57 protein-coding genes are annotated in these 57,671 nt (G+C 51.4%); 1 reads left to right on the forward strand and 56 read right to left on the reverse strand.

All coding sequences use genetic code 11. The features are described 5' to 3' along the window. The 33 genes from DPQ25_RS07615 to DPQ25_RS14660 all read right to left on the reverse strand — a co-directional run. Positions 1-607: ABC transporter transmembrane domain-containing protein (locus DPQ25_RS07615; protein WP_242978261.1), on the reverse strand; the 607-nt coding region annotated here is incomplete at its 3' end. Then, the gene (locus tag DPQ25_RS07620) at positions 604-996 is read right to left on the reverse strand and encodes a metal-dependent transcriptional regulator (protein WP_112332580.1); all 393 of its coding nucleotides are present in this window, start codon (positions 994-996) and stop codon (positions 604-606) included. The genes DPQ25_RS07615 and DPQ25_RS07620, both read right to left, overlap by 4 nt. A gap of 29 nt (positions 997-1,025) precedes the next feature. Continuing rightward, on the reverse strand, positions 1,026-1,802 hold the full coding sequence (locus DPQ25_RS07625; protein ID WP_112332581.1) for an ABC transporter ATP-binding protein: 777 nt from the start codon (positions 1,800-1,802) through the stop codon (positions 1,026-1,028). After that, entirely contained in the window at positions 1,792-2,784 is a 993-nt protein-coding gene (locus tag DPQ25_RS07630) for a FecCD family ABC transporter permease (protein WP_177576928.1), read from the reverse strand. Before DPQ25_RS07630 ends, DPQ25_RS07625 begins: the two co-directional genes overlap by 11 nt. A gap of 79 nt (positions 2,785-2,863) precedes the next feature. Beyond that, positions 2,864-3,754, reverse strand: a complete 891-nt coding sequence (isdE, locus tag DPQ25_RS07635) for a heme ABC transporter substrate-binding protein IsdE (protein ID WP_112332583.1) — start codon at positions 3,752-3,754, stop codon at positions 2,864-2,866. Positions 3,755-3,768: 14 nt separating this feature from the next. Next, positions 3,769-4,725 (reverse strand): heme-binding Shp domain-containing protein, encoded by a 957-nt coding sequence (locus tag DPQ25_RS07640; RefSeq protein ID WP_112332584.1) that lies wholly within the window; start codon positions 4,723-4,725, stop codon positions 3,769-3,771. Between the two features lie 17 nt (positions 4,726-4,742). Beyond that, on the reverse strand, positions 4,743-9,962 hold the full coding sequence (locus DPQ25_RS07645) for an NEAT domain-containing protein (protein WP_112332585.1): 5,220 nt from the start codon (positions 9,960-9,962) through the stop codon (positions 4,743-4,745). Positions 9,963-10,718: 756 nt separating this feature from the next. After that, on the reverse strand, positions 10,719-11,567 hold the full coding sequence (locus tag DPQ25_RS07650; RefSeq protein WP_112332586.1) for a MarR family transcriptional regulator: 849 nt from the start codon (positions 11,565-11,567) through the stop codon (positions 10,719-10,721). Positions 11,568-11,777: 210 nt separating this feature from the next. Then, a complete protein-coding gene (locus DPQ25_RS07655) occupies positions 11,778-12,161 on the reverse strand; it encodes a hypothetical protein (RefSeq protein WP_112332587.1) in 384 nt (127 codons plus the stop codon). A gap of 4 nt (positions 12,162-12,165) precedes the next feature. Further along, positions 12,166-13,077 (reverse strand): ParM/StbA family protein, encoded by a 912-nt coding sequence (locus DPQ25_RS07660; protein WP_112332588.1) that lies wholly within the window; start codon positions 13,075-13,077, stop codon positions 12,166-12,168. A 330-nt stretch (positions 13,078-13,407) separates the two neighbouring features. Further along, positions 13,408-13,632 (reverse strand): hypothetical protein, encoded by a 225-nt coding sequence (locus tag DPQ25_RS14910; protein ID WP_112332590.1) that lies wholly within the window; start codon positions 13,630-13,632, stop codon positions 13,408-13,410. A gap of 128 nt (positions 13,633-13,760) precedes the next feature. After that, complete coding sequence (locus DPQ25_RS07675) at positions 13,761-14,444, reverse strand: DUF2786 domain-containing protein (protein WP_177576930.1); 684 nt, start codon at positions 14,442-14,444, stop codon at positions 13,761-13,763. A gap of 22 nt (positions 14,445-14,466) precedes the next feature. Next, positions 14,467-15,204, reverse strand: coding sequence for a phosphoadenosine phosphosulfate reductase domain-containing protein (locus DPQ25_RS07680; protein WP_177576932.1), 738 nt, complete (start codon positions 15,202-15,204; stop codon positions 14,467-14,469). A 172-nt stretch (positions 15,205-15,376) separates the two neighbouring features. After that, on the reverse strand, positions 15,377-15,742 hold the full coding sequence (locus DPQ25_RS07685; RefSeq protein WP_112332593.1) for a hypothetical protein: 366 nt from the start codon (positions 15,740-15,742) through the stop codon (positions 15,377-15,379). Then, a complete protein-coding gene (locus DPQ25_RS07690) occupies positions 15,729-16,913 on the reverse strand; it encodes a hypothetical protein (protein WP_112332594.1) in 1,185 nt (394 codons plus the stop codon). Before DPQ25_RS07690 ends, DPQ25_RS07685 begins: the two co-directional genes overlap by 14 nt. A 1-nt stretch (position 16,914) precedes the next feature. Beyond that, positions 16,915-17,121 carry a hypothetical protein gene (locus tag DPQ25_RS07695; protein ID WP_112332595.1) on the reverse strand — a complete coding sequence of 69 codons (207 nt, stop codon included), beginning with the start codon at positions 17,119-17,121 and terminating at the stop codon, positions 16,915-16,917. Then, on the reverse strand, positions 17,114-17,545 hold the full coding sequence (locus DPQ25_RS07700; protein WP_112332596.1) for a hypothetical protein: 432 nt from the start codon (positions 17,543-17,545) through the stop codon (positions 17,114-17,116). The genes DPQ25_RS07695 and DPQ25_RS07700 overlap by 8 nt, the downstream gene beginning before the upstream one ends. Positions 17,546-17,558: 13 nt before the next feature. Continuing rightward, positions 17,559-18,095, reverse strand: coding sequence for a hypothetical protein (locus tag DPQ25_RS14915; protein ID WP_207657301.1), 537 nt, complete (start codon positions 18,093-18,095; stop codon positions 17,559-17,561). Between the two features lie 205 nt (positions 18,096-18,300). Further along, a complete protein-coding gene (locus DPQ25_RS14655) occupies positions 18,301-18,738 on the reverse strand; it encodes a defense against restriction DarA-related protein (RefSeq protein ID WP_177576934.1) in 438 nt (145 codons plus the stop codon). Continuing rightward, on the reverse strand, positions 18,735-19,142 hold the full coding sequence (locus DPQ25_RS07715) for a YopX family protein (RefSeq protein ID WP_112332597.1): 408 nt from the start codon (positions 19,140-19,142) through the stop codon (positions 18,735-18,737). Before DPQ25_RS07715 ends, DPQ25_RS14655 begins: the two co-directional genes overlap by 4 nt. 25 nt (positions 19,143-19,167) lie before the next feature. After that, complete coding sequence (locus DPQ25_RS07720) at positions 19,168-22,203, reverse strand: N-6 DNA methylase (RefSeq protein WP_112332598.1); 3,036 nt, start codon at positions 22,201-22,203, stop codon at positions 19,168-19,170. Between the two features lie 18 nt (positions 22,204-22,221). After that, on the reverse strand, positions 22,222-23,112 hold the full coding sequence (locus DPQ25_RS07725) for a hypothetical protein (protein ID WP_112332599.1): 891 nt from the start codon (positions 23,110-23,112) through the stop codon (positions 22,222-22,224). Positions 23,113-23,129: 17 nt separating this feature from the next. Then, the gene (locus DPQ25_RS07730; RefSeq protein ID WP_146740536.1) at positions 23,130-23,612 is read right to left on the reverse strand and encodes a hypothetical protein; all 483 of its coding nucleotides are present in this window, start codon (positions 23,610-23,612) and stop codon (positions 23,130-23,132) included. 86 nt (positions 23,613-23,698) lie between these two features. Then, positions 23,699-23,929, reverse strand: a complete 231-nt coding sequence (locus DPQ25_RS07735) for a hypothetical protein (RefSeq protein WP_112332601.1) — start codon at positions 23,927-23,929, stop codon at positions 23,699-23,701. Positions 23,930-23,950: 21 nt separating this feature from the next. Continuing rightward, entirely contained in the window at positions 23,951-24,493 is a 543-nt protein-coding gene (locus DPQ25_RS07740; RefSeq protein ID WP_112332602.1) for a hypothetical protein, read from the reverse strand. A gap of 99 nt (positions 24,494-24,592) precedes the next feature. After that, entirely contained in the window at positions 24,593-25,426 is an 834-nt protein-coding gene (locus DPQ25_RS07745; protein WP_112332603.1) for a hypothetical protein, read from the reverse strand. A gap of 36 nt (positions 25,427-25,462) precedes the next feature. Then, positions 25,463-26,473, reverse strand: coding sequence for a DUF932 domain-containing protein (locus DPQ25_RS07750; RefSeq protein WP_242978262.1), 1,011 nt, complete (start codon positions 26,471-26,473; stop codon positions 25,463-25,465). A 95-nt stretch (positions 26,474-26,568) separates the two neighbouring features. Next, positions 26,569-27,375, reverse strand: coding sequence for a hypothetical protein (locus DPQ25_RS07755; protein WP_112332604.1), 807 nt, complete (start codon positions 27,373-27,375; stop codon positions 26,569-26,571). A 98-nt stretch (positions 27,376-27,473) separates the two neighbouring features. Continuing rightward, on the reverse strand, positions 27,474-27,887 hold the full coding sequence (locus DPQ25_RS07760; RefSeq protein WP_112332605.1) for a single-stranded DNA-binding protein: 414 nt from the start codon (positions 27,885-27,887) through the stop codon (positions 27,474-27,476). A 302-nt stretch (positions 27,888-28,189) separates the two neighbouring features. Further along, positions 28,190-29,452 carry an ATP-binding protein gene (locus DPQ25_RS07765; RefSeq protein WP_112332606.1) on the reverse strand — a complete coding sequence of 421 codons (1,263 nt, stop codon included), beginning with the start codon at positions 29,450-29,452 and terminating at the stop codon, positions 28,190-28,192. Positions 29,453-29,661: 209 nt separating this feature from the next. Continuing rightward, positions 29,662-30,135 (reverse strand): hypothetical protein, encoded by a 474-nt coding sequence (locus DPQ25_RS07770; protein ID WP_112332607.1) that lies wholly within the window; start codon positions 30,133-30,135, stop codon positions 29,662-29,664. A 62-nt stretch (positions 30,136-30,197) separates the two neighbouring features. Beyond that, complete coding sequence (locus DPQ25_RS07775) at positions 30,198-30,995, reverse strand: ADP-ribosyltransferase (RefSeq protein WP_112332608.1); 798 nt, start codon at positions 30,993-30,995, stop codon at positions 30,198-30,200. 142 nt (positions 30,996-31,137) lie between these two features. Next, on the reverse strand, positions 31,138-31,290 hold the full coding sequence (locus DPQ25_RS14660) for a hypothetical protein (protein WP_177576936.1): 153 nt from the start codon (positions 31,288-31,290) through the stop codon (positions 31,138-31,140). Positions 31,291-31,608: 318 nt separating this feature from the next. Between DPQ25_RS14660 and DPQ25_RS14665 the strand changes: the two genes are divergently transcribed. Continuing rightward, positions 31,609-31,902 carry a hypothetical protein gene (locus DPQ25_RS14665; protein ID WP_177576941.1) on the forward strand — a complete coding sequence of 98 codons (294 nt, stop codon included), beginning with the start codon at positions 31,609-31,611 and terminating at the stop codon, positions 31,900-31,902. Positions 31,903-32,165: 263 nt separating this feature from the next. Here the strand turns inward: DPQ25_RS14665 and DPQ25_RS07785 are convergent, their stop codons facing one another. The 23 genes from DPQ25_RS07785 to DPQ25_RS07910 all read right to left on the reverse strand — a co-directional run bounded on the left by DPQ25_RS07785 (position 32,166) and on the right by DPQ25_RS07910 (position 57,413). After that, positions 32,166-32,918 (reverse strand): hypothetical protein, encoded by a 753-nt coding sequence (locus tag DPQ25_RS07785; RefSeq protein WP_112332609.1) that lies wholly within the window; start codon positions 32,916-32,918, stop codon positions 32,166-32,168. Positions 32,919-33,146: 228 nt separating this feature from the next. Further along, positions 33,147-33,578, reverse strand: a complete 432-nt coding sequence (locus DPQ25_RS07790; protein WP_112332610.1) for a winged helix-turn-helix transcriptional regulator — start codon at positions 33,576-33,578, stop codon at positions 33,147-33,149. A 199-nt stretch (positions 33,579-33,777) separates the two neighbouring features. After that, on the reverse strand, positions 33,778-34,440 hold the full coding sequence (locus DPQ25_RS07795) for an epoxyqueuosine reductase QueH (protein WP_112332611.1): 663 nt from the start codon (positions 34,438-34,440) through the stop codon (positions 33,778-33,780). 32 nt (positions 34,441-34,472) lie between these two features. Further along, complete coding sequence (gene aspS / locus DPQ25_RS07800; RefSeq protein WP_112332612.1) at positions 34,473-36,254, reverse strand: aspartate--tRNA ligase; 1,782 nt, start codon at positions 36,252-36,254, stop codon at positions 34,473-34,475. Positions 36,255-36,345: 91 nt separating this feature from the next. Beyond that, positions 36,346-37,638, reverse strand: a complete 1,293-nt coding sequence (hisS, locus tag DPQ25_RS07805) for a histidine--tRNA ligase (protein ID WP_112332613.1) — start codon at positions 37,636-37,638, stop codon at positions 36,346-36,348. Between the two features lie 314 nt (positions 37,639-37,952). Beyond that, positions 37,953-38,282 carry a hypothetical protein gene (locus DPQ25_RS07815; protein ID WP_112332615.1) on the reverse strand — a complete coding sequence of 110 codons (330 nt, stop codon included), beginning with the start codon at positions 38,280-38,282 and terminating at the stop codon, positions 37,953-37,955. 50 nt (positions 38,283-38,332) lie between these two features. Further along, on the reverse strand, positions 38,333-38,737 hold the full coding sequence (gene mgsA / locus DPQ25_RS07820) for a methylglyoxal synthase (RefSeq protein WP_112332616.1): 405 nt from the start codon (positions 38,735-38,737) through the stop codon (positions 38,333-38,335). A gap of 49 nt (positions 38,738-38,786) precedes the next feature. Then, positions 38,787-39,533, reverse strand: coding sequence for a nucleotide-binding protein (locus DPQ25_RS07825; protein ID WP_112332617.1), 747 nt, complete (start codon positions 39,531-39,533; stop codon positions 38,787-38,789). A gap of 143 nt (positions 39,534-39,676) precedes the next feature. After that, positions 39,677-41,878 carry a penicillin-binding transpeptidase domain-containing protein gene (locus DPQ25_RS07830; protein ID WP_112332618.1) on the reverse strand — a complete coding sequence of 734 codons (2,202 nt, stop codon included), beginning with the start codon at positions 41,876-41,878 and terminating at the stop codon, positions 39,677-39,679. Between the two features lie 86 nt (positions 41,879-41,964). Next, positions 41,965-42,477: a rod shape-determining protein MreD gene (mreD, locus tag DPQ25_RS07835; protein ID WP_112332619.1), complete on the reverse strand. Its 513-nt coding sequence runs from the start codon at positions 42,475-42,477 to the stop codon at positions 41,965-41,967. Further along, on the reverse strand, positions 42,474-43,397 hold the full coding sequence (mreC, locus tag DPQ25_RS07840) for a rod shape-determining protein MreC (RefSeq protein ID WP_112332620.1): 924 nt from the start codon (positions 43,395-43,397) through the stop codon (positions 42,474-42,476). Before mreC ends, mreD begins: the two co-directional genes overlap by 4 nt. A gap of 157 nt (positions 43,398-43,554) precedes the next feature. Beyond that, the gene (locus DPQ25_RS07845; protein ID WP_112332621.1) at positions 43,555-44,568 is read right to left on the reverse strand and encodes a rod shape-determining protein; all 1,014 of its coding nucleotides are present in this window, start codon (positions 44,566-44,568) and stop codon (positions 43,555-43,557) included. A gap of 335 nt (positions 44,569-44,903) precedes the next feature. Then, complete coding sequence (locus DPQ25_RS07855; protein ID WP_112332623.1) at positions 44,904-45,482, reverse strand: Maf family protein; 579 nt, start codon at positions 45,480-45,482, stop codon at positions 44,904-44,906. A gap of 258 nt (positions 45,483-45,740) precedes the next feature. Beyond that, positions 45,741-46,007 carry a DUF4321 domain-containing protein gene (locus tag DPQ25_RS07860; protein ID WP_112332624.1) on the reverse strand — a complete coding sequence of 89 codons (267 nt, stop codon included), beginning with the start codon at positions 46,005-46,007 and terminating at the stop codon, positions 45,741-45,743. Positions 46,008-46,539: 532 nt separating this feature from the next. Beyond that, complete coding sequence (gene ilvD, locus DPQ25_RS07865) at positions 46,540-48,195, reverse strand: dihydroxy-acid dehydratase (RefSeq protein WP_112332625.1); 1,656 nt, start codon at positions 48,193-48,195, stop codon at positions 46,540-46,542. A 29-nt stretch (positions 48,196-48,224) separates the two neighbouring features. Further along, the gene (locus DPQ25_RS07870) at positions 48,225-49,022 is read right to left on the reverse strand and encodes a hypothetical protein (RefSeq protein ID WP_112332626.1); all 798 of its coding nucleotides are present in this window, start codon (positions 49,020-49,022) and stop codon (positions 48,225-48,227) included. Positions 49,023-49,252: 230 nt separating this feature from the next. Beyond that, positions 49,253-50,755, reverse strand: a complete 1,503-nt coding sequence (gene lysS, locus DPQ25_RS07875; RefSeq protein WP_112332750.1) for a lysine--tRNA ligase — start codon at positions 50,753-50,755, stop codon at positions 49,253-49,255. Positions 50,756-50,886: 131 nt separating this feature from the next. Next, positions 50,887-51,372 (reverse strand): transcription elongation factor GreA, encoded by a 486-nt coding sequence (greA, locus tag DPQ25_RS07880; protein WP_112332627.1) that lies wholly within the window; start codon positions 51,370-51,372, stop codon positions 50,887-50,889. A 175-nt stretch (positions 51,373-51,547) separates the two neighbouring features. Further along, on the reverse strand, positions 51,548-52,840 hold the full coding sequence (locus tag DPQ25_RS07885; RefSeq protein WP_112332628.1) for a S41 family peptidase: 1,293 nt from the start codon (positions 52,838-52,840) through the stop codon (positions 51,548-51,550). Positions 52,841-53,009: 169 nt separating this feature from the next. Next, positions 53,010-54,239 (reverse strand): murein hydrolase activator EnvC family protein, encoded by a 1,230-nt coding sequence (locus DPQ25_RS07890; RefSeq protein ID WP_112332629.1) that lies wholly within the window; start codon positions 54,237-54,239, stop codon positions 53,010-53,012. A 76-nt stretch (positions 54,240-54,315) separates the two neighbouring features. Beyond that, the gene (gene ftsX, locus DPQ25_RS07895; protein ID WP_112332630.1) at positions 54,316-55,236 is read right to left on the reverse strand and encodes a permease-like cell division protein FtsX; all 921 of its coding nucleotides are present in this window, start codon (positions 55,234-55,236) and stop codon (positions 54,316-54,318) included. Next, positions 55,233-55,913: a cell division ATP-binding protein FtsE gene (gene ftsE / locus DPQ25_RS07900; RefSeq protein ID WP_112332631.1), complete on the reverse strand. Its 681-nt coding sequence runs from the start codon at positions 55,911-55,913 to the stop codon at positions 55,233-55,235. Before ftsE ends, ftsX begins: the two co-directional genes overlap by 4 nt. A 414-nt stretch (positions 55,914-56,327) precedes the next feature. After that, the gene (locus DPQ25_RS07910) at positions 56,328-57,413 is read right to left on the reverse strand and encodes a PucR family transcriptional regulator (RefSeq protein ID WP_112332633.1); all 1,086 of its coding nucleotides are present in this window, start codon (positions 57,411-57,413) and stop codon (positions 56,328-56,330) included. Positions 57,414-57,671: the final 258 nt, after the last annotated feature.

Here is a 57,671-nt window from a genome sequence, read left to right on the forward strand (position 1 = left end):
CCTGCAAATTCTCTAAAAAGGTATCGCCCAGCGCCGTGTACTGCCCCCAGTATTTGGAGAGCAGCTTTTTCGCCCAGGTCTGCACCGCCGCAATCGCTACGGGGATCAGCGGCACACAGACCAGCAGTACAATGGCCGAGGGGATATTGATGAAACATAACACAATAAACAGTGTCAGGGGAGCCAACATCGAATAAAAGAACTGGGGCAGATACGCTCCGAAATAGGTTTCCAGCTGATCGACGCCTTCCACAGCGACCTGCACCACTTCGCTGGTTTTCACCTGTTCCTTGTAGGAAGAACCCAGCCTCAGCAGCTTCTCATAGATTCTCTCCCGCAGGGTTTTCTTTACTGCTTTAGAGGACAAGTAGCTCATCCGGCTGGCTCCTGTGGCGCAGAGGAACCGAATGAGCAGCGCCGCAAGGGCAACTGCCGCTGTTGTCCACAGGGTATCGGTATTGCCGTAGTAAAGGCCGGCAAATAACCCCGTAATGCTGAACATCATGGCGATGTTCGCCGCCAGGGAACACCACTGCAATATGACGTTCCCGGCGATGTATTTTTTACTCTCGCTGACCGTTCCGATCAGCCGCTTGTTTATCATCATTTCTGTTTTCCGCCGCCCTTTTCCATTTTTTGAGCCGCCAGGGCCTTTAAGGCCCGGTAGCTCTTCGGACTGACCGCGTGCTCCATCAGACAGGCATCCTCCGCGGCTGTCTTGCCATCCACGCCCAAGGATTCCAGCAAAATTTTGAAAGTCTGGTAGCGTTCCAAGGTCGCTTCGGCTATTTTCTGCCCGGCGTCGGTCAAATGCGCCTCACGGGTGTCGTCCAGAAACAGATAACCTTCTTCCTCCAGCTGCTTGAGGGAAATGGAGACTGTCGGCTTGGACACGCCCAGCTGTTCAGCGATATCCACACCCCAGACATGGCCGTTGTTCTTTTGAAGAAGATAGATGGTTTTTAAATAATCTTCGCGTGTCCTTCGCTGTTTCACGCGGCCTCACGCCTCCTTTCAAATTTTCCTTACACCGGAATCACAAAGGGTTTTCCGTCCACGCTCTGGATGTTCAAATCCACGTCGTAAACTTCCTTGACCAGCTTGCCTGTGATGACTTCTTCCGGCAGCCCGTGGGCAATTATCTTTCCGTCCTTCATGGCGACGATCTCATCGCTGTAATACAAAGACTGGTTGATGTCGTGAAGCACCATGACAATCGTAATGCCGTATTCCTGATTTAACTGCCGGATGAGCTTAAGGATTTGCAGCTGGTAACGGATGTCCAGATAGGTCGTCGGTTCGTCCAGAAACAGTACCTTGGTATCCTGCGCCAGCGCCATGGCAATCCATACTCTCTGCTTCTGCCCGCCGGACAGCTCGGACACCGGCTTGTCCTTATGCTTGTAGGTATGGGTTATTTCCAGCGCCCAGCGGATTTTTTCTTCGTCCTCCTTCGGATCAGGGGAAAGCCCCATGGTGTGATACGGCGTCCGGCCGTAGCCTACCAGCTTTTCCACGCTCAAATCCACCGGAGCCGTGTTGTACTGATGGACGATGGAAACCATTTTTGCAAAATCCTTGAGCTTCATACCGGAAACGTTTTCTTCCCGGAGAAAAATCTCGCCTGCATCTGGCTTTAGATTTTTTGTCATTAAATTGAACAGGGTGCTTTTGCCGCAGCCGTTTGCCCCGATGAGGGTGGTGATTTTCCCCTCGTGAAGCTCCAAATCCAGCCCTTTGAGTACCTGCTGCCTGCCGTAGGCAAAGGAGAGGTTTTTGACGGTAAATACGTTATTGTCCATAGCTTTGCTTCGACCTCCTCAACAGCAGGATAAAGAACGGACCGCCGACCACCGACATGATAATCGCCGCGCTGATCTCATAGGGCGCCGCGATGGTACGCCCCAGGGTGTCCGCCAACAACAGGGTAAACGCCCCCAGCAGGATAGAATACGGCACCAATACCTTGTGGTTGGAGCCTACCAGAAGACGGGCGATATGGGGAACAATCAGGCCCAAAAAGCTGATGGGGCCGATGATGGCGGTGGAAATACTCGCCAGCAGTACCGCGATCACCGAAATGACAATCCGGCTTCTTGTGACGTTCACACCCAAAGAACGGGCGGTCTTGTCCTCCAGCGCCAGCAGATTGCACTGGCCCAGCACGAAGATAGAGGCGATCAGGCCGATTACAACATACAAAAGCAGGGTTTGGAAATCGTCCCAGGTCTTCATCGTTATGTTGGCGTTGACAATGCTGGCAACGCCGGAATAGTTGCTCCCTGTGCCTGAATTGAAGGCGCTCATCAGCCCCGTAAACATGGCGTTGACCGCCACGCCGACCAGGATGATCCGCAGGGGGCTGAGCCCTCCCTTCCAGGAAAGGGAATACACCAGCAGAAAAGCGATCATCCCGCCCAAGAAGGCGAACAACGGGGTAAAAAAGTACAGCGTGGGGACAAAGGCGGTAATGAGCACCGCCGTCAGGCTCGCGCCGGAACTAATCCCGATGATACCGGGATCGGCAAGCGGGTTTTTCATCACCGCCTGCAATAAAACACCGGAAACGGCGGTCGCCGCCCCGCCGAATATGGCGATGAAGATACGGGGGAACCGCAGGTCGTAAATCGTCGCCACGTTTTCGTTGTATTCTACAAACAATCCTTTGAACAGCTCCAAGGGGCTTACCTTTAGGCTGCCGGTATTGACGGCAATCAGAAACAGCGCCAGCAGCCCCAAAGCGGTAATGACAAAGGACAATATTTTCTTTCGGTTGCTTACCACAGAACACATACCTCCTTAAAAAGTGGGCCGGGATTCTCCCGACAGGAAAAGCCCGGCCGCCTTGGATTTTATTTCAGGGTTATTCCTCGCCGTACAGCATGGGCTGAAGCGCTTTCAAAGCCTCTTCATAGCTGAAATTGGCGCTCATATTGAACAGGTCGGAATCCAGATCGTACACCCGGCCCTCCTGCACCGCCTTGAAATGTTGCCAGATGTCGTTGGTGGCAAATTCCTCCGCAAACATCTTCCGCGCCTCATCCGGCAGGCCGTGAGCCGCCCGGAGGATTACGTCCGGCTCCTTGGTTTTCATGTCCTCAGTGTTGGCGAACAGGAATTCCTGTCCGTCTCCATCTCCGTAGACATTGGTGCCGCCCGCCAGTTTTACAAGGCTGCCCACATAGCTGTTGTCGGTGGCGATGATATACGAGCCGGGCAGGCCCATGAGCACCAGCACTTGGGGAGATTCCTTGCCGGCGTTTTTCTCCGCGAATTCCGTCATGAAGGAATCAAATTCTGCCAGCATAACGGCTGCTTCTTCCTCCCGGCCGAATTTCTGGCCCAGCCCCTCAATCGAGGCGTACATCCCTTCCACGCTTTTCAGGTCCAAGAACAGGGATTTCTCCCCAATGGAGGCATATTTCGGCTGCAAATCATTTTGCAGGGAGCTGGGGGACAGGATGTAGTCGGGGTTTAACGATTTGATGATCTCCAAATCCGGGTTCATCGCCATACCCACCGTGGTTAGGCCGTCGTACCGTTCTGGAAGGTCGCTGCTGGATTCGCAGATTCCCACCAGGTCGAGATTCAACCGGTTGCAGATCTGCGCCACTGCCGGAGAAGTGGCGACAAGGCGCAGCTCTCCGCTCTCATTTGTACTGCTGGTTTCCTCCGGGTGCTGGTTGACGCAGCCGGTGATGGAGAACGCCAGCATACCGGCAAGACAGAAGGAAAGGATTTTCTTAATTTTCATAATAACCCCTTTCCTTACTTTTTCTGAAAGGGATTTTTACCCTTTTTGAAGAAACAGAAATACCACACGCAGCCGCCGGCAATCGCCACGACCACAATGCCGCCAATCACCCACCAGATGATGGGATTACCTCCGCTGTTGCTTTCCTCCGCTTCGGAGGAGCTATTATTCACCGCATTTCCGGATTCGTCAAATTCCATTAGGCCGCCTGCGGTTGAGGAGCTGCTTTCATTAGAGGATACCGAAGAGGAAGCCTCCTCATTGCTGGAGGGCTCGCTGCTGGAAGCCTCCGACGAGGAAGGAGCGGCAGAACTTGTTGTTTGACTGGAAGGAGCCTCACTGGAGGAAGGTTCCTGCGCGGAGGGCTGCTGATTAGAAGGGGTTTGCGGGGTGGTCTGGGCCGGAGTGTTGGGTTCCGGCTCGGGCTGTTCGACCTTAACGCTGGTGACGAAATCTCCGGAACCGGACTGGAGATTTCCTACTGTTATGTAAAAGATAACCTCGCGGCCCATGGGGACAACATACATATTGCAGCGGATGATGGCGTTTTCACTGGGAACCTTCATCCGAAAATCGGTCGTATTGTTGGAGTAATCCTCCTGCATCACCGTAGCGGAAACTGCGGAAAAGCTTCCGCTGCGGCTGGCGTCCACCTGGAAATTCGGATTTTGAATGTTATCCATCAGGTTCAGACGGATGGTGACATAGGTATTGCCTTGGGGATCGACCTCAACCAGAGCGGCTTTATTGAGGGCGCTGTCGGTCATGGACTGGCCGAGAACGTAGGAACCCTCCCCGCCGGAATCCTCAATTTTTCCGGTCGTGGGGTGCTTATAATGGGAGGTTGCGGTGGCGGTGTAAATGCCGTTGGAGGCGGCAAAGGCCGGTATAGCAGTAATGCCCGCCATCAGGGCGAGCATTACCACCACACTGCACACCGCCCGCATGAGCTTTGTTGCAGTATTTGTCATGTTGTGATCTCCTTCAATTAGGATTCTTCGGATTTACGCTTTTTGGTAATGACGGTTACGCCCATCATACCAGCAGCAGCCAGTGCCAGCAGAGCGATTGCACCCACATTGGAGGTGTCGCCGGTCTGCGGAGTGTTGGTATTGCCTTGGTTCTGATTGTTCTGTGCGTCGGTAATCGTACTGCCTTTTTCGACCAGCGCATAGCTTCCGGCGGTCTTGGTGATAACGGTATAATAACCGTTTTCTACAGCGCCTTTCACCAGAATCTTGCTGCCGTCGCTCAGGCGATAAGCCGCCACATTCGCGGAATCATAACCTGCTGTGATCGGGAAGCTAATGCTCACAGTACCGTTCGGAGCCACTTCGTTGCCGTCTGCATCGAGGAATTTCACGTCGTACAGTTTGAATTTCTTACCCACATCGCTGAGGGAGGAAGCTGCCGCGTCATAATCTGTGCCAGAGGTGATTTCAGAAACCACGATCTGCACGCCTTCCTCGAATACGCCCTTATCGGCATGAACCTTCACACCGGTTTTGGCGTCGGTGTAATCCACTGCCGGAGATTGTTCTACAGGCTCTTCCGGTTTAAAGTTCGGATCATCTTCTGTTGTTTCCTTCAGGGTGGACCAGTCGAGCTTCAACAGCACATCCTGGTCGCCGGTGCCGGCGGAAATATCCTCCATGACCGGTACGAATGCATGGAGCGGCACATAGCCGTCTTTATCGGCCAGCGCGTCCGCTACCAGCGGGAATTTGATCTGGTCGGGGTACAATTTGCCAGCATAGGAACCACCAGGCTGATTGAACTCATCGACCAAGTCGCTGCCGTCCGGGTTCTTCTGAGTGGAGAGAACGGTAGCAGGAATCTGGATTCCTTCAATCGTGCCGTACTCACCGTAGGTATAGCCGTTGTCATAGTAGGACAGCTCGGCAAGATATCCAAACTTATTCAGATAGGCAAGGCCGTGGAAATCCATAGTTAAGTAATACTCGCCATCCTCTACGGTCAGCTTGATGTAATGGTTGATAGCGTCGTTACTCATGGATTTTTCTTCACGGTTGGTCTTAATCATTTCACCATAGACGGAGTACACGCCATCTTTCAGGTTGTTCTTGTCCAGCGAGGAAGATTCGCCGCTGTTCTGGAACAAGGTAACTGCGGTGTTCAGCGCTTTAGCCGCCGCATCTACTTCGTTCTGGCTGGCCTCCAGGGTATCGTACACAGCCTGAGCATCCGCAATGGCTTCCTGCAAGGCGTTCCATGCTGTGTCAGTATGGTTGCCCTTTTCCAGAGCCTTCGCCTCGTTGATGGCAGTTTCCAGAGCGGTCTTGTTGGCGAGCTTGGACTCGTCGATCACCAGGCCGCCTTCGCCGCCAACCGTCATAGCGGTTTCCAGTTCTTTCGCGGCGTTGTTTACCGCATCCTGAGTGGCAGTGTCATTCCCCGCAATAGTTTGAGCTGCTTCCAGCTTCTCCAACAGATTTTTCCAGCTGGCATCAGTATAAACGTTGCGTTTTTCGGTGATTTCAATGGCTTTGTTGATCGCAATATTCAAATTCGTGAAATCAACACCCGTACTCTCCAATTCGTAAACAGAGGAAGTATCGAATATAACACGGCAAGTCGGGGCATAACCCATCGGATAAACCATGGGGCTGATGTATAAATCATCTTCCAGATTGTCTACATAGATCAAATAAGAACAAGTGTTATTTGCTGCGTCTTTGTTGATGACATCAGCCCGAACTTTGGAACCATCCGCCTTTTTGTAGTCCAGGTATCCAATAAAGGCCATGTTGTTTGTTGTCAACTCTACTGCATATTGTCCATCAGCCAGTTTAACCGTACCGGTGTGGAGGAAATAGTTGTCCGCCATGGAATATGTGTCTTGATGTTCCATCTTCAGGCGTAAATCGATACTGTATTTCTTGCCTTCCTCCAGCTCGTCAACATTGATTCCTTCGCCCACAACCAGAGACAGGGTATAGGTATTTTCAGCACCAGTTCCGCCATATGCCTTGTCGTTCTTTGTGGTAACTGTAACGGTATTCAAACCGTTTTTCAGGTTTTCTACCGTGAAACTTTCACCAATGTTTTTGGTTTCGCCATTAACAGTGACCTTAGTTCCTTCCACACCGCTGTAGGGAGTGAAAGTAAAAGAAGAGGTTTCTTCCGGTAAGGTGAAGGCACCAGAACCGCCGGCGTTGTTATAGCTAAACTGAATGTTGCCCACATCACTGCGAATCCCAGCGAGATCAGCCAAGTTATCATACAAGTGCATATTTGGAGCCTTTTTGTTTTTCTCCGTATATGCCTTTAGCTCTGTCTTTATATGTCCGTCCGCCAGGCTTTCAATCATAGTTTCATCGCTGGTGTTGTCAATATATGCGCGCTCAAAATAACCGCCAAGAGTCAGGCTGCTAAGATTAGAGAGCAAGCCCTCCGGTAAATCCGCAATGGGAGTTTCATAAAGCGTCAGAGTGGTAAGGGGGGTAGCTTTTGTAACCAAGCCTAACAGATCATCCGGTACTTCTGAGAAATCACAGGATTGAAACTGCAAGGAAGTCAAGGCTTCTAACCCAGCCCAATTACCAGACAAATCGCTTAGCGCCATACTTCTCAGCGTGAGTCTGGTCAGTTTTTTCAGGGTAAAGAGAGAGTCAGGAAGCTTATCAAAAGCGCCTCCCGTAATAGAGAGACTTTCCAGATTTTTAAGATTTCCAATTTCTTCAGGGAGTTCTTCAAAATCGCCCGCAGCGCTAAATTCCAAATCTGTCAAAGAAGTAATCTCAAAAATCTCTTTTGGAATCTCTTTTAAATTGGTGTTGTAAATATCTAATGTAGTAAGACCGGCTTCCTCCAAATTCTCCGGGATAACAATTCCGGTGCTTCCAGTATAATGTAAGGTATCTACCCCATTCGCACTGACAAAAAATTCAGGAGAAAACTGGATATTCTCACTTTCCTGGATTCGTACAGTCCCCAAAACAGTTTCTTCATTCAAGGTGCCGCCGATGGTGATATCCTTGGATTCTATAACTTTAATATTTAATTTGGTAGAGGCAGACTTATACTTGATATGCAATCCACTGAGATCAAGATTCGGAGCAGTTTGCCCATAGATTTCGAGATTGGTACTGTTAGTCTGTGCAGTGTAGGATATTTTTGCAAGTTTCGGACAATCTTTTATCCTAAAGGTAGAGAACCCATATACTTTATCCGGAGAAATTGCAATGGATTCCACATCAGTAAGGCCGTATAAGTACACATATTTTACCGTAGTGGACATCTGTTCCAGCGCCGTATCCAATGTATCCGTTGTTAAACCGCTGTAAGTCCCGCTATAAGTTCCCAGCGTCAACGTGGTCAACGCAGTGAAGGGAGATAAATCCGGCAACTGATCCAAGCCGTTAAATTGTAATGTCAATGTTTTCAGCTTTGTTTGATTGCTTAAATCCGGCGCTTCCTGCATTCCTTCCATATTCAACGTCAAAGTGGTGAGATTAGAAAGTTTTGCAAGGGTTGGCAGCTCCTTCACATGGGAGGAAGTAATGCTGAGCGTCGTCAGCTTCTCCATATTTTCCAAGCCTGGAATGGTAGTATATTCTCCATCCCCTATCGTGAGGGAGGTAAGATTCGTCGCATATTCCAGCCCGTCCAGATTGGATACACCGCCGGACAAATTCAAGCTGGTGAGTTTTGCCATGTCCTCTTTGGTGTAATATCCCTTTTCGGCTTTTCCAAGAGCGGTGGATACCGCATCGTACAAAACGGGATCTGTGATTCCAGCCGAATCTTCTTCTTCAGAAACTGGCACCTCGTTGCAGCGCACAATCAGATTAAAGCTGTAGGTGGCGCCGTTCTCCTGCTGGGTAGAAACCTCAATCACATTGGTCCCCAAGGAAAGGCCATCAATACTCATCAAAAGCCGGTTAGCGGCAAAGTCGGATTTAGTAGCTGTTATAACCGTACTGGTGTTTCCATTGACCGTCGCAACCGTTTTTCCAGTGGAATCAACGCCCATAAAGGTGACTTCCAAAGAAGTACCGTAGATATCACCCAAATCAGCCGTGTTATTTTCCAGGTTCACATCTGCGTAAGGGGACGTGTTGGAAACTGCGGTAGAACTGGGGGCTTTCCAATACACGCGGATGATCGTAGCGTCGCTGCCCTGATTTGAGATGTCTAAAGTTCCTTCGGGAAAAGTGGTGAATACAGCAAAACCATACGAGGTTTCCTTGTGCTGATAAAAGTTACCCGAAAAATCAAAGGATTTCAGTGCCGGGAGCTGTGTGGCAATGTCTACGCCGTTTCCGCTGTCTTCTATAATGTTACAATCGGACAAATAGTTGTCCGACGCATCAAAATACGCCAGATTCTTTTTGTTGGAAATATTTAAGGAGAGTGTTCCAGCCAAATTATTGCCCGAAATATCGAAGCTCTCCAGGTTGGGGTTGTTTTCAAACACTTTGGAGAGAATGCCATTGGTATCTTTACTACTTTCTTCTCCCCATACCGTCAAATTGGTGTTGCTCAAGTCGAGTTTTTTCAGGGTTGTAAGGTCACCGATGTCCCCAGAATTATGTGCGGCAGAATTCAGTTCTTCACTTAAATCGTTTCCGCTTAAATCCAGCACTTCCAGATTGACTGCATACTTAAGCCCGGTCAAGTCGGTAATCCCGGCATTTTCAGCTACCAACTCTGTCAAGGACGCCATTTCCGTCTCTGTGATGGTAACGCCTTCCGAATACTCTTTATCAAGCGCTTCGCAGATGGCTTTCCGCAGATTTTCGTCGCTGATAGTAACCGGTTCGTTGGGGTTCTTTTTAACTGTAATTGTAGCTACGTCAGAATCTTCCATGCCTTCTTTGGTAGCAATCACTTTAACGGTTAAAACTCCGTCCTGCCCATAATTTTTGAGCATAACTTTTGTGATTGTTACCATCGTGGTTCTTTTTGTACCATTGTCTCTTGTAGGAGTAGAACCATCCGTCGTGTAATAATAAGTATAACCTTTATCAGGTGTTCCATTTGGATTGTGAGCGGCGTTTACTCCACACTTAACCGTATCGAGCAAATATCCTTCTTCGCTCACCTTTCCTTCCGTGTAAAATTCCGGCATCGGGCACTTTTCTTCTGCCGCAAAGACGTTGAGCACACCCATGCTCAAAACCATTGTCACGGCAAGCAAAACCGATAGGCTTCGCTTAAACCACGACCGTTTTGTTGTTGTCATGTTTCGGTTACCTCCATTTCGTTTCCTTCCCCCATATTAGGAGAGATCGTGCATCGGGTTAGAAATCACTAACCTATAACGAAAAAATATTGTCGCCTTTACGGCGAATGGGTTACTTGGATCATACCTTCCTCCTTCTCTTTTTCATCTGGTCAGGGGGACAAGCTGCTTGCTCACCCTCCCTGATATCTAAGGACACGCCTTTCAGCGGTCTTTCATAACCGGAAGTTTGTCATGGCTAACTAAACCCCTAAAAAATTACTCCTTGCGGAGCATCTTTGGAGCTGTCTGTCATTTGTCCATTTTTGAGGGACTTTTCTTGTTTTATGAGTGAGGAGAAAAGTCCCCATAAAACAAGAAAAGCCTTCCTTCATCTCGAAGGAGGCTGCTGTCTTCCATATTGATTCCTCCGAGATTTTTCCTTTGTGTTGCCCTCGGAGGTGTTGCCCTCGGAGGTGTTGCCCTCGGAGGTGTTGCCCTCGGAGGTTATACTTTTCTATTAAAAATTTTGCCCCACTTTCTGTCAAATGTCAAGTCCTTTTTTAGCATGATTGGTGAAGGACTCGCACTATCCCTAAAGCATTTTCCAGTATAGCGATTTGCCTTTTTTCTGTCAATATTTTTTCTGGTGCAGAACTGCTCCAAACGCCTGTTTTTGGACCTAAAAAAGCCCGCCATGCCGCATCATTACGTCAAAAACGCCCTTGGTGCAAAATTGCTCCAAAAAATTTTATTTTTCCCCTTGACAGTCCTCGTTCAGTGGATAAATACGGTAAAAACCGCCATGCTCTCCGGCATGTGCATGTCCCCTACGCTGCACTGCATTCTCAAACATACGCTCCCGTGCAGCAGAGTGTCACGGCCTTTGCCCATCGACAAAAAACGAAGCGCCGTCACCGGAAAGAATACATGCCGCCCATCCACACCGGCGTCCCGGAATTCCTCTTTGTATAAATACTGCATCTTGTCAATCCGGCCTTCCATCTTCTTACCGCTGGACATGGATTTGGCCGATACAGTCTTGACTTCCAGATAAATCATCCCTTCGTGATCCTTGACGATCAGCTCACAGGGATGTTCAAAGCCCTTGTTCCCCATAGAGATATTGTTGTAATTTTTGATATGCTCCCGATAGATCACAAAAGGGAAATAATAGCTTCCATCTTTCAAGTAATTGCAGATTTCCCCGCCGTGAAAGTCCTGCCGTCCGGCAAATAGCTCCTTGAGGCGCATCCGGCCTTCCTGTTCGGCCAGCCGTTCCATGAATTCATCCGAAAATCCGGCCGCCAGCGCCCGCAGAACATTGTCTTGTACCTGCGCGGGCGGGATGTCCTGGTACTGCATGTACTGCTCCAGCACTTTTTTCTGCTCTGCGTATTTCTCCGCCAGCTTTTTACCGGTTACTGTCAGAACGGTCTTTCGATTTTCCAACCGTTCTACGATATCCAGCTTTTCCATGGTGTCCATCGCGCGGGTAACCGCCCATTTCGTCGTTCCAAGACACTTGGCGGCATCGGTTACTGTCCGTTTGGAAGGTTCCGCTTCTAAATAGTGCAGAAGAATCTGGATTTGCAGCGGCGCTAATGCTTGTGATATTTCAGGCATAAAAAAATTCCCCTTTCCTGGTATAGATACAGAAATAAACCCATCCGCTTTTTAATAACGGACCGGCTTCGTTCCATATATTCATTCAGGCTTTAGGGAATACATAAGTTAGCTATAACTAACCTTACAACTAAAATCATATCACACTGTTTCTTTGTTTGTCAAGTGCAATTTTTTCATACAGCTTTATAGAGTTATCATTCACAGCTACTATCCCTTTCTAAAAGCTGCCATTGTGTTAGCAATCGCAGCTAAGCCCTCTTTTCCCAGTAATTCGGCCGTTTCATCATAATGGACACTTTCTGTTTTCGGATGATTTTCTTGTTTCTTTCCTTGCGTTGGATTGACGGAAGCCGGTTTGTACTGTTCTTGCATAATACGCCGTACAATATCCTCAACAACATGAAGGTCCAATGATGCTGCCTGCGGAATATCTGGTGTTTCAGGACAGTGTAAATAATGTTGGACGGCGTTAACGAGGAACTGTGCCTTACGGCGGCCCTGTTGATTAAGTATGTCAATAACCTGTCGGTGCGCCGGATCAGCAAGGCTAAACTGAATGGTAAATTTGTTTTGTTCCTTTTTTTCAGGCATAGACTTATCCTCCATATTTGGAGGCTCGGTACAGCAGCTCATAGCCCCTTGTATTTGCGGAGATTTCCTCGACAAACAGGGCGCTTCCTATTTTCCCGGATGCCTCAATCTGTTTTCTCAGCAGAATGGCTCCGCCGCCCACAAAAACCGTTCTGCCTGTGCGCAGGTCAATCATCCGTTCTCGCAGCGCACCTAACAAGTCGTCAATGAAAAGCTGCGCCTGTTCCTTCACAACCCGGCAGATATTTGTGTCATAGTCCTGTACGGTTTCCATCAAAATGGCGTCGATATCCGATTCATCGAACAGGATATCGAAATCGGCACTGATTTTTGATTTGATACGGTTGTAAAGGACGATAACGCCATTCTCCAATGAATCACACATTGAGAGATCCGCCTGCCCGTATTTCATTTGAAGATAATCGGCCGTTATGCCCCCGATATCTACGATAACAGCCTTGGGGTACTGTTGAAGTTTTGGATATACCGGGACGGTTGCTGCATAAGCCTGCGGGAAACAAACTGCCTCCGTGATAAGGACGGAATAGGGAGTCCCGTCCATACGGAAATCCACCTGGCCCCGGCCGAGAAAATACTGCTCAAATCTCTGATACAGTGTGCCATAGTGGGCGGGCGGAAGGCCGATACATAACTGAACTTTTACCGGCTCTTCTGAGGCCAGTATCCGCCGAAGTTCAAAGCCGATGGCAAAGAGGGTAAGGACGAAAAACCGTTCATCTATGGTTTTGTCCCGCATATAGGGAATGCGCTGATCGGATAGAGTGTAGTATTTCCCGTTGTAGAACAATACGTCCTGGCCGAATGGGGGAGGAGTATCGCTCTCACGCAGCCCAGACACAAAGGTTTTGTGGACGGTTTTGATTTGCTTATTTCCGTGGTCGATACTGATTAACATGGCAACAACTCCTTTAATTTTTCACTTTATACTTATCTAATACGACTTTAACACGTATTTTTTCAACAATAAAAGCGGCGATCTGTAAATGAATCAGATCGCGCTTAACATATCCGTTGCTATTTATCTAAATTTTCTTCTTCTGTCTCCTCCAACCAGCTCTTGGTAATCGACAGAGCAATTAGACTACCTGAAAAAAAGGCTAGAAATAACCCCGCTACATTTGATGCAAGGTCCAATTGCATTAGCCTAAGCACCATCATTATGATTATGGCGGTAGGCATTGCCGCATATAAACAATATATGAAAATGCGTATTTTCTGTTTCAACTTAGGAATCATTTTCACCATTCTCCTTTTCCTTAGAGTTATTTTTCCGCTTCTTTGCATCACCAGAAATGCAGAGCACTATTCCCGCAATAACATATGCTGAAAAAAATACAGCGCCCGCTTGCAAGAGAAGTGCTGTGTCAAAATGAAACACCGCCTGTATAATATAACCAATCACGCAGAATAGGAGGATGCAGCAGGCCATACTCGCTATCATTTTCTTCATTTCGCGCTCCTAATTTTAGAAAACTTCATTTCTTTTATTTTATCAGTTATAGAAAAATAAGTACATGTAAATTCCTTGCAAAAAAGCGGGGACAGAATAAATCTGCCCCCGCCGCTACCTTTTTTAACCTACGCACTTGCCTTCAATCTGTGCTTGGGATCGAATCGTTTGCCATCCGTAAAACCGGTGTTAAATGCGCTCCTGTGGAGGTTTTCGATCTGAGCTGTACGCGCCTTAAACTCATGGTTTCTCCAATGTGCCGATGCTTCCTGCACCTCTCTGGGTATCACCAGCACAAGCCCCCATTTCTGTTGGTTCTCTTCCTGCTGTTTTTTGAAAGCCTTATTTGTGCCGCTTACGAAGCCATATCCATAGCTATCGCACACCTTCCTGATATAATCGGCTCGAAGCCCATGCCGCTTGTACGCCTTCTTGATTTCCTTCGTCTTTTCCAGAACACAATCCACAGCATATTTAAAAATCGCAGTGCAAATCTCTACATCATCCTCGAACCCAATAAAGCCCATACGATAGGTCTGGCTGCCCGGTGAACGACGCCGATATCCCTTACAGCAGTAATTTTCCGCAATAACTCCTGCCAGATTCATAATCCACGGATCGCGCCGCTTGCTACAGGTGATTTCAAGCTCAACGTCCTTAACCTCCTGTTCGTCTGCCTCTTTCAAGTCCCGCTCTGACAGCTTGTGCTTCGCCATCAGTTCACGGGCTTTCAGTAAAGCTGCCTGAGCCTCTGCTTCCACAGGGCTCTCCGCCAGTGCCAGCAATTTTTTGATTTTTGCTTTGTAATTCATATTTGTCATAACTCCCTTCGTATTATGCGGCTTTCCGCTGCACAATAATGTCACTCAAAATTCTTAACTGCCGATCTTCCATAGCAAACCGCTGTTCCAGCTGTGCAACCGTATATTCCGGTTTAAAGGTCCTTGGACTTTCTTTGTCCCAATCCATCAGCATCGCCCAATATTCGGGATAGTCATGGCGCAGCACACGCAGCGAACCCAGGCTTTGTTTGACACAAAACCAGCAGCCCAGCCGCTTGAATTTCTGGTACAGGGGATTTAACATATCCCGCTTTTTCAGAAAGTCCACACAGTCTTGTTCTGTCATGCCCCATTCGGCTAACGGAGTGCGACAAAACGATTCCAGTTTGGCGATACGTTTCGGTTCATCGGCCGCCAGACCGATATACCGGATATGCTCACCATAGGTTTTGTAATTCTTCTGGATTGTCCGTATCTTTAGTCGGCTGTTACACCATGCACCACAGGTCAATGGAAAGCCATAGATTTTTCCGGCCCACTCGCCTGTCTTATACGTTCGATGAAAAACAGCGTCAAAATCCAGGACTGAACGAACAACGGTAATCTTTCGGTCGATATACCGCTCCATTTTATCAATGTATTCGTACATCTCCGGCAACTCAGCTCCGATGGCCGGCGTCGCCATTACCTCAATAAAAACAATGTCGTCAATCGGCATTCCTTCCTCAACCATACGAATCAACATGGCCGACGAGTCTTTCCCTCCAGACCAGCTTACAATATACTTCACCATTCCATCTCCAACAATTTATTTTGCTGAAAACGGAAAGTCCATTCTTACCGGCGTGTACTTTTACATCGCTTGCCGAGTCCTTTTTTCGGCGTTTCGGCGCGCAATCGCCTGACGCCTCGCGGTAACCCTCAAACAAGGGGTGGGGTGTGCATATTGCGAGAGAAACGGATCATAGCGGGAGCGTTGCATAGGCCACACGGTCAATATCCAGAATTTCAACATTGGACACCGCCCGATACGGCCGCTTCCGGTTTTCGTCCTCAAACCAGTCTTTCAGCTTTATTTCCACTTCCAGAGCAATATCGTCGTGATCACCGGCTGTCGCAAAAAAGAATTTTTCGCTCTGCCGGATATTCCTGCGTTGTGTCTGATACTGATAGCGGACACGGTACAGCGGTATCGTGATCCGCATATTCAATATTTGCTTGGGATGAAGCCTTTTCAAAAATGACCGGTACTCTTCCGTAGCGGGAAGTGTACCGCCGATGGCTACTTCCGAAAAAGTGCAGTAATCGGCTAATTCATGTATGTGCATTTCCTTCCTCCTGAAATAATGTCATTTGTTCGACACTTTGCTGTTCGGTTCTCTGGTGCTCCAAGCTGAAAATTTCTTCACCTGTAATCAGGCCCTTGTCAATCATTCTTCGCACCCGATAAAGGTCTGTCTCCAGCAGCCCGTCCATACCATGTTGCAGAATCAGCTTTTTGGCTTTGCGTATGCGGGCCTGCCGTGCTTTTTCCCTTCGCTCAGATTTCTGCTGTTTGGCCGCTGCGAGAGTATCCGCCTCATGTGTGACGGTATAGCCGGCCTGAGCATCAGCAATATCCTGCTCCAGATCACGGCTTGCCCGGCACTCTACCCGGACATTGACAGCCTCCACTTTAAAATACATTCCATGATATTCGGAAAAGTACAGTTCACGAGAATACTTTCCCTCCGCTTTCTCCTGCGGGGCATCGGGGCAAACCTTTAGGATTGCCCTGCAAATGTCCAGTGACACATTGCGCTCCAGCAGCTTTTTATCCTTGCGGATAGCCACCTCATACTCTTTGGCGAACAGCGTTAACTCCTCTGTTTTTCGGGTGGTTTTCAAATCATAAAATATATTTCCTTTCTTGGTGTCCAGTTCTTTGCCGAGGATAGTGCAATAATGGCAGTCGGTATGACTTCTGGCGCATTCCATAGGGTCATACCGCTGTACCCAGGTTTCGGTGTGTTCATCGAAATAACAGTGATGCCGGCAAATCCGTTTTTTATCCCTTGCAAAACTCTGAAACAACGCCTCTTTTCTTTGATTGTATTCGTCCGATACCTTTTCGATAGACCGTTCATAACAGTATGGCACATCCACCTCATGACAGGCACAGAACACCATTTTACTTGGGCCGCTGGCTGTCCGATCCCGAAGCAAGGGATGGTTCTGCTCGCAGCCCGCTTTACGGTAAGGGCAGCAGATTGTGGGATTATCGTTCTCCACTGTCCAGTTGACACCCATGTAGGCCATATGACCGCTGTTCCAGTGGGAGCCTTTCACTAACAGGCCGCACGGCGTAGAAAACACCATGCGGTTTTGATGCTCACGAGTGTACTCAAATCCGCCGTAAAACTTGCTGGTATAGTTCCAATCCCGCACATAATCTGGATGCTTTTCCTTTATCCAGCCTTCGGCAAACAGCCGTTGAGTCAGCAAATTCAGCTCTTTCATCTTAAAGCCCCCTGCATGGCCTTATACCAAAATAGGCTTCCATACGGTCACGGAATTCTTCTTTTTCCATATCGTACTCTTTACAAAGGCAGCTTTCACATATTTGATAATTCAAGTATCCAACTGATTTTGAACAACGGACGTCCCAACTGTTCAATTCCTGTCCGCAAAGGGGACAGGAAATCCCCAGCCAGCGCACCTTATCCATTTTCGTCCTCCTTTGCAAATACATACAGATATAGGTTGTAGTCTTTGCTCCGCGTGATACAGCACAGCCAATATACGCACAGCTCGCCATCAAAATAAAAGTTGTATTCGTCCTTACTCCCATGGACTGCCGCCTCCGGGTACTTTCTACAGAACTCTCTAAGAGCTGTAAGGTCTTGAAAGGCATCATCCGCTATCAGGCGATCATAAACCAAATCAGCTTCCCGGCGTACTTGCAGTGTGGCAAGCTCCTTGTTACACGGCCAGATGCTATTCCACCATCTGTAGCCGTCATAATCAGCACGGATATGGAAGATTTTTTTACAGGAAACTGTCCTCTTGCCATCTTCACCTTTTTGTCCATATTCCTGTAGCAGATACGGACGTTGGGTTTTCAGATCGGATAAAATCGAATCTCTTTTCATAACATCATTCCCTTTACTTGTCCACCCATAGAGGGCAGTTGATACGAACCACTTGACCGGGTTCAGGAGCAAACTTGCATTTATACTTGATACCGCAGTCATTGCAGTCGTGCAGCGCCGTGATATTCTCAAAAAAATCCTTATAATCACTGAGCAGAACACTGGATTCACTGCACTTCGGACAATTCTCCTGTTTCTCTGTACTTGTCAATACACAGCCTTCTATTGGGTCATAACAGCCACAATCCAGACACTCATCCTTCCGCCGCTTGTTTTCGATATATTCCTGCAAATCGTTTTCACAGGGCAGGTACAGCTTGCCGTTTTCTACACAGCGAAACAGGTCGCATTCCTTATCCGGTGCCGCTTCATAAAAGCTCTCGTATGAATAATTGTATTTGCTTTCATAAATATAGCCTGGCACACAAAATCCGAGATTGCGGTCAATGCACTGCTGGCGGGAAATCTTAAAAAAATCATTCTCTTTCGGTGTAAATTTTCTTTCCGGGATAAAATGAAACCCGCCATATTCGAATATCCGTTTTTTCATCATCAATCAACCTTTCTAGTAAAGAAGAGAGAACAAAGCTGAGACAATCAGCTTCGTTCTCTCTTAACCTGCCGCGCCAGTACATGGACTATTTATCGTCCAGATGCTGAGGCGGGCGTTCTTTGTAATCGGACACTTTGCAGTCCCCGATTTTTTCATCTTCCACCCAAAACCATATCTCCGATTCAAATAAGATGTTACAGGTTCAATCGTCGCCATCATTTTCCGGGCTGCCGGCTGTTTTAACCTGATAGTCAATATCCGGTGACATAGGCCAGCATGGTTCTCCATCAAAGTCGTTGTTCGTTGAAGAATATAAGCGGTCGTGAACTTCATACGGGTTTTCTCCCGGTTCCGTGCACTTCCACACATATCCGTCTTCGTCCTTGAAAACCATGCGGTCCCAGCTGTCAACGCCGAGAAATTGAAGCTTTTTTACTTTGCGGGGGAATGGCGTAAGCTCATAATTCATAACGTCCTCATTTTGGAGAGGTTGCTCATACTCAATATATCCCCATGCCTCCCGTCCGATTTCTTCACAATAGGTTTTGGCGTCATAATTATGGACTGTCGCCACTTTGTTGCCACCAGGCGTCGGGAAACTTCCCGGCACAATCGGGCGCTGTGTGCTGTAATACTTCATTTTGTATGTCCCTCCAATAGTTCTGGATTGTCGTGGATATTTCCGACAACTTCGGCTCCTCCATCAATAAGATCTTCAATCAACCTGCATACCGTACTAATGCTGCTTTGAGAAGCATATAAGCAACCACCTTTCCACTCGATCACATATAAGTGACGCTTTAATTTCAGGATATCCCCCTCAAAAACCTTTGTACCGTTTTTGTCGTCTACCCCTACATACTGTCCCACCGTGTCCGTGTAGACAAGTCTCTTCTCAATGGGATCATAGGTATAGATAACGGAAAAATCCCCCTTTCCTTGAAAAATACCGCCGTAAACCCAATTTGCGTCTACGGGTCTGCCGTCCATAAAAACCTGTTCACCCTTTTTTCGGGTTTGTCCTCGAAACAATAAGTCACGCATTGTAAATTCATCCTTTCTGTAAACATCATGCTATTTGCTGTTCACCCCAGCGAATTTTAAAGTTTCCTTTCTCATCTTGTTCACGGCACATGAGCAGGGAAAGCAGGTCATAATCCACACCAAACCGTTCATAGATCTCGTTCAAATCGGTATCCTGTCCTTTCATAAACAAGTTGATTTTCTCTTTTGCCAGCACCATTTGCATCAGGTTGGACTCGATACTTCCTCCGTAGGTGACGAAATAAATATCCTTCCACGCCGTAGAAGTGTACCGGACAAACCGCATATAGAACTGGCTCATCTTGGCATTGTTGTAGTGCAGCTCTGGAATAATGATACGGTTGACATACTCGAAATTGACGCTGGAAGGAAGACTTTGCTGCGTACACAGCAATATCCCGTTCCCGCTCTCTTTGAGCGTTTTCCTCAACCTTTGCCGTTGGGCAAAACTGGTTGTCGAGCCTGTCACCGCAAAAATGGTGCGCCGGGGGAACGCTTCCTCCAACGCCTTCTTGTATGAATCCAAAACAACTTTGTGCCGTACCCCAATGGCAACAGGCTCCGTTTCAAATTTCCCGGTCAGTTTTACAACACGGCCGATCTTGGTAGGCAGTCCGCCCTGGTATTCCGTAACCGTGTCCGGCGCCGCGCTGATCCGCAGAAGCAGCGTGATTTGCTGCATCAGCCGCATCAAAGCGTCCTTTCGGGAATTTCCCGTGCTGGCAAAGTAGTTTTTCTGCATTTTCCAGAACTCTTCCATTGCCATCTGGTACACTTCCCGCTCGTCCGGGGTAAAGAACACGGGTACCTGATGAATGCGGCGGATCTCCCTGCCGACAATCTCCGGAAAGGTGCGGGTGATAACCGTCTTGCCGAGAATTTCGCTGAGCGCGTCTGCATTATAAATGTCCTGCGTCCGCTGTCCCACGCCGAATACGGTAATTTTCTCCGGCAGGTGGGAAGCTGTAAACAGTCGGTAGCCCGCCTTATACGCAGGGATCGGCTGTCCGAAATAGGGATTACTCTCACGCGAAAGAAAGCCGTCCCTTGAATCGTAATGGTAAATCTCCGGGCTCCAAGACAGCATATTTGCCGAATTGTTATACATCAACTCCAGTTGCGGCGCAAATTCCGAAATGTTGTTCCTGGTGCTCGTGCCGGTTGTCAGAAGCTTCGTGCGGCAGCGCCGAAAGCAGTCCAGCACGGACTTGGCCCGGATGCTGGAAGGATTCGTCATCTCGTCGCTCTCGTCAAAGATAAGGCACAGCTTTTGACCGTGCACCCGCACCCACCGCTTAATCTGACGGCGGTATTTACCGAGCTTGTTCAGCGTAATAAGGACGAAGTCGCCACGGCGGATCTTCTTAAAATCCGCAAGCCGTTCTATGAAAACATAGGACAAACCGTAATTTGGCAAGACCACATTCCAGTTGTTGCGTATGGAAATGGCACTGGACACCACCCAGGTATGATGGATGTTTTCCTGTTCCATTCGGTATTTACCAAAGGCGATTCCAGCCAGCGTCTTACCGCTGCCTTGCTCCCATTGAAGCAGACCATACCGCTTTTGCAGCATGATATTTAAGTCATGACGCTGGATCTTGTTCAGCCGGATTTCTTCTTCGTTTTCTGCATCCCACAGATGGAAAGCCGACAACCATGCGCCAATCTTCAAATCCTCTTGTATAAACTCAAACGGTCTGTTCTGCCGGATATATTCCTGCTGTTTTCTTCGGATCAGACATTCATAGCCCGGAAATTCGCCTGCTTCGTCAGAAGAAGCGATCTCATAGATGGGGACAGGTGTTTTTTTGTCCTCCGGTATCTGCCGGCGTGATTTGCCGCTGTAACCTTTATAAACGAAATCATAGTTCCGTTTTACCAAGGCGATTTTATCCTGCGGCGGCGGTGCATTCTGTTTTTGGAGCGTTTTTTTCAGGTAGGCGAGTACCTTTGCTTCTGTCAGCCGTTTTTTCGCCCATTCCTCGTACTTCATATCCTTCGGCTGCGTCTCCGTGCAAAACCGATAGAAATATTCGTAGCACTTGGAATAGTTTTCTCTCAGCTTCGGATGACATTTGATCTGATACAGCATCTTCTGTACCTGATACAAAAATCCTGCTGACAGTTCTTTTTCCTTTGCCAATTCCCGCACAGCCGAATACCGGTTCTTTTCCAACTGCGTTCGGGCTTCTTGCAGCAGATGTGCAGAAATCCATGCCGCTTCTTTTTCACAGTCAAAGCCGACAGTTAAAAACCGGTCTACCTTGACATGATACGGCCGGGCATCGACACCGGCACTGCGCTTCTGCCAAAATTGCAGTTTGATGGGATAGTGCCGTACTCCCAAAGAAGAAAAAGCGTTTGAAGGCAGGGCCACATGCCCCAGAAAGCTGAAACGTTTTTCCATCTCCCGAATCGATCCTCCGTCTGAAAAATCATCCGACAAAAAGGAAGCCGGAACAATAATCGCCAGTATCCCAAACGGTTTCAGTAGTTCCGCCGCTTTCCAGCAGTAATACAACTGTGAAAGCTCCTCTGTACTGTCGGCTACCCACCACCGCAGATTATACGGGGGATTTCCGACGATATAATCGAAACGGGTAGAAGGTTGGTAGGAGCGGATATCGCTGTTTACTAGATTCGCACGGGAATAGAGATACTTCGCCACTTTATATGCCTTAATGTCCAGCTCACAGCCGTACAGATTGTTTTCTACCGGCATGAAATTGAAAAAGGCCCCCGCGCCGCAGGTCAAATCAGCCACAGCCGCATCCGCTGGCGGGGACAATGCTTCCGCAACCAGGCGGCAAATCAGCGGAGGTGTGAAAAACTGTCCGTTCTCGATTTCCTTCTTGGCCTCACTGTACGAAGCATAATTTTCGTAATCTTGCCGGCGCAGTCCATGCAGGCCGCCATCACCTGTATAAAGGTTATAGATATCATCACCGCTGATCCCATATTCCGAGGTCTTACCGTTGTCAATGAGATATAGCAGCTTCTCGTTTGTGTCCTGCCGTTTGTCCTGTGGTACAGTGGTATCATAAACCACATATTTCATTTTTTCGCCTCCGTTTCATCAGCAGACAAGTCCCAGGAATTCAGAAACGAATTTGCTAGCATAACCCTTATTCTTGAACTTCACGTCTACACGCCCATTCTTGAACATCCGTAAAGATTGAAACTTGGCGCAACTTGCAAATTCAAAAATGGGATCTTCCCTCCGATTCCAACCAAGCAGGTTCTCAATGGATGCAGGATAATATCCCAGGATTTCCGATTCAAAATAGGCCATTCCCCGCAGAATTTCTTCCATACTGTCAGTCAGTTCCCATTTTCCAAACAAATCGCTGAATTGGCAGCCATAGGTAAAACGGATAGTATCATTCTTCAATTCATACTCTGCTTTCCCGCTATAAGTACTCCACGCTGCCTTATGGCACCTTTCCTTGATTTCATCTACGGCCCGCTCCAAAAATGTGCGGCCCCCCAGCTGAATGAAAATCTGATCCAACACGTCCTTGTAATCCACCTTCATAGAACGCAGCTTTTGATGATATTCTTCTATCGCTTCTGTATTCGGAGAGAGATAATCACTTTTAGGCTTATGTGGCAGCAACAGGTCTATTATGCTGTCTACATCGAGACACACATGATATCTGTTATTAAAGTAACGTACCAGATTGGAAATAAATATATCGTGCAAAAGCTCCATCTGCTCATGAATCTTCTCTGTGGAAAAATGGGGGACGTATGCATATTTCTGAACATTGTTCCAGATTGCCGCAGCAGATTTTAAGGTTTCTGCCTGCCGGCTGACAATATCCGTCCATATATATTCCAACTCAGTAAGGGCAGTTTTGGCCGCCGTATATGCTTCCTGATGCGCCTTGCAAAACAGGAGGTCTTTTTCCGAAATCCGGTTATCTTCGGTAATTTGCACTGCGTCCAGCTTATCTAAAGCGTTCATAAATCAGAATCCTTTCTTTAATAATGGTATTGGTAGATACCGCCGATGTAATAAGGCGTACCCGGCTGTGCCTTCCTCAGAAATTCGCTCATTGTGACAGGAATTCCCGAGTCCCAGCAAACATAGTCTTCATACGCATCGCTCATTTGTTGGGAGACTTGAAAAAGCATTTCAAATATCCAGTCGAAGTCATTGATAAACCGTTCATAGGAAATAGAAGCAAGCTGTCCAGCAATTTCCTTAAAGCGCAAGTATCGAGATTCAAAATATTCGCTTTCCGGAAAATGATCTTGGCTTAAAAGGATACAGTTTTCCCGGAGTTCTCCCAAATGGTTTTGTGACAGCCATTTCCCGAGCTGTTCAATATGCAATTTCGGATTGTCGGACACTTCAATATGGCTTGAGATACTTGCAAGCGGCATATTGCAAACCTTAAAATCTATAAAACAATCTTCCTTGAGTATAGGAGTCTCCCTAACCAGATAGATATTGCTATACATTTCTTTTCCTGCTTTCTGTAAGAAAATGAAAGGACAGCACAGCCGATTTGGCTATACTGTCCCTACTAACCTTCATTGTCCTGGATTTACGCACACATACGCAGTTCCATTGGGGCTGCTGCTACGCTGGGTACTGGCGCCGTTGACACCAGATAAACCGTATTCATGGTTTCAAACCTGACAGATATATCGGTAACTTCCAAAATCTCAACGACACGCGAAGTACGAATGACATCACCGCCGCGCTGGATAACAGCGCACTGTCCTTCTTTTAAAGGAAAAAGAAGACGTCCGCTCAAGGAAATACGCTTTTTCATTCTTATTGACCTCCTTGTTTTTTATCCCAGTAAAACCTGGACAACCGTATCGTATGTTTCAGCCAACAGTTGCTTAATCTCATGGAAAGTAATGCGTTCCGCCTTCGCGATATCGTGCATACCGGCACCATCCAATTTCATGCGGATAATCCGCATTTCTCTGGATGGAAGCCTTTTTGCCAACGCATGGAGGATCAGCTCCGTTTCCATCTGTACCATCAGCTCATCACACCCTCCAGACATTTTTTCCAATGGAATATAAATATGTCTGATACACATATCTTCAATATGAATTGTATCCTCCTGGGACAAAATATCCTTGGACATGTACTTATAATAATCTTTCAGGGCGCATAGCATCTTTTTCCATGCCACAGTAGCAAATTTATACTTTTGCAGTTTTTGGTTCTTGTAATACTCCTGTACCGCGCACAAATATCCAAATACCACAATATCGTAATACTGGCCCACCGGTAAGCTGTTCTCCTTTAGGAACGCATACACTAGGTCATGGTTTTCCTCAGCAAATTTACGCTCTTCGTCCGTCAATGTTTTCATCGCCATTTTTATCCCTCCAAAAATAGAAAGGGATACTGCCAGCTTCAATCGGCAGTATCCTCTCCTTGCGCTTTCCGCACGGCAGGGCCGCGCGCATAATTTTCTTTATGCCGGCAAAGCTTCCCGATCCCCGTCAATTGTTTCTGGGCCAGAAATCGCAAAATGCTCCCCGTTCTCCACTGTTGAATAACGGGAATCCTGTTCATACACACTTTCCGACTCTATCCGTGTTTCTGAATCTGCGGCGCGCTGCTGAAGCAGCATTTTAATCTGCTCCCGGAAATTATCTGCATATTGCTTTACCTGTGCCAGTTCTTCCCCCGAGAAGTCATACAGCTTCCGGAATGTCGCTACGCTGTAAGTATTCGAGCCGTTATCTACACGCTTCAACCCAATCTCCACAACGCTGCTCCAAGCAGGGCGGCGACGGGAAACAAAAGATACGTTCATAAAATCGCTGAACGGGCGGATACTTGTAGGCGGAAGGGAAAGCAGGATAGGCATATATTCTCCACTGCGAAGGATATACAGATGCCGCATATTCTTGCAGGCTTTGCCTTTTCCGTCTGTACCGAATTTATTCAGTTCGCACAGAGCGCAAGCACCTCCTGGTGTGCCAATCCCCAGTTTTCCGTCCACGGAAGAGCACAAAGGCGCTACGTTATCGTCATATTCCGAACCCTCCGGCCAGTAAGCACCGGCCTGGTGGTTGTAAACGATAACGCCTTTCAGTGTCTTCTCATAATCCGGGTTCTCGGGATCGTCTCCAGGTATCTCAAACTGGAGTGTGCCACCAGCAGGAATTTTCACACGCTGAAAACTCATCTGCAAACCGTCAAAATCTTCTGACAACTCTTCATTGGAAAAATCGCTCTCGATCATAGCAGGAAAAGTGAAGTTTTTGGCCTCAGCCAGAGCATTTTCGTTGTTGTAAGTCATAATCAAATCCTCCTAATTATTGTTTTAATGCGGCCATCACGCCGCCATTTGGTTGATGCTGTTCCATCTTTTCGCTGGCATTGACAGAATGTTATAGCCGATGCTTTCCAAATCAGTCGCGCGGTCGTAGCTTTCCACATCTTGGCTGTACCGTGTAACCGCGTTGGCAAGCCCATAAAGCGTCAGGTCCTTGCCCTCGATCAGATGCTGCAATACACCGGGATGTTCCTCGTCTGTAATACCGAAATCACGGCTTGCCAGACGGACTACCTCCGGCACATTTGCCGTATTCATTTTAGCGTTCGCCGCTTCCTGCATCATGCCGACAACCCGGCTGAAATTCGCTTCATCTACCGCCGCTCGGACAGTATCCTGAACTTTCAGTAAAAAAGCATGGTCGTCAGCTGCCAACGTCTCGGCGGAATAAAGCTGGAAGTTTTCCTCCGCTGAATTGATACGGCCTATATGATTTCGTCTGGTAACGGCGTCGTTCACCACCATACCATTGCTGCATACAAGACGGTAGATCAACGGCTGTATATTGACTGATCCAAGCCCCACTTCGCTGTTGCTGATAATAAGGCCGGCCTGCACGATATCTCCTGGTACAACCTCCTGTTGCAGCCGAGGATTTACCACCTTGATATACATACGGTCTTCCGTAATCTGGCAGCTTTCAAAGCGGGCATCTTTGATTTCGCTGATAATGGGTAAAACTGCCTCCGCTATCTGCAAGTGATCCATACGCAGGTAGCGGTTGCTCAGAAAAGCTCTCGCCCTACCGTCTAAAACACGCAGCATCCGTTGTGAATCCGAACGCTCAAACCAGCTATTGACGTTGGTGCTGAGCAAATCCGGGTTTTCCTCCCGCATTTTCGTATAGTATTTTGCAGGAATGGAAAGATGTGTCCCGATCTGCCGATGCGCATTTGGTCCAATATCCAAAGGTTCGATACGGTCTCCGGCGTTTTCATCCAAGATACGCAAAACAACATCAGAGCCGGAGGGTTCCATTTGCAAGCGGTGGGTGTTGACAATATAATCCACCTTAGAATCCTTTTAACGAAGAATTTCCGCCGCCAGCTCTTGGATTGTCAATCCGGATTTCATTATCCATCACTCCTTTTTTCTGATTTTCCTTTTCACCAGGACAGCTCCATACCTCCCTCGGTAATATCGGCCGCCAGCCCTTCTCGCTCAAAAACCTTTACAAGCCTCGGCCAGTAGGTCCTCTCAGGCACAGTTTCAAACGCGGGACGGGTAATTTCGGAATCCGCCTGTGTAATGGCGATTTCTCCGTTGTCCCGGATTGTCAGACTGTGATGGCCGCGTGAATGCAGATCAGCAATTAACCCTTCCAGTACGTTTCGTCCCTGTTTCTCATACCAAATCTGCGGGTCTACCGGAGATTGTTGCTGGGGGATGGTTTTCTTTTCCCCCGAAACCTGCTGTACTTCTGCCATCGGCACGATTTTCAGCAATGAACAGCTAATATCGGCCTTCTGGTCAAAACTAATATCGGCATAGTTAAAATCCGGTACACCGTACAGTTGAATCCTGCCCGTCCCGCCCTTAGCGATGATTTTCTCAGGAAATTCTTCCAACCACTGCCAGGTTGCTTCCGGATAGGCTGACTGTAAATAGGCAGAAATACGGAAGTTTACATGACGAAGTAGAACAAGGCCCACCGGATCGGAAAGGTCCGGAATAGACAGTGCTTTCTTAGGAAGTTGCTGTTTTCTCTTTTTACGCAGCTTCCGCGCATCGTAGCGGTATTTCTGTGCTTTGAGATAGGGAAGCAGAAATTTTATTGCCGCCCATACCGCCCACATTGCAAAAATACTGCTCAGAAGCCAGATTTGTATGTCCCCCCGGATAAAGGCCATGACCGCCAATACCGCAACGATCAGAACCGATACGCTTGACCAGAGACTTGTTTTCTTATTCATTTGTTTCATCCTCTCTAAAAATCTTTCCGTAAAATAAAAAAAGAGGGACTATATGCGTCCCATTCTGAAACACATACAGTCCCTCTCGGCGCCGAAATTCATTCCGGCAATGGTTCTCTTTCCCCGTCGATCACTGATGAAATAATTTCCGGTGATTCGGCGTTTTTGCTTTCCAAGGCTTTATTATCCGCCTTGTTTGTACCGGTCGGTACAAAACCCCAGTTATCCAGCAGCACTTTCAGCCGTTTATCCACAGTAATACCGTCCCGTCTGGTAAATACCTCCAGCTCCAGGAAACCGGATGCCCAGATAACGCTGCCTTTCTTTACATGGGCCCGGACGATCCTTTCGGCATCGCCGCCCATCGCGCAAATTTGAAGGTATTGCGTCCTGCTGTGCTCCTTATTGCCGATATTCTCAGCAATGTCAAAGCGCGCATACGGATGCCTGTTGATGCTGGTCTTCAATTCTAAATCAGCGGTTACCCGACCGATTACATAGGCCTGTGCCATTTTGCTCCTTTCTGCCTTTCGGCTAAAATATCTATATATAAAAAAGCGCCGGCACACAGTTTTCGCCCCTATAAGGCAAAACCGTACTGTCGGCACTTTGAATACAAACTTAACAAACGTGTGCAATGTGGAAACATTTCCCACGATACAAGCAAATATGCCTGTAAATCCTGACGGATTACGCACAAAAAATCAATTACAATGGTATTATAACACTGTATATTGTGTTTGTCAAGTGTATTTACTCTATATATAGATATTTCGCTGTGATTCTGTTCGTAGAAAAATTTGTTGATGGCCCCTCATATCAGCCATGCGGGAATATACCAGTTTTTCTTGTCAATCGGGATTATGTCGGAGGAAAGGCATATCACCGCTCCTGTACCGATTGTGGTTTTCAAATGGGCTGCGCCCGAAAAACTATCTTCATCAGACGGTTCCTCCTCAATCGGGGACAGCACCGAAAAGTTTTTGACTGCATCCTTCGGGGCACTCCCTTTCTTTATCTCTATCGGATATACCGTCCCATCCTGATAGATAATCAGGTCAATCTCTTTCTTGTTGTTGTCCCGGTAGAAATAAAGCGGTGGCCGCTTGCCTGCATTCAGATAGCTCTTATAGATCTCCGACACCACCCAGGTTTCAAAGAACTGGCCGCTCATAGAACTGTTTTCCAGCACCGCCGCGCTGCCCCAGCCCATCAGGTGGGCACACAGGCCCGTGTCGAGGAAGTACATCCGTGGCGCCTTAATAACCCGTTTAAGAGCATTGTTAGAGTAGGCGGGAATCAGGGCGACAATTCCGGAAGAAACCAAAATAGAAAGCCAGCTTTTTGCGGTCGGCGCCGATACGCCCACCTCCTGCGCCAAAGCCTCGTAGTTGACATTGGTGGCTGTCCTTGCCGCCACTACCTTAATAAAGTTCAAGAAAGCCATTTCATTGGCAACCTGTCCCAGATCGCGGATATCCCTGCTTAAATAGGTCTCCAAATACGACTCGAAAAAGGTTTCCAGATTCACTCCTTCGATTTCATACAAGTGAGGCATGGAGCCTTTATAGATACGTTCAAACACTTCTGCCACCGTCATGGGCTGCGTTGTTTGCAATCGTTCCAAAAGGCTTTCCACATGGACCTCAAACGGGGGAAGGTGCTGCCCCCGGATCTCGCTGTTAGACAATCCCAGCATCGGAACAATTCCTACCCGGCCGGCTAAACTTTCGGTTACATTTTTCATCATCCGGAACATCTGCGAGCCGGTCAGCCAGAAATCTCCCGGGCGTTTATGCTCATCCACCAGTATTTTGATATACGGGAAAAGCTCGGGCGCATATTGCGCTTCATCAATCAGTACCGGCGGCGAATACCGCTGTAAAAACAATTCTGGATCAGCAATCGCCATAGATCGAATCGTCGGATTGTCCAAAGATACCTTTTTGCGTCCCGGTTCCATCATGCTTTCCAGCAGCGTCGATTTTCCGACCTGCCGGGGGCCGGTTACCAGCAACACCGGAAAAGTCGCATTGATATTTTCGATGGTGGAGCGCACGGTTCTCTCAAAAAACATCAGCACACCTCTCTTCTGAATATAGTATATACTTGCACATCAGATTTTATACAAATCTAAAATGACACTTTAGATTATACTATATCCAACCCGCTTAGTCAAGCGTAAGTGGGTGTGTTTTGAGGTGGCCTTTTGCTCTACGTCTAATCAGAAATTCGCTGTCTCCATACTCGTTCATGATTTTCAGCATTTCATCGTAATCCGACGGATCAAAATTCAATAGCTTCTTTTGGCTTTTCATACTTGTCCTCTCTTCCTGCCACATGAGCAAGCTTCATAATCGTATTTCCGTTATAATGGGCGTCGGCCAGATGTAGGAGCATACCGTAATCCAGATTTCTTGCCTGAACATACCGACCAAGCAGCAAATAGGGATCTTCTGCGTCCACTGGCACGTCGTCATACATATTGAGCAAATCCAAAAACTGAAGATAAAAACGGTTTTCCCGGTTCACGGGAGTCCGTGGGGCGCGAACGGTGATACCAAGCGTATCATCCCGTTTGGCTCTGTGCTGTGCGTTGTTGGAAACAAAAGTCCTTTCAGCAGGTATAAGTGTAGTAAGGCCCAGCCTGTGCATCACCGCAGCGCCTGTCTCATACCCGTTCCCATCCTTTAGATATTTCAGCTCAATCAACTTTTCCCTGTCAATGCCAGTTTCTCCAAAAACGGTACCCTTTGTCACATAGTAAATGCCTCTAGTAAAAGGACGAAGGTTAGGACACATATCTGCATCAATCAGCCGTTTTATTGCGACAGCCGCCGCGCAGGCTTTTTTTCCTCCATTTCATAAACTATTATCTCATCCTTTATAGAAGAGCTTAACACCCTAAATACGGTTTTGCGGGCAAAAAGAACCTCTCCTTCTTCTTCATTATACTTTCGTAAATCTCGTCCTGTAAAAGACTTGATTTTCAATATTATACTTGGATTTTCAGAATACCCGGCGTTTACAGAAGTAGAAGTATAAGCGTCATATATAACATCGTTTCCAAGCATATGCTTGCTTACAAAATCCAACGCTTCTTCATCGTTGCTAAAATTCAGCGTTCTCAGAACTCCCCCTTGATATACCGGCAGCTTTTTCAATGCAGAATCCATTAGCTGTATGGTTCTTTCTTCGTATGGTTCAAGAGGCATTTTCTCACGAAGTTTGGCATTTAGGATGTAACTACCACCACTTATGTATTCCATAACTGCAGCTTCTTCTTTTTCATTCAGTATAGCAAAATTTGATGAATTATCAAGCTGTTTTTTATATTCTTCCTTCAGCTCCTGATACCGCTGGGAATTCGCCTGTTTACCTCTCCTGAAATCTGAAAACCTGGCATAGGCCTCGTCCGGGAGGGCGCGCCTGTACGTTTCCCATTCCCGGCGGTCGGCGTTCCTTGCCCGGTTGACGGCCTGCTCTTTGGCGTACGCCTTGCGCTCCGCGTCGCTGCGGGTGTCCTGGAAAGGCTGCATGCTATGCCGGGATAATTTCTCCAGTTCCGCTTTTGTATAGGCCCGTGGCGGCTTAATAATAAAGCAGCCGCTCAGCACCATCTGCCGCACAAGCTCCGGCGTGGCCCGGCGAAGCTTCTTCAGTTCCGCGGAAACCTGCTTTAATATCTGCCTTTCATAAGCCGCCGCCTCCCGGGCAACGCTTTTTCGCGGGGATCAATGGGCATAAAAATACCGCCTTGCCTTACGGCTTAGCGGCTTTTTTGAGGTGTTCTTCATATGCTTGTTTTAACGTTTCAAGTAATCTCTCGCGATCCATATGCCCGTCAAAGACCATTTCATCAATCGTATATGGTTTCACAGGGGGCTTCTTATCCTTTTTGGTATCTATATCCATATTGTCCCACTTCCTGTAAAAAATCAGTCACCCGATCCACTGTTCCTCCTTCTCCGCAAAAGCCACGCTGCGCCTGCACTGTTCGCTTGTGAACGCGCTCACAATGCCTCGGCTTGCTATCAACCTTTTGTGAGCTGGTGCACAGTCACTTGCCGACATCTTTTTTATCCCCGGCAGACAAAGTATCATACAAGTGGGCAGCGCACACAAAGCTTCATTCGCTAATTTTTTCAGCGGAGAAGCAGAAAGGAAGGAACAAATTTCTTCTTGCCCCCTTACTCCGCAGATGCTATAATATAACCCTAAGGTGGTGGTAATGTGTTAGATAAAAATGACTTGGAAGCAATTGCCCAACTGATGGACAGCAAGTTAACCCCTATCAATGGCCGGCTGGACCGTATGGAAGGCCGGCTGGAGCGTATGGAAACCCGGCTGGACCGTATGGAAACCCGGCTGGACCGTATGGAAACCCGGCTGGATCAGGTGCAGGAGGACATTGAAAGCCTCAAGGAGGATTCTGCAATCAACAGAAATGGGGTCAATACACTGCTGGAATGGGCGGAAAAAGCACAGGTGCAGGTGCAGATTCCACTTTTCAAAAAAGCTGAATAGCCTTTATACATAAACGCCCGGTTTTTCGGGCGCTTTTTTGCGGCATTAAGCTGCCTGCGGCTGCCGTGGCGCTGCCAATATTGAACGGCCCCAGATTACACGGGCTGCACATAAAACGCCCTAATAGGAAAAGTAAAGATTTAAAACGGAGTGGCGCAGCTAACGCTGCGCCACTCCGTTTTAATCGAATACGCTGGTAGTTATAGCAATAGATGTCATCGGCAAGCAAATCGTTTGCTTTATCCGGACCCGGGCCGCCCTGCTCACCCTTCGCTGTTGTAGTCAACAAAATACGCGCTCAGCGGCTGCAGGGCCTTGCTGTCGCAGCGATAGCCGATGCCGTTGACGGCCAAGTAAGGGAACGCCGTGGAAATTTCAAAAATTTCGCCGTCTTTCTGCGTCAGGCGGTACATCGGCCGTACCGTTGCCTGGCTTTGATAACCGGCGGTTTCCGGCTGGCTGCTATCAATAGCATTGAACACCTGCAGAAACCACGCCGTATCATCGTCTGAAAGTGTGTGGACAATCGTCTCGCCGTTCATCCCGTACAGTTCAACCTTTTCCACCTCGCCGTCCTGAAACACGGGGATTCTCCTGCGGCGGTGGTAATCTGCATAATAGGCCTCCAGTGCCTGCAAAGAGGCCTCATCGCAGCCATAGCCTTTTCCATTGACAATCAAAAACGGCGCGCCCGGGCAAATCTCAACGATCTCGCCGCTCTTCTGCGTCAGGCGGTACATTTTTGTGCCCCCTCCCACATAGTTCTGATAGTCCTGGGTGCCCGGCCCGGTGATCGCCGCCGCGTTCAGCGCCTGTACAAACGATGCTGCCTCTTCCTCTGACAAGGAGCATTCGATGTCCTGCTGGTTGAGCGCATACAGCTCAATCTTCTCTACCTCGCCTGCCTGCAGCTCGGGTACCGGCCTTTGATGGGCAATAGCAATTGCCGCGGCAGCGGCCGCCACCAGCACCACGGCGGCCGCCAGTCCTACCACCGTTCGTTTCCTCATGTGCATAGCTCTTCCTCCTTTCAACTTTTAACCGCCTTATTTATTTTGCAGGCCATCCGGCTACCGGCAAAAGGGCGCACAAACTGCCGGATAAAAGCAGCTTATGCGCCCGGAGAATTCAAATTCATTAAGCTCCACGCTCAAAATACGAACCCATCCATGGCGATGAACCGCATCGGCCGCTAAGCTATAATTACTATTTGTATTATTATTGACTAAGATTATATTCTGTATTTAATCCTGATTTTCAAGCTCCGGCGAATGGTACTTTTTTTCCCATTCGATAATTTTTGCGATCACCGGCAGCAACTCCTGTGCCGCCGGGGTCGTCTGGTACTCCACCCGCGGCGGGATCTCCTGAAACTGCTTGCGGCGGACCATACCGCTCTCCGTCAGCTCACGCAGGCTTTGGCTGAGCATCATGTCTGTAATTCCGGGAATCGCTGCCTTAATAGAGCGGTAACGCAGGCTGCCCGTCTCCCGCAGCGCCCATAATATGCGGATCTTCCACTTCCCGCCCGCAACGGAGAGAAAATACTCCAAGGGCTCGTCCAGGCTTTTCCCAGAGAGCTCCCCCGTGGCCTCTGTGCCCTGCGGCGCTTTATACTCCAAAGAATTCAGCAACCGCTTTTCCCTTTTTTTCTTCTTGTCTTTTTCTTTCTTCATTCCGTACACTCCCTTGTACTGCTATATAAAAAGAATGGCCAATTCTTCTTCGTATCTAATAAAATAATATAAAATTATACGCTAAAAAGCAAGTGAGAAACGCAATATTTATAAAACCTTAATGCCGGCCTTTACGCCGGATCCACGCGGCAAAAAGAAAACCGTGCCCGAAAGACGGGGCACGGTTTGAACCGGGATTTCATTTGATTGGGGCGCCGGCCCCCGCCCGGGAGCGGTCCCGCTCGGCCTTGGAAAATATACAGCCGCAATAATCCTGCCGGTAAAGCCCGTATGCCTGTGAAAGCTGGATGGAACGCTTGTAGCCCTCACGCTTTTTGAAATCGGAAGGAAGGTAGGCCACGCCGTATTGCCGGCCCAGTTCAAGGCCAATCCGGTTCAGCAGGGCCGCATCCTTCAGCGGGCTGATAGTCAGGGTCGTACAGAAATAGTCGTAGCCGCCTAACGCCGCCAGCATGGCGGCTTCCTCAAGCCTCAGGCGAAAGCAGGCCTCGCAGCGCCGCCCGCCCTCGGGCTCCTGCTCCAGCCCGCGCACTGCCGCCAGGAAGCGCTCCGGCTCATAGGCGCCCAGCTCCAGGCGCGCCCGGTTCTCCACCGGCAGGCAGCTAATCAGCCGCCCGATCTCCTCGGCACGCTTCTCATACTCCGCCCTCGGCCCGATATTGGGATTATAGAAAAAGACCGTGATCTGAAAATAGGCGGAGAGATACTCCAGCACATAGCTGCTGCATGGCGCACAGCATGCATGCAGCAGCAGGCGCGGCACACGGCCCTCCCGGCTGAAGCCGGACAGAATATGGTCCAGCTCCCGCTGATAATTGATTTTTCCTTGCTGCCCGTCCATCCTCTTTCCCCCTCAAGCCCCGGCTGCGTTCCTTACTCCTTTGGCAGGATTGCGATCCCCAGCTCCTCCAGCTGCTTTCCGCCGACCTCTGCCGGGGCGTCGGACATCAGATCCGCCGAGGAAGCCACCTTGGGGAAGGCAATGACATTACGGATATTGTCGGTACCCGTCATCAGCATCACCAGGCGGTCCAGGCCAACCGCCATGCCGCCGTGGGGCGGCGCGCCGTAGCGGAAGGCGTCGATAAAGAAGCCAAAGCGCCGCTGTGCCTCCTCCGGAGTAAAGCTGAGCGCCTCAAACATCTTTTCCTGTAGCTCCGCGTCGTTGATGCGGATGGAACCGCCGCCCAGCTCATAGCCGTTCAGCACCACGTCGTAGGCGCGTGCGCAGACGGAACCGGGGTCGCTCAGCAGGCGGCCGACATCCTCCTCACGCGGAGCCGTAAAGGGATGATGCATAGCTACCCAGCGGTTTTCCTCCTCGCTGAACTCGAACAACGGGAAGTCCGTAATCCACAGGAAGCAATATTTGCTCCTGTCAATTAGATTGTAGCGAGCCGCCAGCTCACAGCGCAGCGCGCCCAGAGAGGCAAACACCACGCTGTTCTTTTCGCTGGCCACCAAAAACAGCAGGTCGCCGGGCTCCGCGCCCATCGCCGTACGAACGGCTGCGCGTTCCTCCTCACTGAGGAACTTTTCGTAGGAGGAGCTTTCCCCCGTGGAGGCCAGCCGTGTCCACGCCAAACCCTTAGCGCCGTAATCCTTGACCCATTCCGCCAGCTTGTCAATCTCCTTACGGGTCATCCGGTCCGCGCCGCCCTTAAAGTTGATGCCGCGTACGCTGCCCTTTTCCAGCGCAGAGGCAAACACACGGAACGCGGTGCCCCGAAGCGCCCCGCTCAGATCCGTAAGCTCCATGCCGAAGCGCAGGTCCGGCTTATCCGAGCCGAAGCGCTCCATCCCCTCGTGCCAGGTCATGCGCTGGAAGGGCGTTTCGACCTCGACCCCGAGCACCTCCTTGAACACATGCTTAAGAAAGCCCTCGCCAATCTCCATCACATCGTCTTCATCGACAAAGCTCATCTCCAGGTCAATCTGGGTAAACTCCGGCTGACGGTCCGCACGCAGGTCCTCGTCGCGGAAGCAGCGCGCAAACTGGACATAGCGGTCAAAGCCGGACAGCATCAGCAGCTGCTTAAATTGCTGCGGGGACTGGGGCAGGGCAAAGAATTTCCCCGGAAATACGCGGCTTGGCACCAGGTAATCCCGGGCGCCCTCCGGCGTGGATTTAATGAGGTTCGGCGTCTCAATTTCCAAAAAACCGTGGTGGTCAAAATAATCCCGCGCCGATTTGACAATCCTGTGGCGGGCTATCATCCGCTGCTGCATATCCGGGCGGCGCAGGTCAAGGTAACGGTATTTCAGCCGTGTGTCCTCCTTGACGTTGGAGTTCTCCACGATTTCAAACGGCGGCGTTTCCGCCTTGGCAAGCACGCGAAGCTCCTTGACCTCAATTTCAACATCGCCAGTGGGCAGCTCCGGATTTTTCGAGGTGCGTTCACGCACCACCCCCCGGGCCGCCAGTACAAACTCCGCGCGCGCTGTAAAGGCTTTTTCAAAAATGTCCCGCGGCGCTGCTTCGTCAAAGGCGAGCTGTACAACCCCGGTACGGTCGCGCAGGTCAATAAAAATCAGCTGGCCCAAGTCGCGCTGGCGCTGAACCCAGCCGCAGGCCACCACTTCGCTGCCCACGTCCTTCATCCCAAATTCGCCGCAGTAATGCGTGCGCTTCAGGCCGTTCATTGTCTCTGCCATATTGTCTGCCTCCAATTTTATTCCACCCTGTGAACCCGAAGGGCTTCACAGATTTTTATTTGTATTATGGGATTTATTTTCTTATTTAGATTTAAAAAGCTATATCTTCCGCTTCTGTTACAATGGTGATGTAATCGTCAACAAAATGCTCATCCAGGCGGACCGGCTTCTTTTCACCGTTTTTCATATTCTTCAGCATCGCCTTGCCGGAGGCCAGCTCATCATCGCCCAGAACCAGGCTGAACTGGGAACCGATTTTATTGGCATACTTCATCTGCGCCTTCAGGGTACGGTCATTCAGGTCGCAGGCAGCCGGAACGCCGCACCGGTGCAGTTCATTGACCAGCTTAAACGCGGCAACTGACGCGGCATCGCCCAGCGAGGCCACATAAATTTCACAAGGCTCCTGGCCCGGCAGTTCAATCTGCTGTGCCTCCATAATCAGCAGCAGCCGTTCCAGGCCCAGGCCGAAGCCCAGCGCGGGCATCGGCTGGCCGCCAAGCTCCTCTACCAGCCCATCATAACGCCCGCCGCCGCACACCGTGCTTTGCGCGCCAAGGTCATTGCTGATAAATTCAAAAACCGTGCGGGTGTAATAATCCAGGCCGCGGACAATGGAGGGGTTCACTTCGTAGGCGATGCCCACCGCATCCAGCCGCCGCTTCACACCCTCGAAATGCGCCTGGCAGCCCTCGCAAAGATATTCAAGCATGCGCGGCGCCTCAGCGGCAATTTTAGCGCAGGCCTCTTCCTTACAGTCTAAAATCCGCATCGGGTTGCGGGCCAGCCGGGAGCGGCAGGTCTCGCACAGACGGTCCTCATATTGGGCAAAATAGCCGCGCAGGGCCTCGGTATACCGCGCACGGCAGGTAGGACAGCCGATAGAATTGATTTGCAGCGAGATATTCTGCACGCCCAGCCGCTCAAACAGGGCCGCGCCCATGCTGATAACCTCGGCATCCGCCGCCGGAGAAGCGCTGCCGAACATCTCTACGCCGAACTGGTGGAACTCGCGCAGACGCCCCTTTTGTGCCTTTTCATAGCGGTAGCAGGAGGTCAGATAGTACAGCTTAAGGGGAAGCCCCTCGTTGTAAAGGCCATGCTCCAGCATAGCGCGGACCGCGCCCGCGGTTCCCTCCGGCCGCAGGGTGACCGAGCGCCCGCCCTTATCCTGAAAGGTGTACATCTCTTTCTGCACCACATCGGTAGTTTCACCCACGCTGCGCTGAAAGAGCTCGGTGTGCTCAAAAACAGGCGTACGGATTTCGCCAAAGCCGTGAATGGCCGCCTCACTGCGCAGCACATCCTCTACAAGCCGCCACTTTGCCGTGTCGCGCGGCAACGCGTCCTGAGTGCCCTTCGGGGCCTGTGTCAATAATTCCATCTTTACCATCCCTTCCATTTTATAAAAGCTGGTTCAATGCCGTCAAATGCTTCGGCGCCCGGGAATGCCCCTGCCGGGCGCTAAAATATAAAAATACCCATCCCTCTGTAAAGGGACAGGTATTACCCGTGGTGCCACCCTTTTTCAGAGGCCGCGCTTCAATAAGCGCCGCCCCCCTCTTTAACGCCGGGGCTCGCGGATGTCTTTCCTCCGGCGGTGTGCAGGCGCTTTCAGCAGACGCGCCCTCTCTGCGGCACAACGGCCCGGGGTACTCATTCCGGTCACAGCCAAATTTATAGAGCTCACCGCGCCCGTTAGGCAAGCGCGGCTTTTATTTTCTCAATTGTGTTCAGCACGGATTTTTTGGGGATTGCGCCGACAAAGCCCTTCAGGTCCCGTTCCTTGCCGCCGACGCTGCCCACGCCAATCTGCACCCAGCCGGAAATACGCATCGCGGAGGCATTGTATTCCAGCTTGATATAATGCATGGCGGTCATCACACCCGTTCCCATTTTCCAAACCAGTTCCGTGTTATTGTTGTAGCTCATCTCATGGTAGCCCTCGGCAGCCAACACGCTTCTGGCTACCGCATCCGCCGCTCTGGGATCCTGCCTCAGCGGAACCTCTACAATCGTTCTCGCCATCTAAAAATTCCTCCTCAACCAAAAAGCTCTTCTTTATGGAAGCAAAAATTTTAGATTTTCGGGTTTAAAATATTGCGCCAATCCAGATCGCCGCGTTCCAAGCCATGTATCAGCACCTCAGCCGTAGCGATATTGGTTGCCACTGGAATATTATGCATGTCGCAAAGGCGCAGCAAATTCATATCATTGGGCTCGTCGGATTTCGCCGTCAGCGGGTCTCTGAAAAACAGCAGCAGATCCACCTCGTTGCAGGCGATGCGCGCAGCAATCTGCTGATCGCCGCCCTGGGCCCCGGATAAAAAGCGCTTGATATCCAGCCCTGTCGCTTCAGAGACCAACTTGCCCGTCGTCCCCGTTCCGCAAAGGTCATGGCGGCTAAGTACGCCGCAATAAGCAATACAGAACTGTACCATCAATTCTTTTTTTGCGTCATGCGCAATCAATGCAATGTTCATACACTGGACCCCTCCTCGCTTTTATTTTTAATGGTGTAAAAAGGATTTTCTAAAATTTACTCAGGGAGGCAAGCGGAACCTGCTCGCCCTCCAATCTGGCCGCCAGCCGTTCCAGCGCCATTACCCCTTTTCCCCTCGGGGCGGGCGCCTGTCCGTTCGCCGCGGCTGCCGCCAATGCAAAATCCTGCGGAATCACCGCAATCAGGCGGATGCCCGCCATATCAATGGCCTCATCCAAATTATGAAAAACATTTTGCCGTACAAACTCCGCGCCGGAAAAGCGGTTGACCACCAGCCGGGTTTGCGCAATACCGTGCTGAGCCAGCGCTAACCCTGCCTTACTGCTGTTGCGCAGGCAGACCGGGTCCGGCGTGGACACAACAAGCGCCCTGGAAGCCGTGGCTGCCGCGCTCTCAAAGCCACGGCCCAAACCCGCGGGGCAGTCAACCAGCACATGGTCGTAATACCGTGCCAGGGCCGGCACCAAATGGCGCATAACCTCCGGGCTTGCAATATCCTCCACCTGTGCGGGGGCGGGCAACAAAAAAAGCCCTTCCTGCCAGGGGCACTGGTAAATAGCCTGTGCCGGCGCTGCCGCACCGCAGATCACGTCCGCAATGTCAAACACCTTTTCCTCAGCCACGCCCAGCATAAGGTCCAAGCACGACAGCCCCGCATCCCCGTCGATTAAAAGCACCCTGCGCCGGCGGCGGGCTAACGCGGCGCCCACCCCGGCCGCGACGGTGGATTTTCCGACGCCGCCTTTTCCCGATGTAACAACTGTTATTACGCCCATAATAAAACCTCGTTGTTATCTTAACATAAATTCAAGGACAAGTCAAAATATTTTCTCTTTTAGCATGATAATTTTTAAAATTTCGTATAAATTTCATAAAAATATTTCTATTTTCTTGACATTCACACTTGCCCGTTTTTCTCTCACTCCCCGCCGGATCCGGAAGAACTGCCGGACGAAGTACCGCTTGCGGTACCATCGCCGCCGCCTGCATCGCCGGACGGCGTATAGATATTGCCGTCTTCATCCACGGCCTTGCCAAAGAAATAGGCGTCGAGCATATCGCGCACCACATACTGACAGTACGAGCTGGTCGCGCCGTGCTCCAGCACCACCGCAATCGCCACCTGGGGATCGTCGGCGGGAGCGTAGCCAATAAAGGTGACATTGTCGGAGCCACCCGTTTCAGCTGTACCCGTCTTACCCGCGATCTGAACCGGATAATCGGACAGGGTGGCGCGCGCCGATCCCTCGGTAATAACCGCCTTCATGCCCTCACGCACCGCGGACAGATTTTCCTGGGAGACCCCCACCTCATTAAGCACGGTGGGCTCCAGCTCATAGAGCACCTCTGAACGGGTATAATCGGTGATCTTGCTGATGATCGTCGCCTTCAAGCGCTTGCCGTCGTTCGCCAGGGTTGCCGCATAGGCGCACAGCTGCAAGGGGGTGAAGGAGTTGTCGCTCTGTCCAATGGCGGCGTTCAGCGTTTCGCCAGCCGTCCAGGCATTCAGATTTTTATTGTTTTTCATTGCCTCGGCACGGGATTCCGGCCCCGCAAGTGTACCGGCGGACTCGCCGATTTCAATGCCGGTGAGCTCGCCCAGGCCAAAGCGCCGTGCATAAAGGTCAATATTGCTGATGCCGAGCTGAAAACCCGTCTCAAAGAAATAGACGTTGCAGGACTGGGCAATGGCCTTATTCAGGTTAGTCACTCCATGCCAGCCCAGGCAGGTCGGCGCATTGGTGGTGGAGCCATTGGTAAAGCGCGTGTAATAATGGTTGCAGTAGACCTCTGTAGCCGTGGTGATGGTGTGCTCCTCCAGCGCGGCGCACGCGACCACCGGCTTAAAGCAGGAACCCGGCGTGAAGGTGCCGGAAAAAGCGCGGTTAAGCAGCGGGCGGTTGACATTGTCCGTATTCAGCTGGGAACGGTAATCGCTGTCGTCCAGAAACTGCTGGATATTATAGGTCGGATAGGTCGCGGCAGCGAGAACCGCGCCGGTTTTGACATCCATTAAAACAGCGCCGCCGGCTATGCAGTCCTCGCCGTGATGCTCGCTGCGGCCGTCCTTATTGATTTCGCACAGATGCTCGCCATAGGCGCGCGTGTCCTGGATGTTCTTTGCCAGCGAGGCGTTAGCCACCTCTTGGAGGCGGTTGTTAATGGTCAGAAATATGGTGTTGCCGGCCTCCGGGGCCTTCAGCACCGTCTCGCCCGCCAGCGCGCCGGTGTTGGTGGTCTCAATCAGCTTTTCGCCGGCCTTGCCGCGCAGCTGGTCCTCATAGGCCAGCTCTATGCCGCCCTTTCCCAATATATCATCATAGGAGTAGCCCTTTTCCTCCAGCGCATCAAAATCGTCGTCTTCGCTGATTTTGCCCAGATAACCGACAATATGCGGGATAAGATCCGGCTCCGCATATTCCCGTGCCGTGGTGATCTGCACGGACACGCCCGGCAGCACCTGGGAATTTTCACTGACAATTGCTACAACCTCATCCGACACATCCTGTGCAAACGTATAGGGCGCGCTTACGCCGAACTGGTTTTTTGTCATGTTATAACGTACTGAGACGATGTCGCGCATCTCTTCAGGCGTATAGCCGCTGTCAACGGAATATTTCTTTATCAGGTTCTCCATACAAAGATCCGCCGTAGCGTACGCGTTCACATCGGCATAATCCTTGCCCTTCAGGGTGGAAATCTCCTTGTCCTCCCCATCCTTGAACACATAGCCGCCGTCCTTGTACTCAACCGGCAAAACGTCTTCCCACTCCCCGCCTTTTTCCTCTACAAGGCGGATTAAACGGAGAATCGTCTGATTTTCAACCCTTTGGGTCTCTTCATTGGTGGATTGCTTCATGTAGACCCAGTCAAACACAATGGCATAGCCCGTATTATTTACCGCGAGCGGATTGCCGCCGGAGTCGAGGATTTCACCGCGCGAGGCCGGCATGGGCACTGTCGTCTGGGTTGAATAGTCGGCTTTTTGCACCCAGGTGTCGCCGTTAATAACCTGCCAGTCCACCAGGCGCACAACATAGATTGCCAGCACAACAGCCACCGCCGCTATACAGACAATCATGCGGTAGGGCACCGGTCTTTTCTCATGCTCGTTTTCCATTTGGAGTCAGCCTCCTTTCCGCAAGCCCCTTCAACGGAGGCATTCCCTTGGTCGTAAAAAACAGCCCGAACATGGGCCACGCCCTTTTATTCCTCCCGCGGCCGCAGGAAAAGCGCAAGCGCGCGGTTGAAATAGTAGGTTACAGGCGTCCAAATAAACGTATAGGCCAGACGGGGCAGGTAATAATTAACGAACGCATAATCCGGGAACTCGTACCCCGCCAGCCAGAAATAAAACACCCATTGTAAAACCATGACCAGGGTGCTCCCCACGGCGCAAACAAGCAGTGCCGTCAGGAAATTGGTACGAATCAGGTTGGCCGCCATAGCGCTGATGAAATAGCAGCATACGGCGAGCATCAGGCCGTGGAACCCCAGCACCCCGCTGATGCCCGAGTCGATCAACAGCCCGGCGAGCGCGCCAAAGGCCATGGCGGGCAGCTCGTTTTCAAACAGGGCGATGCACAAAACCGCCGGTATTAAAAACACCGGGCGCTGCCCAAAGGCCTCTGGAATCAGGCCCGGCGTCTCCTGAAGCATGAAGAGCACCAGAATTTCCAGACAATAGGAAAAATAACGAAACCAACGGACGCGGCTCATTGGCCTTCCTCCGGCGAAGAGGCCCCGGCTGGTTCACCGCTTGCCAGCGATTCGCCCTGGCCCAAAAAGGAGGTGATGACCATGACGTCCTTTACCTGGGAGATGTCCACAAAAGGCTCTACCTCCGCGTACAGAGAAACGTCATACTCCTCATGCTGAAGGCTTTTGATGCGGCCTATTTTCAAGTTGGGCGGGTAGATTCCCCCCAGCCCGCTGGTGACGACAATATCGCCCTCCTTGGCTGTGGTGTCCGCCGTCAGAAACCCCAGCTTGACCAAGCCCCGGTCGGCAAGCTTGACGTTGGTACTGATGACCCCGGCATCTCCCGTCGCCTTGTCCACGGCGCCCGTGCCGTTCTCCGTATCCGCGCCGGAACGCCCGCCGATTTTTGTATCCGGCGAGAGCAGCGTGGTCACCTCTGCAGAAATCGCATTGGCGCTGGAAACCCAGCCCACGACGCCGCTTTCCGTCACGACCGGGTCGTTGACAGACACCCCCGCCGCCGTTCCCTTGTCAATTTTAAAGGTATTGAGCGAGTTGGGATCCCTGCCGATGACCGCGGCGGAGACCAGCGTAAACTCCGGGTTTTGCTCCTTCATATCCAGGTATTTGTACAGCTGGGCATTCTCCTTCTTCAGGTCATAATAATCCACCAGCTGTGTCGTCAGCTCGGCAATCTGCTTCTTCAGCTCTTCATTTTCCGCCTGCAAATCCTCTTTTGAACGGCCGATGTCCTCCGCGGCAGCCGCGGCATTATTGGTGACCAGGGTGCTGACCCGCTGCATCGGCGTAGACAACACGCTCAGCATGCTTGCCGTGATGCTGCTGCCCGTACCGGCAGTAAAGATCAGCATTCCCAGCAAGACCAACACCACGGCTAAGAGCACCTTGAAGCTTCTCGCGTGAACGATTTCCCTCATAGCGCCCCTCCTTTCTCATTCTTATAAAATGATCAAACGGCCTAAAGCGGCGCGGCCCACGGCTTTGGCGCGGGCCCGGAGCCGCCGCTCTATAAAACTTATGCGGAGAGCCTCACACCCTCCGCATAACGCGAGATCCAAAAATTAACCGCACCGCTTACCGCTTATTATTCTTGTAATAGGCGGAGGGCATGGAAATATCCAGCCGTTTGCCGGTTCCGTCCACCACGCAGTCCAGGGGGCTGTCCGCCACATAGACCGGCATGCCGGTCTCCTGCTCCACCAGCCTGTCCAAGCCGCGCAGCAGGGCCCCGCCGCCCGTGAGCATGATGCCATGGTCAATAATATCCGCGGAAAGCTCCGGCGGCGTCTTCTCCAGTGTGCTCTTAATCGCGTCCACAATAATGCTCAGCGGGTCCGTCAGGGCCTCGCGCACCTCTAAGGCGCTGATGGAAACATTCTTCGGCAGGCCGTCCACCAGGTTCCGGCCTTTGATGTCGATGGTCTTCTGATCGACCTCATCATCCGGGAATGCGGATCCGATCGAAATTTTGATTTGCTCCGCCGTCCGCTCGCCGATAAGCAGGTTATACTTCTTCTTTACATAGGAGATAATCGACTCGTCAAACTTGTCGCCCGCTACCCGCACGGAGCAGGAGGTGACAATATCGCCCAGGGAGATAACGGCAACCTCGGCCGTACCGCCGCCGATGTCCACCACCATGCTGCCCGTGGGCTCCGCCACCGGCAGGCCGGCGCCGATGGCCGCGGCCATGGGCTCCTCAATCAGCTCCACCCGGTTGGCCCCGGCGCTGCGCGCCGCATCCTCTACCGCACGGCGCTCCACCTCCGTGACGCCGGAGGGAATGCAGACCACCACATACGGGCGGCCGAAGCTGTTGGATTTAAGCGCCTTGCGAATAAAATGCTTGAGCATGGTCGCCGTAATATCGAAGTCGGCAATGACGCCGTCCTTCAACGGGCGGACCGCCACAATGGAACCCGGCGTACGGCCGATCATTTCCTTTGCCTGTGTGCCCACCGCCAAAACTGTATCACTGCGGACATCCACCGCAACGACAGAGGGCTCGCGCATAACTATGCCCTTCCCCTTCATAAACACCAATGTATTTGCCGTACCCAGGTCAATACCGATTGCCTTGGAAAACATGAAACAATCCCCTTTCAGCGTCCTGTATCTTCAAACCATTTAAAACAACAAACCGTACCAGGCCGAGCCTTCCGCCCCGGACAATTGCAGCCGGGTGAAAAACGCGCCGCCCTTTGTGCCTGCGGCCCGTCAGCCCATAAAACCCCAGCACCGGCAAGCCGCCGGCTGGATTCATCGGCTCATTTTAAACATCACCTGCCACTCAGCGCCTGTCAGGCATGAAATAAATGGCAAATTACTCAATACTAAAATTATTATACCCGTATTTCCGCTATTTCTCAATAAAAAAATTATGAACAGTACGAATTTTAAGAAAAATTTCCATCTCGTCAGAATTAATTCAGAACCGGCCCTGCCGGGCCGGACAGCCGTTGCAGCAGCCGGCAGATTCTAGCGACCGGGAGCCCCACCACATTGTTGTAATCCCCGCGAATTTCACGCACGAATAACGCGCCGCCCTCCTGTATGCCATAGGCGCCGGCCTTGTCCATCGGTTCACCTGTCTCTACATAGCGGCGGATCTCCTCATTGGAAAGCGGGTAGAAGCGCACGTCTGTCCGTGCAACCCCGCAGACCGCCTGCTCCTGCGCCCGCAGGCAGAAGCCCGTATATACCCTGTGCCAACGGCCGGACAAGGCGCGCAGCATCGCGGCGGCCTCCTCCGCGTCCGCGGGCTTGCCCAGAGCGCGCCCCTCCAGAGCAACGACGGTATCCGCGCCCAAAACCGCCTCCCCGGGCCCGGGCCGCACCGGCGCAGCCCAAGCCTTGCGCGCCGCCAAGGTTGCCGCCACGCTTTTAGGGGCCATTCCCTTTTGAAAGTGCTCCTGCACATCGCTTCTCACCACAACGAAGGGAACGCCTGCCTGCTCCAGCAGCGCCCTTCGGCGTGGAGAGGCCGAAGCTAAATAAAGCATAGCTCTCCACTCCTACCGCCGATCTTCTGATAAAACCCATTTCATGAAGGCCCCTGCCTCCGCGAACGGCCCGTGAACGGCCCGCGAACAAGCAAAAACACACACCGCTGAGCCCGTGCACGCAAAGCCCACACAAACCTGCAGCTTCTTCATTTCAAGCACGCCCAAGGCCGCCGGTTGGGATTTAAACAGATTTTATCAAATCCGCGTAATTTTTATTCTTATATGCACAATATAAGTTATCTATTGCCGTTTGTCTTAATCCTTCACACGGATCTTGATATAGCACAGAATGGCAATCAACAGTAAAATCGCCTGCGCTACATTTAGACTGATTTTGGCCCCAAAGGTAACATTGAACACCGCGAGATCCAGTGTTGTCGGGTCCAGGCCGAAATTAGCCGACATGCCCAGCCAAGCGAGGTAATTGACCCCGGAGCACACACTTCCCAACGCCTTGCCGAGTACAATCGCCAGCAGCAAAAGCACCGCCAGCAGCAAGGTTTTAATTAAATTTCTTTTCACGCCAAAGCCCCCAGAACAACATATTTTTATCCGGCCGCCGGGAAAAGCCATCCAGCGGCCCGGCAGCCCTATGCGGCAAGGCCGTTCCCCAGCTTGTCAGCACGGACGGCAGACTGTGCCGAAGCTATTATACCATTGATTCCCTTTTTTTACTATCTCTTTTACCGGGAAAATCACCGGCGTTTCATCCGCATGGCAGGATACTACCGGCAGAAAGAATTACTATTTGTATAATAATATAATAAAATTATAAATTGTAAAGGCTGCGATCTGCTTACCGCATAAAATAGCAGCCCGCTTTATGTGCTTAAGCCGCTATGCCAGGCACTAACGTCTCATAAAATCCAGCGCCACGGGGATTTTCGCCATAAAGCCGAACGAACATTTCAGCGCTCAAATCTGTTTCGCCCACGTTTCTCCTCACCACAGCCGTGTCATTGCACAGTGATGCGGCAAGTGTTTATAAAAAATCCAGAGAGTTTATTCTCTCTGGATTTTTACAATCTGTATATAAAACTGATAATTGCCGGCCTTATTTTTCAAACACAGCGCCGCGGGAACCGGAGGTCACCAGCGAGGCATAGCGCTTCAGGTAGCCGGAAAGCTGCTGCTCTCTCGGCTTCCAGGCGGCGCGGCGGCGTTCAAGCTCTTCGTCCGATACCTCCAGCGTCATGGTGCGGTTAGTAATATCCACATTGATAAGGTCGCCCTCTTCCACCAGGGCAATCGGGCCGCCCGCGGCGGCCTCGGGGCTGACATGCCCTACAGCCGCGCCGCGTGTCGCGCCTGAGAAGCGTCCGTCCGTAATCAGCGCGACGCTGGAGCCCAGGCCGCTGCCCACAAGCGCCGAGGTCGGGGTGAGCATTTCCCTCATGCCGGGGCCGCCCTTGGGCCCCTCATAGCGGATGACGACAACGTCGCCCGCCTGGATTTTACCGCCCAGAATGGCCTCTGTAGCCGCTTCCTCGCTGTCAAAGCAGCGGGCAGGGCCCTTGTGCTGCATCATCTCGGGGACGACCGCCCCCTGCTTGACGACCGCGCCGTCCGGGGCAATGTTGCCCTTGAGCACCGCGATGCCGCCGTCCTCGCGGAAGGGGTTCTCCAGCGTACGGATAATCTCGCCGTCCGCGGCCGGCGCCGGGGCAATCCGCTCCGCGACCGTACCGCTGACGGTCAGGCAGTCCGTATGGATCATGCCGCCTCTGGCCAGCTCCTTAAACACCGCCGGGATGCCGCCCTTCTCGTTCAGGTCGGTAATAAACACCTCGCTGGCGGGGTTGAGCTTGCAGAGCTGCGGCGTGCTGCGGCTGATGGCGTCAATATCGTCGATATCGAGCTTTACGCCCGCCTCAAAGGCAATGGCCGTCAGGTGCAGCACCGAGTTGGTGGAGCAGCCCAGCGCCATTTCGCTGCGCAGGGCGTTCTGGAAGGCCTTTTCCGTCAAAATATCGCTGGGGCGGATATTTTGCTCATAAAGCTCCATCACCCGGGCACCCGCGGTTTTAGCCAGCGCCAGACGGTCCCCGTAAACAGCCGGAATGCTGCCGTTGCCCGGCAGCGCCATGCCGATGGCCTCCGTCAGGCAGTTCATGGAGTTTGCCGTGTACATGCCGGAGCAAGAACCGCAGGTAGGGCAAGCCGACTTTTCCAGCGCGCACAGCTCCGCCTCGTCGATCTTTCCGGCGGAGTAGCTGCCCACGGCCTCAAACATTTCTGAGAGGCCGAAGCGCCGCCCATTGTGGCTGCCTGGCAGCATGGGGCCGCCGCTGACAAAGATGCTGGGCAGGTTCATGCGGCAGGCCGCCAGCATCATGCCGGGCACAATTTTATCACAGTTCGGAACAAACACCACGGCATCCAGCGGGTGCGCAGTGAGCATAACCTCAATGGAGTCCGCGATTAGCTCACGGGAACAGAGGGAATACTTCATGCCCTTGTGGTTCATAGAAAGTCCGTCGCACACACCGATGGTGTTAAACTCAAACGGGACGCCGCCCGCGTTGCGGATACCGGCTTTAACCGCTTCGCCGATCTCCTTCAGGTGCCGGTGCCCGGGGATGTAATCGCTGGCCGAGTTCACCACCGCCACAAACGGGCGCTTCATCTCGCCGTCGGTCAGCCCCAAGGCACGGAGCAAGGACCGATGCGGCGCACGGCTGTAGCCGTCCTTCATCAAATCGCTTCTCATAGGAAAACCCTCCTTAAATTAGAACCTCTTCATTCACTTAAGCCGCTTGCTGCCTCCAGCTCCACGGACCCCGAGGTCACGGCATTTTCAGCCGGTTCCCCATAGGCGAAATCCCGGAACAGCTCCATGCTGGCATTAAAATAATCCATCTGCTCCTGGTTCGCGTTATCCCCCTGGTAGATCGAGGGGAAATCGCGCAGGCAGAACTTGTAATCCTTCAGCGCCCCGGCAATGACTGTGCTGCCAATGCCGCTGCAGTCCACAGGGGAAATGCGGATTTTTTCAAGATCCTTGCTTTCATCCGCCCCTATGGCCTCCCCGTTGAGCTTACAGAACAGCTCTTGGTTTTCGCCTGCATAGTGGGCATAATTTTCATCGTCCATCAGCAGAATCACGCTTTCACCCTGCTGCAAATCCATTTCAAACCGCAGCTTATAGCCCTCTCGGAAGGTGTTCTGCGTTTGCTCAAGCGTGCCCGTATCCCCGTAAGTAATGGCGTAGTTGGCAACCTGAATAATCACCTCGCCGTCGCCGTTGACATCCTTCGCGTAGGGCTCCAGGGAATCCTTAAACATATCAATGGCCTCTTCGGTCAGGTTGTATTTACCGACGATGGCAATGCTGTAATCCGGGTCCTTATTGGAAGAAATATCCCAGATCATCGCGCCGAAAAAGATCACCACAAGCGCGCCGGCAATAAAATGAAAACGGTAATAGTGCCAAAAATTTTTGCGTTTGTCTTTTTTTGTAGGAGGAGGCAGCTCGCTGACCGCCTTGCGGATTGGCTCCTCTCCATCGTCATTCCAAAGATAACGTTCCCTAGCCATCTTTTTACTCCTTCTGCCCCGCCGCATAGGATGACTCTTTCCCCGCGAGGCTGGTTTGCATCCATCATAAATGCGCAATGTTAACACGGTGTTAAGAATAGCGGCGTATTTTCGCTTTTTTACAAAAAATTGATTTTGTCCCGCGCACTTTTTTACGCCGTCCGAGAGCAAAGCGCCGGTTGCCGCTCCTAAAAGCTAAAACCCGCATAAACACTGAGGTTTCAGCGCATTTAATTGCCTAACGGCTTCATTGTCGGGAACAGCAGCACGTCTCGAATGGCCGCGCTGTCGGTCAGCAGCATGACCAAGCGGTCGATGCCAATGCCCAGCCCGCCCGTCGGCGGCATGCCATATTCCAGCGCCGTGAGGAAATCCTCATCGACATCACAGGCCTCCTCGTCGCCGGCAGCCTTCAGGGCGGCCTGCTTTTCAAACCGCTCACGCTGGTCGATAGGATCGTTCAGCTCAGAGAACGCGTTGGCGTGCTCGCGGCCCACAATAAAGAGCTCAAAGCGCTCGGTATAGGCGGGGTCGTCCTTTTTGCGCTTCGCCAGCGGTGAAATCTCCACCGGGTGGTTCATGACAAAGGTCGGCTGAATCAGCTTTTCTTCCACAAAGGCCTCAAAGAAGAGGTTGAGGATGTCGCCCTTGCCGTGGCGCCGCTCATATTCAACATGGTGGGCATCCGCCAGCGCGCGCGCCTGCTCAAGCGTTTCAACCGCGGAGAAATCAACGCCCGCATACCTCTTCACCGCATCTACCATCGAAATCCTCTCAAACGGCTTTTCAAGGTCGATCTCCAGGTCGCCGTACCGCACCACCGCGCTGCCCAGCACCTTGCGCGCCACGGTGCGGATCATATCCTCCGTCAAATTCATCATGCCGTTGTAATCCGTGTAGGCCTGGTAAAGCTCCAGCAGGGTAAACTCCGGGTTATGGCGCGTGTCCATGCCCTCGTTGCGGAATACGCGGCCGATCTCGTACACCTTGTCAAAGCCGCCGACAATCAGGCGCTTCAGGTGCAGCTCCAGCGCAATGCGCAGGTACATGTCGATGTCCAGCGTATTATGGTGCGTGACAAACGGGCGGGCCGCCGCGCCGCCCGCGATGGAATGGAGCACCGGAGTTTCAACCTCCAGAAAGTCCTGTCCGTCCAGGTAATGGCGAATTTCAGAGATGATACGCGAACGGCGCACGAAGGTCTCTTTGACCTCCGGGTTGACAATCATATCCAGGTACCGCTGGCGGTAGCGCAGGTCGGTGTCCTTCAGGCCGTGGAACTTTTCGGGGAGCGGCAGCAGGGACTTGCTCAGCAGCGCAACCTCCTTGGCATGAACCGAGATCTCGCCGCGGCGGGTACGGAACACAAAGCCCTTGACGGAAATAATATCCCCCAGGTCCCAGCAGTCCTTCATCTCGGCATAGACATCCTCGCCGATCTGGTCGATTTTCATATAAACCTGCATGCGCCCGGTCTTGTCATGCACATCCATGAAGCTGGCCTTACCCATATCCCGCCAGCTGATGACCCGGCCCGCTATGCAGACATCCTGGTTCTCCAGTTCCTCGAAATGGTCGCGGATTTCCTGGGCATAGTGGTCGCGCGGGCAGGCTGTCACCTGAAAGGGGTCGTGCCCGGCATCGCACAAGCGGGTGAGCTTGTCGCGCCGGATTTGCAGCAGCTCGCTCAAACTCTCCTCTTCCGGCTGCTGAGCGGCGGCCTGATCCTTCATCTGCTCACTCAATTTTATCGTCTCCTTTTTGTTGAATATTTCCTGTAATCAACACTCTGTAATATTTTTTATCCTTCAATAGCCTTCTTATGAAAAAAGCGGGGGTGTACTGCCACCCCCGCTTTCGCCCATTACTTTGAAATGCCCAGCACCTCATACGCCATGACGCCCGCGGGAACTTCCACCTCGACCGTTTCCCCAGGCTTATGGCCAAGCAGCGCACGGCCCACCAGGGACTCGTCCGATATATTGCCCGAAAGGGGGTCCGCCTCATTGGAGCCGACAATTTTATATTCCACCATATTGCTCTGGCCCGTTTTTCTGTTTGTAACCTTCAGCTCTACCTTAGAGCCGATGTGAATATTTTCATTGCTGAGCTCCGCTTCGTCGATGACACGCACATTTTTCAGCATGACCTCTATGTCGGCAATTCTTGCTTCAACAATCGCCTGTTCATTTTTGGCCTCGTCATACTCGCTGTTTTCAGAAAGATCGCCGAACGAGAGCGCCACCTTAATTTTTTCAGCGACCTCTTTTCGTTTGGAGCTTTTCAGGTTCTCCAGCTCCGCCTCTAATTTCTCAAGACCCTCCTGGGTCAAAATAACCTCTTTTGCCATGAAATAATCCACCTCTATCAATCTTTAAAGTCTGCCGGGACCATTTGTCTTTCATCAGAACCGATATTCTTTTATTATAGTAAAACAAGCGCGGACTGTCAATGAAAAACACTGGATTTTCACTGGCCGCCGGTTTGACAACGCCCTACATGATTTTACACCGCCCGGCGCGGATTTATTCCTGAGTTTCTGATTCCTCCCCGGAAACCGGCGCCTCAGAGGAGGCCGCGCCGGGCTCTTCCTGGACGGCGGCTCCCTGGCTCCGCAGTGCGGCGATTGCCGCGGTGATTTGCGCATCCTCCTCCGGGGCTAAGTCGTTGCGCTTCAGCAGCGCCGTTTGTTCTTCCGAGAGGCTTGTCTCAATGTTGACGGAAACGCCCGTTCCGTCAAAGGATTTTCCCTTCAGCGTCAGGTATTCCGCCACGGAGAAGGAGATCGCCGATCCGTCGGAAAGCGGCGCCACCTCAATTTTTCTGCCGTAGCCTGGGGTATTCCGGCCCACCACCATGCCTTTCTGGGACTCCTGAATATCCGCGGCAAAGAGCTCCGCGGCGCCGAAGCTGCTCTCATTGACCAGAACCGCCACCGGCAGCTCTATCTCATTGGCCTTGCTGGTGTATTCGGCCTGAACCGTGCCGTCCTTATTTTTGGAGCTCACGGTTGTGCACGCTGGCAGGAGCCTGTCCAGGATTTCGGCAGCGGCAGCCATATCGCCGCCGGAGTTGTTGCGCAGGTCAATGACCAGGCCCGCAACGTTCTGCTGTAAAAGCGCCGAGAGCGCCTCCTCAAACTGCCCGGCGCTGTTTTCGCGGAAGGCGCTGATGCGCAAATAGCCGACATTCCCATAGAGGACGCTGGAGGAAATGCTTTTATGCGTGTACTCGGCACGAGTAACACTCACCGACAGGGTGCGCGCCTCCTCTTCATCCTCCGCCGGGCGAAGCACCCCCAGCTTTACAACCGACCCCGCGGCGCCGTTCAAGCGGTTCAGCGCCTCTCCATAGGTCAGCCGGATAATCTCCTTGTCATCCATTGATACAATAACATCGCCCTTTTTCAGGCCGCTGAGCTCGGCAGGCGACCCCGGCATCACGTCGATAATCTCCATATTGCCGTCGTCATCCTGTACGGTCAGCACGCCGACGCCGGTGCTTTTTCCCTGGCTGCCGCTCTGGTACTCCTGGTATTTTTCCGCGGAGAGGTACTGCGCCTGTGCATCCCCAATGCCCGCCATATAACCGGCACAAATTGCATCCGACAGCTTCGTTTCGTCCAGCACGCCCACATAGTCCTGGCGCACCTTTTGGTCAATCTCGCTGAGCTTAGCATACATGGACTGCCGCTCGTTGATATCCGCCATCTTGTCATTGAAGCTGTTCATGGCATACACATAGGTCAGTGAGACTGTGACTGCCGCCGTAACCGCTGCCAGCGTAATGCCTGCCCCTAGGGAAATTTTTCTACTCATACCATTCTCAGCCCTAACTATTCATAAATTTTAAGCGGAGATCCGCCGTAAAAGCAAGTGAAACGGCAGCACGGCGGCCGGTATAGAGCAGCTCTGTGCCCTACTGCCTGCCGCCGGCTGTCATTCAAGCGCCGCGTTTAAATACTAATTGTTTATAATTATCAATAAATTACTGGAAGTAATTCATCGGATTGGTCAGCGAACCATTGACCCGAACCTCAAAATGCAGATGGGCCCCGAAGGAGTTGCCTGTATTGCCGACCCGCGCGATTTCCTGGCCCTTGGTGACCGTCTGCCCGGGGCTCACCGACACGCTGCTGCAATGCGCGTAAAGCGTGCTCATCCCGTTGCCGTGGTCGATCATCACATAAATGCCGTAGGTCCACATGCCCGTGCCGGTATTATTGGTACCGGCATAGATGACGGTGCCGCTGTCCGCGGCTACAATCTGCCGCCCGTAGGAGTTGCCGTTGGAAATATCAATCCCTGTGTGGGCACGGCCCTTATAGGGCTGAGAGATCCGGGTCATGCCGGGCGTAGGCCAGATCAGGCTGCCCGTACCAACGCGGTCGCCGCCGCCGCTGCTCCCGCCGCCGGAACCGGAACCGGATCCGCCGCTGTTATTGTTCTGCTCCTGCTGCTTTTGGTACTCGCGGTACCACGCATCGATGGCATCGGCAGCCGCCGCTTCCTCCTGCTGCAGGCGCTTCTGCTCCGCCTCCGCATCGGCCTCCTGGCCCTGGAGCTCCTCCAGCGCCTTCTGGGCCTCCTGTTGCAGGCTGCCGAGCTCCTGGCTCTTCTGCTCTATTTCTGTTTTCGCGTCGGCCACCTGGGCGCGCTGGTCCTCAATTTCCTTCTTTTGGGCCGCAATCTCCTCCGCCTCACCGCGCAGGCTGTCAATCAGGGCCGTATCATGGTCCACCACCATGTTGACAAGCTCCAGCTTCTGTGCCATGTCCATAACGCTCTCAGAGTTCAGCACAATCTCCAGCGTGCTGGCCTCGCCCGCCAGGTACAATGCCTTCAGGCGTTCACGCAGCTGCTCCACCGTGTCGTTTACGCTTTTTTCCTTTTCATCCATCTCCTGCTGCTTTGCATGGATGCTCTCATCCAGCAGGTTGATCTGGTTATTTAAACCGTCGATTTGCTCCTGGACGTTTTGAATCTGCTCCTTGAGCGTGTTCACATATTCCTGCTGCTTCGCGGTATCCTGCTTGAGGGAAGCGATTTTTTCCTCGTTTTCCTTTTGCTTCTGCTGTAGCTCCTGCTGCTTCTGCTGCAGGGAATTTAGGCTGGCCGCCTCTACCTCTGTGGACTGCGCCATGGGGGTAAGGACCATGCCGGCCGCCAGAACAAGCGCCAGCGCCGTCTTACCCAAAAGCCTCCATCTCTTTTTCAAAGCCAATTCCTCCCTTTTCGGATATTGATAGGGTTACAGGCTTGCAGCCGGCCATGGCTGCCTCGCGCTGTTTTATTTACAGGGTTACGACGCCGACATCCCTTTTCAGGTAGCGGCCAATTGAGATCAGGCCGCCGAGCAGGCCGAACAGCACGCCGGCGCCGATAAAGATCACATCGATTTTCCAGGACATGCCCGCCAGGCTCATCGGGGTGAAAAAGCTGAAGCCGCTGAGCGCGGAACAGACCTGCGTATAAACCACCTTGAGCAGCAGCGCCGACAGAATGCCGGAAAACAGGCCGATCACCATGCCCTCCACCATAAACGGGATTCGTACAAACCAGTTTGTCGCGCCCACCGATTTCATGATGCTGATCTCCAGCTGGCGGGAAAACATCGTCACCCGTATGGTATTCGAAATAATAAACAGTGACACTACGCTCAGAATAATGACAATCCACATACCCGCGCCGTTGACCATGGAGTCCAGGCTGGTGAGCTGCTCCGCAATATAGGAGTAGTCGATGATCTTATCGATGCCGTCGATTTTCATAATGGCATCCGCCGTCTCCTGGTAATTGGTCAGGTCCTTCATGGAGAGCTTAAAGGCATGGGGCAGGAAATTGTCGCCCAGCAGGCTCTGCAGGGCGCCGTCCTCGTCGCCGTACTGCTCCAGCATCTGTTCCACGGCTTCATCGCGCAAAACAAGCTCGCATTCCTCCACGTTATCCATGGAGGCGATCTCCTCGCGGATCTGCACCGCCCGCAGCGAGGAAACCTCGTCCTTGCAGTAGACCTGAATGGAATTGTTGCCCTCTACGCTCGCCATCATCTGGTTAATATTCATAGACAGCAGCACCGCCGAGCCCGTAAGCAGCAAGCAGGAAACCAGCACGCCGATAGAGGCCAGGCTCATGGTACGGTTGCTCCAAATGTTACGGATGCCCTCTTTCAGCAGGTAGCCGGCGCTTGCCAGCTTTGATCCCTTCCTCTTCATTCCTGCACCTCCACTTTCCCGGTGTCGGCCACAATCTTTCCGTTGCGTATTTCTACCACGCGGCGGTGAAAATGTTTGACCAGGCTGTGCTCATGGGTAACCATTAGGATGGTTGTGCCGCGCCGGTTGATTTCGCTGAGCAGGTCGACAATTTCAAACGAGAGGGCCGGGTCCACGTTGCCGGTGGGCTCGTCCGCAATGATAATGGCAGGGTTGTTGATGAGCGCGCGGGCCAGGCCCACACGCTGCTGCTCGCCGCCGGAAAGCTCGCCGGGGCGGCATTTGGCCTTATCCTGCAAGCCCACCAGCCCCAGCATGTAGGGAACGCGCTTGCGGATTTCCCGCGCCGAGGCCCCGACCACATGCATGGCAAAGGCGATATTATCATAAACATTCATATTGTCAATCAGGCGGAAATCCTGAAACACAATGCCCATCTCCCGGCGCAGGTAGGGAATCTGCCCCCGGCGCAGCGCGGTCACATCCGTGTCATTGACAATGACGCGGCCCTCATTGGGCTTTTCTTCGCAGACAATCATTTTTAAAAAGGTACTTTTTCCGGCCCCGGAGGAACCCACGATGAATACAAATTCTCCCTTATCCACCTGCAGGTCCACATGGTCCAGGGCAAGCGTACCGTTTGAGTAAACCTTGCTGACATTCTCAAAGGTAATCATATTTATAACGCTCCTAATATCTTTCCTATCTATATGCGCGGCCCCGGCAGCCGCCTCAAAAAACGGCGGCCCCTATGAGCGCCGGGCCTGCCGGCGCAGGCCACCGTCCGCCGGAAAAAGGCTCCGCCCTTTCATTTCTCAAAACGATAGTCGGTAACAATCTACATCATACCAATCCCGGTACTATTTTTTGTTCTTAATTAGAATTAAACTGTAATTAATTTGTAACTATTTTGTAACGAATGACCAAAGGTCATAAGCGTGCGAAAAAGCCTCCCCGCCGCATTGGCAGCCTCAGGAGCCCGCCGCCGGCACGGCATGCCCGCGGGCAACAGAAAAGCCCGGAACCTGTCCGGGCTTTTGTAACTATTTTTTACCGGCGCGCGGGCCGGTGCGCGGAGCGCGAAAAGCAGCTTAAAACTTAACCGGATTGGCGGAAAGGTACTTTTTAACCATCAGCGCCACCTTAAAGACAATGGCATCCTCAAATTCCCGCAGATCCAGGCCGGTAATTTTCTTGATCTTCTCCAGGCGGTACACCAGCGTGTTGCGGTGCACAAACAGCTTGCGGCTGGTCTCAGAAACATTGAGGTTATTCTCAAAGAACCGCTGGATGGTGAACAGCGTCTCGTGGTCGAGCGATTCGATGGAGCCGCGCTTGAAAACCTCTTTCAGGAACATCTCGCAGAGCGTGGTCGGCAGCTGATAAATCAAGCGGGCGATGCCGAGGTTATCGTAGCTGATGATGGTCTTTTCCGTGTCAAAGACCTTGCCGACCTCCAGGGCCACCTGGGCCTCTTTAAACGAACGGGCCAAGTCCTTAATACCGGTGACTGCGGTGCCGATGCCGACAACACAATGGGTATAAAACTCGCTCGACAGCGTATCTACAATGGAGCTCGCCAGCTTATCCAGGTCCTTCGACTCAATGCCCTGGCGGATTTCCTTAACCAAAACAATGTCCGTCTCATTGATATTGATGATGAAATCCTTGGATTTGTCCGGGAACAGGTTCTGAATGACGTCATAAGCGGAGATATCCGTCTTGTTCACGATCTTAATCAGCATGCAGACACGGCTGACCTCTGCGTTAAAGCGGAGCTCGCGCGCCTTTAAGTAGATGTCGCCGGGAAGGATGTTATCCAAAATAACATTTTTAATGAAATTGCCGCGGTCATATTTTTCATCATAATACTGCTTAATGCTGCTCAGCGAAATAGCGAGCAGGTTCGCGTAACGGCCTGCCTCCGGGTCGTTGCCCGAGACAAACACCGCGTACTCCGGGCGCGGGTGCCCCCCAAACGATTTATAGGTATAACCGTTGACGACAAAGGTGCCGGGGGATGCCATGGTCTCAGCCGTGACCGTCTCGTTGACCTCGCCGATTCGGCCGAGCTCACTGCATGCGATAATTACGAAAGTTTCATCAATAACGCCTATGGTGCGGTCGATTGCGTCCCGCATTTGATGTATCACGCCCTGAAACAATCTGTTTGACATTTCGTTCCCTCTTTCCTGGCTATTTTAAAATCCTGTTTTATTGCGGCACATAAAACACATGCGCAAAATAAAAACAAGTTTTGATATTTGTATTTATAATCCATTTTACACAATTACGCGCAGGTTTTCAACACTTTCCTTAAAATAATCCGAAAAAAGCAGCCCCGCCGCAGGTTGAACCGTTTTTTACCATGCGCCTGTTTAAAGCTTCGCCACTTTCCCCGGCGCTTATGCGAAACAGCCTCCGCCTTTAAAGCC

This window comes from Hydrogeniiclostridium mannosilyticum, from assembly GCF_003268275.1.
Taxonomy (GTDB): domain Bacteria; phylum Bacillota; class Clostridia; order Oscillospirales; family Acutalibacteraceae; genus Hydrogeniiclostridium; species Hydrogeniiclostridium mannosilyticum.

What these genes read in the sequence shown, in the direction of transcription:
- DPQ25_RS07655 (WP_112332587.1), bottom strand. Translation starts at nt 12,161, where the DNA reads ATGCCTGAAAAAAAGGAACAAAACAAATTTACCATTCAGTTTAGCCTT.
- DPQ25_RS07830 (WP_112332618.1), bottom strand. Translation starts at nt 41,878, where the DNA reads ATGGAAAACGAGCATGAGAAAAGACCGGTGCCCTACCGCATGATTGTC.
- DPQ25_RS07785 (WP_112332609.1), bottom strand. Translation starts at nt 32,918, where the DNA reads ATGCACATGAGGAAACGAACGGTGGTAGGACTGGCGGCCGCCGTGGTG.
- DPQ25_RS07740 (WP_112332602.1), bottom strand. Translation starts at nt 24,493, where the DNA reads ATGGCGATGAAAACATTGACGGACGAAGAGCGTAAATTTGCTGAGGAA.
- DPQ25_RS07625 (WP_112332581.1), bottom strand. Translation starts at nt 1,802, where the DNA reads ATGGACAATAACGTATTTACCGTCAAAAACCTCTCCTTTGCCTACGGC.
- mgsA (WP_112332616.1), bottom strand. Translation starts at nt 38,737, where the DNA reads ATGAACATTGCATTGATTGCGCATGACGCAAAAAAAGAATTGATGGTA.
- DPQ25_RS07700 (WP_112332596.1), bottom strand. Translation starts at nt 17,545, where the DNA reads ATGAAAAGAGATTCGATTTTATCCGATCTGAAAACCCAACGTCCGTAT.
- DPQ25_RS07720 (WP_112332598.1), bottom strand. Translation starts at nt 22,203, where the DNA reads ATGAAATATGTGGTTTATGATACCACTGTACCACAGGACAAACGGCAG.
- DPQ25_RS14910 (WP_112332590.1), bottom strand. Translation starts at nt 13,632, where the DNA reads ATGAAGAAAATGATAGCGAGTATGGCCTGCTGCATCCTCCTATTCTGC.
- DPQ25_RS07640 (WP_112332584.1), bottom strand. Translation starts at nt 4,725, where the DNA reads ATGACAAATACTGCAACAAAGCTCATGCGGGCGGTGTGCAGTGTGGTG.
- DPQ25_RS14915 (WP_207657301.1), bottom strand. Translation starts at nt 18,095, where the DNA reads ATGAAAAAACGGATATTCGAATATGGCGGGTTTCATTTTATCCCGGAA.
- DPQ25_RS07910 (WP_112332633.1), bottom strand. Translation starts at nt 57,413, where the DNA reads ATGTCAAACAGATTGTTTCAGGGCGTGATACATCAAATGCGGGACGCA.
- mreD (WP_112332619.1), bottom strand. Translation starts at nt 42,477, where the DNA reads ATGAGCCGCGTCCGTTGGTTTCGTTATTTTTCCTATTGTCTGGAAATT.
- DPQ25_RS07870 (WP_112332626.1), bottom strand. Translation starts at nt 49,022, where the DNA reads ATGGCTAGGGAACGTTATCTTTGGAATGACGATGGAGAGGAGCCAATC.
- DPQ25_RS07885 (WP_112332628.1), bottom strand. Translation starts at nt 52,840, where the DNA reads ATGAGTAGAAAAATTTCCCTAGGGGCAGGCATTACGCTGGCAGCGGTT.
- DPQ25_RS07690 (WP_112332594.1), bottom strand. Translation starts at nt 16,913, where the DNA reads ATGAAAGAGCTGAATTTGCTGACTCAACGGCTGTTTGCCGAAGGCTGG.
- DPQ25_RS07760 (WP_112332605.1), bottom strand. Translation starts at nt 27,887, where the DNA reads ATGGCACAGGCCTATGTAATCGGTCGGGTAACCGCTGATTTAGAATTG.
- DPQ25_RS07715 (WP_112332597.1), bottom strand. Translation starts at nt 19,142, where the DNA reads ATGCGTGACTTATTGTTTCGAGGACAAACCCGAAAAAAGGGTGAACAG.
- DPQ25_RS07730 (WP_146740536.1), bottom strand. Translation starts at nt 23,612, where the DNA reads ATGTATAGCAATATCTATCTGGTTAGGGAGACTCCTATACTCAAGGAA.
- DPQ25_RS07645 (WP_112332585.1), bottom strand. Translation starts at nt 9,962, where the DNA reads ATGACAACAACAAAACGGTCGTGGTTTAAGCGAAGCCTATCGGTTTTG.
- mreC (WP_112332620.1), bottom strand. Translation starts at nt 43,397, where the DNA reads ATGAGGGAAATCGTTCACGCGAGAAGCTTCAAGGTGCTCTTAGCCGTG.
- hisS (WP_112332613.1), bottom strand. Translation starts at nt 37,638, where the DNA reads ATGGAATTATTGACACAGGCCCCGAAGGGCACTCAGGACGCGTTGCCG.
- DPQ25_RS07795 (WP_112332611.1), bottom strand. Translation starts at nt 34,440, where the DNA reads ATGGACGGGCAGCAAGGAAAAATCAATTATCAGCGGGAGCTGGACCAT.
- DPQ25_RS14660 (WP_177576936.1), bottom strand. Translation starts at nt 31,290, where the DNA reads ATGGATATAGATACCAAAAAGGATAAGAAGCCCCCTGTGAAACCATAT.
- DPQ25_RS07725 (WP_112332599.1), bottom strand. Translation starts at nt 23,112, where the DNA reads ATGAACGCTTTAGATAAGCTGGACGCAGTGCAAATTACCGAAGATAAC.
- ilvD (WP_112332625.1), bottom strand. Translation starts at nt 48,195, where the DNA reads ATGAGAAGCGATTTGATGAAGGACGGCTACAGCCGTGCGCCGCATCGG.
- DPQ25_RS07845 (WP_112332621.1), bottom strand. Translation starts at nt 44,568, where the DNA reads ATGTTTTCCAAGGCAATCGGTATTGACCTGGGTACGGCAAATACATTG.
- DPQ25_RS07745 (WP_112332603.1), bottom strand. Translation starts at nt 25,426, where the DNA reads ATGACTTACAACAACGAAAATGCTCTGGCTGAGGCCAAAAACTTCACT.
- isdE (WP_112332583.1), bottom strand. Translation starts at nt 3,754, where the DNA reads ATGAAAATTAAGAAAATCCTTTCCTTCTGTCTTGCCGGTATGCTGGCG.
- DPQ25_RS07775 (WP_112332608.1), bottom strand. Translation starts at nt 30,995, where the DNA reads ATGGTGCTGAGCGGCTGCTTTATTATTAAGCCGCCACGGGCCTATACA.
- DPQ25_RS14655 (WP_177576934.1), bottom strand. Translation starts at nt 18,738, where the DNA reads ATGAAGTATTACAGCACACAGCGCCCGATTGTGCCGGGAAGTTTCCCG.
- ftsE (WP_112332631.1), bottom strand. Translation starts at nt 55,913, where the DNA reads ATGATTACCTTTGAGAATGTCAGCAAGGTTTACTCAAACGGTACGCTT.
- DPQ25_RS07735 (WP_112332601.1), bottom strand. Translation starts at nt 23,929, where the DNA reads ATGAAAAAGCGTATTTCCTTGAGCGGACGTCTTCTTTTTCCTTTAAAA.
- DPQ25_RS07790 (WP_112332610.1), bottom strand. Translation starts at nt 33,578, where the DNA reads ATGAAGAAAGAAAAAGACAAGAAGAAAAAAAGGGAAAAGCGGTTGCTG.
- DPQ25_RS07765 (WP_112332606.1), bottom strand. Translation starts at nt 29,452, where the DNA reads ATGTTTTTTGAGAGAACCGTGCGCTCCACCATCGAAAATATCAATGCG.
- DPQ25_RS07660 (WP_112332588.1), bottom strand. Translation starts at nt 13,077, where the DNA reads ATGTTAATCAGTATCGACCACGGAAATAAGCAAATCAAAACCGTCCAC.
- DPQ25_RS07650 (WP_112332586.1), bottom strand. Translation starts at nt 11,567, where the DNA reads ATGCCTGAAATATCACAAGCATTAGCGCCGCTGCAAATCCAGATTCTT.
- DPQ25_RS07675 (WP_177576930.1), bottom strand. Translation starts at nt 14,444, where the DNA reads ATGAATTACAAAGCAAAAATCAAAAAATTGCTGGCACTGGCGGAGAGC.
- greA (WP_112332627.1), bottom strand. Translation starts at nt 51,372, where the DNA reads ATGGCAAAAGAGGTTATTTTGACCCAGGAGGGTCTTGAGAAATTAGAG.
- ftsX (WP_112332630.1), bottom strand. Translation starts at nt 55,236, where the DNA reads ATGAAGAGGAAGGGATCAAAGCTGGCAAGCGCCGGCTACCTGCTGAAA.
- lysS (WP_112332750.1), bottom strand. Translation starts at nt 50,755, where the DNA reads ATGAAGGATCAGGCCGCCGCTCAGCAGCCGGAAGAGGAGAGTTTGAGC.
- DPQ25_RS07695 (WP_112332595.1), bottom strand. Translation starts at nt 17,121, where the DNA reads ATGGATAAGGTGCGCTGGCTGGGGATTTCCTGTCCCCTTTGCGGACAG.
- DPQ25_RS07685 (WP_112332593.1), bottom strand. Translation starts at nt 15,742, where the DNA reads ATGCACATACATGAATTAGCCGATTACTGCACTTTTTCGGAAGTAGCC.
- DPQ25_RS07815 (WP_112332615.1), bottom strand. Translation starts at nt 38,282, where the DNA reads ATGGCGAGAACGATTGTAGAGGTTCCGCTGAGGCAGGATCCCAGAGCG.
- DPQ25_RS07755 (WP_112332604.1), bottom strand. Translation starts at nt 27,375, where the DNA reads ATGAATAAGAAAACAAGTCTCTGGTCAAGCGTATCGGTTCTGATCGTT.
- DPQ25_RS07855 (WP_112332623.1), bottom strand. Translation starts at nt 45,482, where the DNA reads ATGCTTTATTTAGCTTCGGCCTCTCCACGCCGAAGGGCGCTGCTGGAG.
- DPQ25_RS07825 (WP_112332617.1), bottom strand. Translation starts at nt 39,533, where the DNA reads ATGGGCGTAATAACAGTTGTTACATCGGGAAAAGGCGGCGTCGGAAAA.
- aspS (WP_112332612.1), bottom strand. Translation starts at nt 36,254, where the DNA reads ATGGCAGAGACAATGAACGGCCTGAAGCGCACGCATTACTGCGGCGAA.